59 protein-coding genes, 2 tRNA genes and 1 other annotated feature (2 of these 62 cut by a window edge) are annotated in these 57,671 nt (G+C 51.7%); of the genes, 18 read left to right on the forward strand and 43 right to left on the reverse strand.

The features are described 5' to 3' along the window. The 4 genes from KNP75_RS13020 to KNP75_RS13035 form a co-directional block, all read right to left on the reverse strand. A protein-coding gene (locus tag KNP75_RS13020) for an EAL-associated domain-containing protein (RefSeq protein WP_233005310.1) crosses the window boundary here: on the reverse strand, positions 1-897 show its 5' portion. It extends 297 nt beyond the left edge of the window; the window shows 897 of its 1,194 coding nt (coding positions 1-897); it begins with the start codon at positions 895-897; its stop codon lies off the left edge, out of view. 35 nt (positions 898-932) lie between these two features. After that, entirely contained in the window at positions 933-1,184 is a 252-nt protein-coding gene (locus KNP75_RS13025) for a hypothetical protein (RefSeq protein ID WP_034781064.1), read from the reverse strand. A 100-nt stretch (positions 1,185-1,284) separates the two neighbouring features. Further along, the gene (cshA, locus tag KNP75_RS13030; protein WP_214754233.1) at positions 1,285-2,793 is read right to left on the reverse strand and encodes a degradosome RNA helicase CshA; all 1,509 of its coding nucleotides are present in this window, start codon (positions 2,791-2,793) and stop codon (positions 1,285-1,287) included. 163 nt (positions 2,794-2,956) lie between these two features. Then, on the reverse strand, positions 2,957-3,808 hold the full coding sequence (locus KNP75_RS13035) for a CvfB family protein (RefSeq protein ID WP_034781077.1): 852 nt from the start codon (positions 3,806-3,808) through the stop codon (positions 2,957-2,959). 288 nt (positions 3,809-4,096) lie between these two features. Here KNP75_RS13035 and KNP75_RS13040 point away from each other — a divergent pair, with 288 nt between their 5' ends. The 5 genes from KNP75_RS13040 (at position 4,097) to KNP75_RS13060 (ending at position 7,648) form a co-directional block, all read left to right on the forward strand. Then, positions 4,097-4,246, forward strand: a complete 150-nt coding sequence (locus KNP75_RS13040; protein WP_021067792.1) for a hypothetical protein — start codon at positions 4,097-4,099, stop codon at positions 4,244-4,246. Between the two features lie 128 nt (positions 4,247-4,374). Next, positions 4,375-4,617, forward strand: a complete 243-nt coding sequence (locus KNP75_RS13045; protein ID WP_034781078.1) for a hypothetical protein — start codon at positions 4,375-4,377, stop codon at positions 4,615-4,617. Positions 4,618-4,702: 85 nt separating this feature from the next. Further along, entirely contained in the window at positions 4,703-4,963 is a 261-nt protein-coding gene (locus KNP75_RS13050; protein WP_034781079.1) for a hypothetical protein, read from the forward strand. A 94-nt stretch (positions 4,964-5,057) separates the two neighbouring features. After that, entirely contained in the window at positions 5,058-5,759 is a 702-nt protein-coding gene (locus KNP75_RS13055) for a lysophospholipid acyltransferase family protein (protein WP_034781080.1), read from the forward strand. After that, positions 5,756-7,648, forward strand: coding sequence for an ABC-F family ATP-binding cassette domain-containing protein (locus KNP75_RS13060; protein WP_034781087.1), 1,893 nt, complete (start codon positions 5,756-5,758; stop codon positions 7,646-7,648). The genes KNP75_RS13055 and KNP75_RS13060 overlap by 4 nt, the downstream gene beginning before the upstream one ends. An 86-nt stretch (positions 7,649-7,734) precedes the next feature. On the opposite strand, the gene KNP75_RS13065 is transcribed toward KNP75_RS13060, so the two are convergent. From KNP75_RS13065 to KNP75_RS13085, 5 genes are all read right to left on the reverse strand, one after another. Then, a complete protein-coding gene (locus tag KNP75_RS13065) occupies positions 7,735-8,370 on the reverse strand; it encodes a response regulator (protein ID WP_034781089.1) in 636 nt (211 codons plus the stop codon). Next, a complete protein-coding gene (locus KNP75_RS13070; protein WP_034781091.1) occupies positions 8,367-9,395 on the reverse strand; it encodes a sensor histidine kinase in 1,029 nt (342 codons plus the stop codon). Before KNP75_RS13070 ends, KNP75_RS13065 begins: the two co-directional genes overlap by 4 nt. After that, a complete protein-coding gene (gene liaF, locus KNP75_RS13075) occupies positions 9,392-10,084 on the reverse strand; it encodes a cell wall-active antibiotics response protein LiaF (protein ID WP_034781097.1) in 693 nt (230 codons plus the stop codon). Before liaF ends, KNP75_RS13070 begins: the two co-directional genes overlap by 4 nt. Before the next feature lie 86 nt (positions 10,085-10,170). Further along, complete coding sequence (locus KNP75_RS13080; protein ID WP_215190602.1) at positions 10,171-10,842, reverse strand: PspA/IM30 family protein; 672 nt, start codon at positions 10,840-10,842, stop codon at positions 10,171-10,173. A gap of 22 nt (positions 10,843-10,864) precedes the next feature. Further along, a complete protein-coding gene (locus tag KNP75_RS13085; RefSeq protein ID WP_034781108.1) occupies positions 10,865-11,248 on the reverse strand; it encodes a lmo0954 family membrane protein in 384 nt (127 codons plus the stop codon). A 244-nt stretch (positions 11,249-11,492) separates the two neighbouring features. Here KNP75_RS13085 and rsgA point away from each other — a divergent pair, with 244 nt between their 5' ends. Together rsgA and KNP75_RS13095 are read left to right on the forward strand one after the other, a co-directional pair. Further along, complete coding sequence (gene rsgA / locus KNP75_RS13090; protein ID WP_215190603.1) at positions 11,493-12,464, forward strand: ribosome small subunit-dependent GTPase A; 972 nt, start codon at positions 11,493-11,495, stop codon at positions 12,462-12,464. A 209-nt stretch (positions 12,465-12,673) separates the two neighbouring features. After that, complete coding sequence (locus KNP75_RS13095; RefSeq protein ID WP_214797586.1) at positions 12,674-13,900, forward strand: NAD(P)-dependent malic enzyme; 1,227 nt, start codon at positions 12,674-12,676, stop codon at positions 13,898-13,900. Positions 13,901-13,939: 39 nt separating this feature from the next. Here the strand turns inward: KNP75_RS13095 and pflA are convergent, their stop codons facing one another. Beyond that, positions 13,940-14,656, reverse strand: coding sequence for a pyruvate formate-lyase-activating protein (pflA, locus tag KNP75_RS13100; protein ID WP_021067805.1), 717 nt, complete (start codon positions 14,654-14,656; stop codon positions 13,940-13,942). Between the two features lie 59 nt (positions 14,657-14,715). Further along, entirely contained in the window at positions 14,716-16,962 is a 2,247-nt protein-coding gene (pflB, locus tag KNP75_RS13105) for a formate C-acetyltransferase (RefSeq protein ID WP_034781115.1), read from the reverse strand. Between the two features lie 360 nt (positions 16,963-17,322). Between pflB and KNP75_RS13110 the strand changes: the two genes are divergently transcribed. From KNP75_RS13110 to KNP75_RS13120, 3 genes are read left to right on the forward strand one after another with little or no spacing between them, the layout of a single operon-like run. After that, the gene (locus tag KNP75_RS13110) at positions 17,323-17,745 is read left to right on the forward strand and encodes a hypothetical protein (RefSeq protein ID WP_034781118.1); all 423 of its coding nucleotides are present in this window, start codon (positions 17,323-17,325) and stop codon (positions 17,743-17,745) included. Between the two features lie 54 nt (positions 17,746-17,799). Then, positions 17,800-18,966, forward strand: a complete 1,167-nt coding sequence (locus KNP75_RS13115) for a DEAD/DEAH box helicase (RefSeq protein ID WP_034781120.1) — start codon at positions 17,800-17,802, stop codon at positions 18,964-18,966. Further along, entirely contained in the window at positions 18,963-19,604 is a 642-nt protein-coding gene (locus tag KNP75_RS13120) for a hypothetical protein (RefSeq protein WP_215190604.1), read from the forward strand. Before KNP75_RS13115 ends, KNP75_RS13120 begins: the two co-directional genes overlap by 4 nt. Before the next feature lie 27 nt (positions 19,605-19,631). Here KNP75_RS13120 and KNP75_RS13125 read toward each other — a convergent pair whose 3' ends face one another. The 25 genes from KNP75_RS13125 to KNP75_RS13245 all read right to left on the reverse strand — a co-directional run bounded on the left by KNP75_RS13125 (position 19,632) and on the right by KNP75_RS13245 (position 44,906). Continuing rightward, positions 19,632-20,735: a hypothetical protein gene (locus tag KNP75_RS13125; RefSeq protein WP_215190605.1), complete on the reverse strand. Its 1,104-nt coding sequence runs from the start codon at positions 20,733-20,735 to the stop codon at positions 19,632-19,634. Between the two features lie 9 nt (positions 20,736-20,744). Beyond that, positions 20,745-21,551 (reverse strand): hypothetical protein, encoded by an 807-nt coding sequence (locus KNP75_RS13130; protein WP_215190606.1) that lies wholly within the window; start codon positions 21,549-21,551, stop codon positions 20,745-20,747. Then, positions 21,548-22,228, reverse strand: coding sequence for an ABC transporter ATP-binding protein (locus tag KNP75_RS13135; protein WP_214754252.1), 681 nt, complete (start codon positions 22,226-22,228; stop codon positions 21,548-21,550). Before KNP75_RS13135 ends, KNP75_RS13130 begins: the two co-directional genes overlap by 4 nt. Continuing rightward, complete coding sequence (locus KNP75_RS13140) at positions 22,206-22,598, reverse strand: GntR family transcriptional regulator (RefSeq protein WP_215190607.1); 393 nt, start codon at positions 22,596-22,598, stop codon at positions 22,206-22,208. Before KNP75_RS13140 ends, KNP75_RS13135 begins: the two co-directional genes overlap by 23 nt. Before the next feature lie 124 nt (positions 22,599-22,722). Continuing rightward, on the reverse strand, positions 22,723-23,328 hold the full coding sequence (locus tag KNP75_RS13145; RefSeq protein WP_215190608.1) for a kinase: 606 nt from the start codon (positions 23,326-23,328) through the stop codon (positions 22,723-22,725). Positions 23,329-23,383: 55 nt separating this feature from the next. Further along, entirely contained in the window at positions 23,384-25,069 is a 1,686-nt protein-coding gene (locus KNP75_RS13150) for a b(o/a)3-type cytochrome-c oxidase subunit 1 (protein WP_034781132.1), read from the reverse strand. Further along, the gene (locus tag KNP75_RS13155; RefSeq protein WP_034781134.1) at positions 25,070-25,540 is read right to left on the reverse strand and encodes a cytochrome c oxidase subunit II; all 471 of its coding nucleotides are present in this window, start codon (positions 25,538-25,540) and stop codon (positions 25,070-25,072) included. Positions 25,541-25,562: 22 nt separating this feature from the next. Then, positions 25,563-25,682 carry a cytochrome c oxidase subunit 2A gene (locus KNP75_RS13160; protein ID WP_232819585.1) on the reverse strand — a complete coding sequence of 40 codons (120 nt, stop codon included), beginning with the start codon at positions 25,680-25,682 and terminating at the stop codon, positions 25,563-25,565. A 245-nt stretch (positions 25,683-25,927) separates the two neighbouring features. After that, positions 25,928-26,638: a Crp/Fnr family transcriptional regulator gene (locus KNP75_RS13165; RefSeq protein WP_034781136.1), complete on the reverse strand. Its 711-nt coding sequence runs from the start codon at positions 26,636-26,638 to the stop codon at positions 25,928-25,930. 172 nt (positions 26,639-26,810) lie between these two features. After that, positions 26,811-28,196 carry an aldehyde dehydrogenase gene (locus KNP75_RS13170; protein ID WP_214712847.1) on the reverse strand — a complete coding sequence of 462 codons (1,386 nt, stop codon included), beginning with the start codon at positions 28,194-28,196 and terminating at the stop codon, positions 26,811-26,813. Positions 28,197-28,295: 99 nt separating this feature from the next. Beyond that, on the reverse strand, positions 28,296-29,453 hold the full coding sequence (locus tag KNP75_RS13175) for an MFS transporter (protein ID WP_034781138.1): 1,158 nt from the start codon (positions 29,451-29,453) through the stop codon (positions 28,296-28,298). 141 nt (positions 29,454-29,594) lie between these two features. Then, entirely contained in the window at positions 29,595-30,308 is a 714-nt protein-coding gene (gene deoD / locus KNP75_RS13180) for a purine-nucleoside phosphorylase (RefSeq protein WP_034781140.1), read from the reverse strand. 15 nt (positions 30,309-30,323) lie between these two features. Continuing rightward, positions 30,324-31,031 (reverse strand): response regulator transcription factor, encoded by a 708-nt coding sequence (locus tag KNP75_RS13185; protein WP_034781142.1) that lies wholly within the window; start codon positions 31,029-31,031, stop codon positions 30,324-30,326. Next, positions 31,028-32,776, reverse strand: coding sequence for a sensor histidine kinase (locus KNP75_RS13190; RefSeq protein WP_215190609.1), 1,749 nt, complete (start codon positions 32,774-32,776; stop codon positions 31,028-31,030). Before KNP75_RS13190 ends, KNP75_RS13185 begins: the two co-directional genes overlap by 4 nt. A 107-nt stretch (positions 32,777-32,883) precedes the next feature. Next, a complete protein-coding gene (locus tag KNP75_RS13195) occupies positions 32,884-34,083 on the reverse strand; it encodes a M48 family metallopeptidase (RefSeq protein WP_215190610.1) in 1,200 nt (399 codons plus the stop codon). Positions 34,084-34,177: 94 nt separating this feature from the next. Then, positions 34,178-35,287, reverse strand: a complete 1,110-nt coding sequence (locus KNP75_RS13200; RefSeq protein WP_251128357.1) for a PQQ-dependent sugar dehydrogenase — start codon at positions 35,285-35,287, stop codon at positions 34,178-34,180. Positions 35,288-35,322: 35 nt separating this feature from the next. Then, positions 35,323-36,783: an MDR family MFS transporter gene (locus KNP75_RS13205; protein ID WP_034781148.1), complete on the reverse strand. Its 1,461-nt coding sequence runs from the start codon at positions 36,781-36,783 to the stop codon at positions 35,323-35,325. 63 nt (positions 36,784-36,846) lie between these two features. Continuing rightward, a complete protein-coding gene (locus KNP75_RS13210) occupies positions 36,847-37,566 on the reverse strand; it encodes an ABC transporter ATP-binding protein (protein ID WP_214797599.1) in 720 nt (239 codons plus the stop codon). Beyond that, on the reverse strand, positions 37,553-38,356 hold the full coding sequence (locus tag KNP75_RS13215; RefSeq protein WP_251128358.1) for an ABC transporter permease: 804 nt from the start codon (positions 38,354-38,356) through the stop codon (positions 37,553-37,555). The genes KNP75_RS13210 and KNP75_RS13215 overlap by 14 nt, the downstream gene beginning before the upstream one ends. Further along, complete coding sequence (locus KNP75_RS13220) at positions 38,357-38,902, reverse strand: nitrous oxide reductase accessory protein NosL (protein ID WP_215190612.1); 546 nt, start codon at positions 38,900-38,902, stop codon at positions 38,357-38,359. Beyond that, positions 38,889-40,076: a right-handed parallel beta-helix repeat-containing protein gene (locus KNP75_RS13225; RefSeq protein WP_215190613.1), complete on the reverse strand. Its 1,188-nt coding sequence runs from the start codon at positions 40,074-40,076 to the stop codon at positions 38,889-38,891. Before KNP75_RS13225 ends, KNP75_RS13220 begins: the two co-directional genes overlap by 14 nt. Positions 40,077-40,223: 147 nt before the next feature. After that, complete coding sequence (locus tag KNP75_RS13230) at positions 40,224-41,519, reverse strand: ABC transporter substrate-binding protein (RefSeq protein ID WP_034781154.1); 1,296 nt, start codon at positions 41,517-41,519, stop codon at positions 40,224-40,226. Between the two features lie 182 nt (positions 41,520-41,701). Then, on the reverse strand, positions 41,702-42,685 hold the full coding sequence (gene asnA, locus KNP75_RS13235; RefSeq protein ID WP_215190614.1) for an aspartate--ammonia ligase: 984 nt from the start codon (positions 42,683-42,685) through the stop codon (positions 41,702-41,704). A 66-nt stretch (positions 42,686-42,751) separates the two neighbouring features. Next, positions 42,752-42,993 (reverse strand) — a binding site (T-box leader). A gap of 105 nt (positions 42,994-43,098) precedes the next feature. Beyond that, on the reverse strand, positions 43,099-44,004 hold the full coding sequence (locus KNP75_RS13240) for a carbohydrate ABC transporter permease (protein ID WP_084592978.1): 906 nt from the start codon (positions 44,002-44,004) through the stop codon (positions 43,099-43,101). Next, a complete protein-coding gene (locus KNP75_RS13245) occupies positions 44,001-44,906 on the reverse strand; it encodes a carbohydrate ABC transporter permease (RefSeq protein WP_034781156.1) in 906 nt (301 codons plus the stop codon). The genes KNP75_RS13240 and KNP75_RS13245 overlap by 4 nt, the downstream gene beginning before the upstream one ends. 242 nt (positions 44,907-45,148) lie before the next feature. On the opposite strand from KNP75_RS13245, the gene KNP75_RS13250 reads away from it, so the two are divergent. The 3 genes from KNP75_RS13250 to KNP75_RS13260 all read left to right on the forward strand — a co-directional run bounded on the left by KNP75_RS13250 (position 45,149) and on the right by KNP75_RS13260 (position 50,893). Continuing rightward, a complete protein-coding gene (locus KNP75_RS13250) occupies positions 45,149-46,834 on the forward strand; it encodes a formate--tetrahydrofolate ligase (protein ID WP_034781158.1) in 1,686 nt (561 codons plus the stop codon). 19 nt (positions 46,835-46,853) lie between these two features. Then, complete coding sequence (locus KNP75_RS13255; RefSeq protein ID WP_215190615.1) at positions 46,854-47,783, forward strand: alpha/beta fold hydrolase; 930 nt, start codon at positions 46,854-46,856, stop codon at positions 47,781-47,783. Between the two features lie 266 nt (positions 47,784-48,049). Further along, the gene (locus KNP75_RS13260; protein WP_215190616.1) at positions 48,050-50,893 is read left to right on the forward strand and encodes an SH3 domain-containing protein; all 2,844 of its coding nucleotides are present in this window, start codon (positions 48,050-48,052) and stop codon (positions 50,891-50,893) included. A gap of 42 nt (positions 50,894-50,935) precedes the next feature. Here the strand turns inward: KNP75_RS13260 and KNP75_RS13265 are convergent, their stop codons facing one another. From KNP75_RS13265 to KNP75_RS13275, 3 genes are read right to left on the reverse strand one after another with little or no spacing between them, the layout of a single operon-like run. Next, on the reverse strand, positions 50,936-51,349 hold the full coding sequence (locus KNP75_RS13265; RefSeq protein WP_215190617.1) for a hypothetical protein: 414 nt from the start codon (positions 51,347-51,349) through the stop codon (positions 50,936-50,938). After that, entirely contained in the window at positions 51,346-51,900 is a 555-nt protein-coding gene (locus KNP75_RS13270; protein ID WP_215190618.1) for a hypothetical protein, read from the reverse strand. The genes KNP75_RS13265 and KNP75_RS13270 overlap by 4 nt, the downstream gene beginning before the upstream one ends. Before the next feature lie 2 nt (positions 51,901-51,902). Beyond that, positions 51,903-52,262: a hypothetical protein gene (locus tag KNP75_RS13275; RefSeq protein ID WP_034781168.1), complete on the reverse strand. Its 360-nt coding sequence runs from the start codon at positions 52,260-52,262 to the stop codon at positions 51,903-51,905. 128 nt (positions 52,263-52,390) lie between these two features. Between KNP75_RS13275 and KNP75_RS13280 the strand changes: the two genes are divergently transcribed. From KNP75_RS13280 to KNP75_RS13295, 4 genes are all read left to right on the forward strand, one after another. Beyond that, positions 52,391-52,464: transfer RNA gene (locus KNP75_RS13280), tRNA-Gly, on the forward strand. Between the two features lie 16 nt (positions 52,465-52,480). Next, positions 52,481-52,554, forward strand: a tRNA-Gly gene (locus KNP75_RS13285). Between the two features lie 179 nt (positions 52,555-52,733). Then, positions 52,734-53,534: an MBL fold metallo-hydrolase gene (locus KNP75_RS13290; protein WP_034781170.1), complete on the forward strand. Its 801-nt coding sequence runs from the start codon at positions 52,734-52,736 to the stop codon at positions 53,532-53,534. Positions 53,535-53,929: 395 nt separating this feature from the next. Then, positions 53,930-54,136, forward strand: a complete 207-nt coding sequence (locus KNP75_RS13295) for a DUF3006 domain-containing protein (protein WP_016508383.1) — start codon at positions 53,930-53,932, stop codon at positions 54,134-54,136. A gap of 45 nt (positions 54,137-54,181) precedes the next feature. On the opposite strand, the gene KNP75_RS13300 is transcribed toward KNP75_RS13295, so the two are convergent. Beyond that, entirely contained in the window at positions 54,182-54,733 is a 552-nt protein-coding gene (locus KNP75_RS13300; protein ID WP_034781171.1) for a TlpA family protein disulfide reductase, read from the reverse strand. Positions 54,734-54,807: 74 nt separating this feature from the next. Here KNP75_RS13300 and KNP75_RS13305 point away from each other — a divergent pair, with 74 nt between their 5' ends. After that, positions 54,808-55,659 (forward strand): aldose 1-epimerase family protein, encoded by an 852-nt coding sequence (locus tag KNP75_RS13305; RefSeq protein ID WP_251128359.1) that lies wholly within the window; start codon positions 54,808-54,810, stop codon positions 55,657-55,659. 34 nt (positions 55,660-55,693) lie between these two features. On the opposite strand, the gene KNP75_RS13310 is transcribed toward KNP75_RS13305, so the two are convergent. From KNP75_RS13310 to KNP75_RS13320, 3 genes are all read right to left on the reverse strand, one after another. After that, positions 55,694-55,912 carry a PspC domain-containing protein gene (locus tag KNP75_RS13310; RefSeq protein WP_034781174.1) on the reverse strand — a complete coding sequence of 73 codons (219 nt, stop codon included), beginning with the start codon at positions 55,910-55,912 and terminating at the stop codon, positions 55,694-55,696. Between the two features lie 27 nt (positions 55,913-55,939). Beyond that, positions 55,940-56,644: an SDR family oxidoreductase gene (locus tag KNP75_RS13315; protein ID WP_034781176.1), complete on the reverse strand. Its 705-nt coding sequence runs from the start codon at positions 56,642-56,644 to the stop codon at positions 55,940-55,942. A gap of 79 nt (positions 56,645-56,723) precedes the next feature. Next, positions 56,724-57,671, reverse strand: partial view of an LCP family protein gene (locus KNP75_RS13320; protein ID WP_215190619.1) — the 3' portion only. The gene runs 282 nt beyond the window's last position; 948 of the gene's 1,230 nt are visible here — the last part of the coding sequence; its start codon lies beyond the right edge, outside the window; it ends in the stop codon at positions 56,724-56,726.

Genomic DNA, 57,671 nt, shown 5'->3' on the forward strand with positions numbered 1-57,671 from the left:
GAACGTCCCTTCGAGTTTCGGGGCAATATGGAGCAACCATTCATCTTTCTTATCGCGCGACCACTTCCCGCTTTGGACGAGGTCGTGGATTTGTTTATGGAGTTCGAACTCCAATTCATATAATCGCTTTAATCGCTCTTGATCGTGTAAGAAGAACGACGGTACTTCTTGCGTCAATACGCTCATACCTTTCGCTTCGCGCGGCGGCATCGCATCGCTTTGCCCGAGGAGACTTCCCATATAATAACGTCCGCCATGACGCCACGCATAACGCAACTGTCCGAGATGGTCGATCGATTTATAGAGGAGCGGAGCCCCGAGACGGGAAGCGATATATTCCATCGTCTGAAGCATTTGCGGATACGTGACCGATAACGTCTTCTTCTCGACCATCGTCGCCAAATCGACGAGCAACATCTCAGGCGCCACCGTCATGATGTCTTCGATGCTCGTTGATTCTGCGAAGTCGAGCGCGACTTTAACACCAGATGAACGATAATATTGGACGACTCGTGACAAGCGTGACACGTCAACGAGATCCGTCCCTTGAAGCGTCACATAAATGCGATGGAGCGGGAAGTTCAATTCTCGAAGCGGGGCCAAAAACGCCTCGCCTCCTTGTTCGAGAATCCACTCTGAACGACATCGGAACGTGACGAATTGCGTCGCATCCCTTAACTGTTCGGCCGCTAAACGCTCCATCCGTTTGGCGATATCGAGCTGATACTCGAGCGGAACGTCATCGTCGTAAAAGAATGGGGTGAGCGACTCGCCCCTGAACTGTCCATGGACCATATAACCTTCTACTTGGAAGGTGGCGGCTCCCAGGATTGGTTCAAATGTCACTTCGACTTCTTCTGGATTCATCATCACATCCACTGCGTCCAACTTGATCACCTCGTCTTTTTTCTAAACACGAAAGCGAGCTGGGTTCAGCTCGCTCGTGTATGCACATACATATAGGCACCGAAACAAGCAATGAAATATACGATACTCATCACACCGTAGCCGATTCCCATCTTCCCGCCCACGCCGATGGCCATCACAAGCCAAATCATCGCGCCGAACAGGAGCGTGGCGACCGGGATATATCGAAAATTCGGACGCTCGGTCCGCGTAATAATCGGTTTCAAAGCCAGGACGCACGCCACTAGTATGACGAGACCAAAACCTAGTTCAATCATCCGTTGACACCTCATTTTTCTGTCTCTACTCATTTAGTGTAGCATGACACCATAAAAAAAACCGCAAATCCACTTAAGGAGATGCGGTTTTAGTTATTGATTAGTCACGCGGACGGCGTGGGCCACGGTCGTCTGAACGACGACGGTCGTCTCCACCGCTACGTTTGCCACGGTATCCACCGCCGCCACCGCTGCGTCCGCCACGGTCACCGCCGCCACGACGTTCTCCGCCGCCGCTGCGATTTCCACGGTATCCACCACGGTCGTTACGTCCACCTTGACGTTTGACGCGTACTGGTTCTGCATACGAGATTTCAACCGGAGTTGAATCTGGCTCTTTCGTCAATCCACGAAGTGCCGCTGCAAGAAGCTCGACTGCTTCGTATTCTTCAAGAAGCTCAGTCGCAAGTTGCGTGTAAGCTTTGAAGTCGCCCGCTTGAACACGTTCGATCAATTCTTCAGCCGATTGCTTTTGGTTGCCCTCGAGCACTTCTGAGATTGTCGGTACGTGACGACGGTTCATTTTCTTGTTCGTTACGCGTTCGATTGCTTTGACTTGACCGAATTCACGTGGCGTGATGAACGTAAGGGCTGTACCTGTTTTACCAGCGCGGCCTGTACGTCCGATACGGTGCACGTAGCTTTCCGGGTCTTGTGGGACGTCAAAGTTGTAAACGTGTGTGACACCTGTGATATCAAGACCACGGGCTGCAACGTCTGTCGCGACCAAGATGTCAATTGTGCCGTTTTTGAAACGACGGATGACTTGGTCACGTTTTGATTGCGTTAAGTCACCGTGAAGACCATCAGCCGTGTAACCACGTTTGATGAGTGCTTCTGTCACTTCGTCAACACGTTTCTTCGTACGAGCGAAGATGATGCTGAGTTCTGGCGAGTCGATGTCGATCAAGCGGCAAAGCGTATCGAATTTTTGACCTTCGCGCAATTCGAGGAATTGTTGGTTGATGTTCTCAACTGTCATTTCCTTCGCTTTTACTTTGATGATCGTCGGCGACTTCATGAAGCGCTCAGCAATCTTCTTGATTTGTGGTGGCATTGTTGCAGAGAAGAGAAGCGTTTGACGTTCAGCCGGAAGGCCTTTCAAAATCATCTCGATGTCTTCAACGAAGCCCATGTTGAGCATTTCATCTGCCTCGTCCAAGATCACAGTTTGGATCTCGTCGAGTTTGATCGTCTTGCGCTTCATGTGGTCCATGAGGCGGCCCGGTGTGGCAACGACGATTTGTGGGTTCTTTTTCAAACCACGGATTTGGCGGTCGATTTGTTGGCCACCGTATACTGGAAGTGCGTAAACGCGCTTCGCTTCACCGATTTTGTTCAATTCTTCTGCAACTTGAATCGCAAGTTCACGTGTCGGTGCAAGAACAAGTGCTTGGACTTGACGTGCCTTTGTGTCGATTCGCTCAATTGTCGGAATACCGAAAGCTGCTGTTTTCCCTGTACCTGTTTGCGCTTGACCTAATACGTCCACTCCTGTGAGTGCGACAGGAATTGTCTCAGCTTGGATCGGTGTAGCTTCTTCGAAGCCCATTTTGAGTACACCTTTTACTAATGCTTCACTTAACTGTAAATCTTGGAATTTTGTCAAATTATATTCTCCTTTTTTCATACAAAAAACGTCTGAGGTTTTGTTCTACAGACGTTTTTCCAATGTTTCCTCGTAGTCAACTTTACTAACTATAACGTATTTGTTTCTAAAATGAAAGAAATACATTCTAAAACTTTTCATAGCCACCTGGACATGAGTTATCTTATTTCAATTTATAGCCGTTGTCGAGTTTTTCAACTTGCTTTTCTTTCAGCAGTTTCCCGAGTGCGCGTTTGAACGCCGCTTTACTCATCCCGAACTCACGATCGATCACGTCCGGCGCCGTCTTGTCGCCATAAGGCATTTGGCCGCCGCGTTCTTCAATATAAGCACGGATACTTTCCGCGTCCGGGTCGATGGCTTCATATGCCCGCGGTTTCATCGAGACGAGTACCGTCCCGTCTTGTTTCACTTGCGTCACACGTACGGTCAATTGCTCACCGAGACGTGGCCAACGTGTCATCTCTGCTTCATGTAAGAAACCGAGTGATTCATTTTCGACCCAGACGTTCACACCGACTTCGCGTCGATTGACGACGACCGCATGGACATCTTGATTGCCCCATTCTTCTTTAGCGGGACGCGCCAACAAGTTCAAGTACGCATAGTGGGCCGGTTCCCCGAGAAGACGGCTCTTTTGATCGTACTTGAGACGAATGCAAAGCTTGTCCCCTTCTTTTGGCCAATACGACCGGTTCTCAGGAAGATCATCTAATGAGACGAGTACATCCTTTTGAATCCCGATATTGACGAACACACCGGTGTTATACCGGACTCCAGTCACTTCATACCACTCATAGTCATCGAACGTGACGCTCGGAATCGTCATCGTCGAAGCGAGACGTCCTTCTGAGTCGTGATAAAGGAAGACCCGCACCGTCTGTCCGACTGTGACTTCTTCAGTTTGTTCTTTTCGATGAAGGAGTACCTCTTCGCGACCGTTTCCGATAAACACACCAAAATCAGCTGAACGTTCCGCGACCAAGTCTACTACTTCTCCTGCACGTAATGCCATACAATCCACATCCTTTTTCATCTATTACTGTCAGTATACCTACCTACACACGTTCCTAATCATATCACGTTCGATTTCCTTACTCCGTTCAATTGTGTCTAAAATGTGAACAAGATTGCCCCTCCGTTTTCCTAAATTGGTCCGTATACTAGCTTCTATATTTCAAATTTTGTGACAATTTTGTGAACGCGCATTTTCCATCTAGTATCCACATTTTGAAAACGTTATTATTAAGGAAGTGTTGTTTAACGAATTAGGTTTCAGCCATGGCCGAACGGGGGATATAAAATGTTTGATGTACAATCTCGATCATTCGCGAAGCGCTTCATGAAAGGCTTATTGATTGCTTTCTTCGCGCTACTCGCTTCACTTAGCTTCATTTTTTCAAACGGAGTCGATACGAACGTATCTTCATCCGTCACGATGGTCCAAGAGTAAACGCCCTCTCCTGACAGAAGGCGTTTTTTTGTTTTGTTCCGACAAAAAAAGGGATTTTTTATGCATCTGTCGAACGAACATAACGTTCGGCTTTTATTATTGAATCATCTGGGAAGGGAGAGTCACTCATGCTATTTTATTTTCTCACCACGATTCTTTCGGTCGTCGGTTTGTCCGTCTCGCTCCAAACCGGTTTTTTCAAAGACCCGATCGGTACATTCCTGTTCGCCGTATTGCTCGCTATGGGCTTATCTTCATTTAAACAGTTGGTCGCACAAACGAACGTCTTGCTCATCGAGCGCCGGAATCAAAAAAAGATCAAGCGCATCGTGGCGCGCATGCATTCAACTACGCGTAAACGTTCTACATAACGCTCGTCTTCCCCCTCCACTTTTGTTATTCTATTCTAGACAAGAAGAGCAAAACGGACTCAACCCGTAGGAGGCACAAACACGTATGAACGAAATCCCTTTATCGAACGAATGGCTATTGCGTTATTCACCTGTCATGGAGCTATGGCTGAAAGAAGACGGCATCTTGCTCGTCGACGATGACAATCGCATTCGACTCACGCTTGAAATCGGCAGTGACCAAGTCATGCAGTTCAAGAGCATCGAACAAGATGGGGCTTACTTTGCTGTGGACCCGGTGAATAAACGAATCACGTTCGAACTCGAGGAAGAAGAAGAGGAAAGCGATTCTCGCTTCTGGGAATAAAGATTCATGCCGAAGAGTCGGATTCTCGTCAAGAGAGGAAGACTCTTTCTTCGTGTCCAGACTCATTACTGAACGATCGAGAGGAGAAATATGTATGATCCGCACCGCCATCTGGTTTATCGCCTTTTTCGCCGTCTTACCGCTGACACTTCCGTTCTATCCGAAAGCGAAGCGACTGACGCCCCCGGAACGTTATGGATACGTCCAAACTGTCGCCTATAAGTGGGCAAGCTTTCTACTACGAATCGCCGGCGCTCGCGTCCGTGTTCACGGCCAAGAGAACATCCCGAATGAACCGGTCGTCTACGTCGCGAACCACCAAGGGAACTTTGATGTCCCGATTATGATCACAGCGACGAAACATCCAAAAGCGTTTATCTCAAAAATCGAAGTGCAAAAGTTCCCAATCATTCCGCGTTGGATGGAACTGATGGGTTGTATCTTCATTGACCGCAGCGACCGGCGCCAGTCCATTAAAGCAATCCGTTCCGGCGTCGAGACGATCCAATCGGGACAGTCGATTATCGTCTTCCCGGAAGGTACCCGCTCAAAAGGCGGACCGATCAAAGAGTTCAAAGCTGGTAGCCTGACGCTCGCCACATCAAGCGGTGCCAAAATCGTCCCTGTCGCCATTAAAGGCAGCCACCATTTGCTCGAGACGACAAACCGAATCACACCGGGTACGGTCGACGTCACGTTTTTACCGGTCATCGATCCGGCAGACGTCCCGAATAAAGAAATTGCGGCGCTGGCAGAGACGATGATTCGCCGCGTCGTTGAAGGAGAAGAATCATGAGTTTATTAGCCATCGAAGGCATTCATAAAGAATTTGCAGATAAAGTCTTGTTCGACGACGTCACGATGACGATTCACCCAGGTAATCGCATCGGGGTCATCGGGGTCAACGGCTCCGGAAAGTCGACGTTCTTAAAAATCATCGCCGGCGTCGAGACCGCAGACCGGGGTTCGATGCAACACCCGAACGATTACCGGATTCGCTATTTGACCCAAACGGTCGACTTCGCCCCCGGGCAAACGATTTTAGACGCGTTGTTCACGAGTGACACCCCGTCCGTCCAAGCGTTGAAACAGTATGAGCTCGCGCGTCAAGCACTCGAGGCGAACCCGACGAGCGAACAATGGTTGGAACGCTTTATGAAAGCCCAGCAAGCGGTCGATGCAGCCGACGCATGGGAGACTGAAGCGAAGTTGAAATCGATTTTAAATCGGCTCGGTCTTCCGGACGTGACGGCAGAGATTAGCTCGCTTTCCGGTGGACAACAGAAACGGGTCGCTTTGGCCGCAGCCCTACTCGACGAAGCTGACTTACTATTACTCGATGAGCCGACGAACGAACTCGACGCCGATACGATTGCTTGGCTTGAGACGATTCTCGCTGATTACCGGGGGGCCATCCTGCTCATCACCCATGACCGTTATTTCTTGAACCGAGTCACGAATCATATCCTTGAAATCGCCGATGGCACGAGTTACTTCTATGACGGCAACTATGAGCTCTTCCTTGAGAAGCGTGCCGAACGAAAAGCCCGGTCGCATTCAATGGAGCAAAAGCGGCAAAACATCTTACGTCGTGAGCTCGCTTGGCTGCGTCGTGGTGCCAAGGCACGGACGACGAAACAGAAGGCACGCATCCAGCGCGTCGAGGACTTGAAGCATCAAGAGACGCTTGCCGAGGATGAGGCGCTCGAAGTATCCGTCGGTTCGCGCCGCCTCGGGAAAAAAGTAATCGAGGTGGAGAACTTGTCCTTCGGTTATGACGATCACTTGCTCATTGAAGATTTCACGTGGTTGTTCGGACGCCGGGAACGGTATGGCATCGTCGGACCAAACGGGAGTGGGAAAACGACACTCATGAACTTGCTTGCCCACCGCCTCGAACCGACGAACGGAACGGTCGTCCACGGGGAAACCGTCCATCTCGGATATTATGGGCAACAAGTCGAATTCGAAGACACAACGCGACGCGTTATCGACGAGATCGAGCGCATCGCCCAAGTCATCTATACGCCGGACGGCGAAACGATCACGGCCAGTCAGATGCTCGAACGCTTCCTATTCACCCCGGACGCGCAATACAAACCGATTGCCAAACTGTCGGGTGGAGAGAAACGCCGCCTCGTCTTGCTTCGGATTTTAATGGACGAGCCGAACGTGCTATTTTTAGATGAACCGACGAACGATCTCGACACGGAGACATTGTCCGTCCTCGAGGACTATTTGGAGTCGTTCCCAGGCACGGTCATCGCCGTCAGTCACGACCGCTATTTCTTAGATCGGATCGCCGAACAGCTGATTGCGTTCGAAGACGGGACGATCAACGTTTATCATGCGGAGTACAGTGACTATTTAGCCACACTCCAAGAACAGACGAAGCAACAAGTGAAAAAAGAATCGAAAGAGAAGAAAGAGCGTGTCAAAGTCGATGTCGTCAAATTCACTTTTAAAGAGCAGAAAGAATGGGAGACGATCGAGGATGATATCGCCTCTCTCGAATCTGAGATCGAAGCAGCCGAGGCACGGCTCGCCGCAGCGGGTAGCGACCTCGGTAAAGTGAATGAACTGTACGCCGACATTGCCGCGTTGAAAGAAGCGCTCGATGCGAAGATGGAGCGATGGGAATATTTATCGGAGATTGATGAACAAATTCAAGCACAGAAGAACTAAAAACAAGGATCACGCGTCGGCGTGATCCTTGTTTGTCGTGTAGCCATGTGTGGACAATTCGAGTGCAGCGCTTGGAAGCACCCTGTTCATCCTTTACTGACGATATTATGTTGAAACGCATAAACGACGGCTTGCGTCCGGTCGTAGACGTCAAGCTTCGTCAAAATGTTGGAGACGTGTGTCTTCACCGTCTTCAACGAGATGTATAGTTCATCGGCGATGACTTGGTTCGATTTCCCTTCCGCCATCAATTGCAAAATCTCACGTTCCCTTGCCGTCAGACTCTCGTGCAACGTCTTTTCCGGATGTCGGAGCCGTTCGAGCATCTTGCCCGTCACTTGGGCGGCCATGACCGGATTGCCGGCTGCCGTTTGACGAATCGCATCGGCGATCTCGTTGGCGTTCGCCGTTTTCAAGACGTAACTCATAGCCCCGGCCTCGATGACCGGATACACTTTCTCGTCATCCAAGAAACTCGTCACGACCAAAATCTTGGCCTCTTTCCAACTCGCCTTGATCCGCTTCGTCGACTCGACCCCATCGACAGGCTCCATCACTAAATCCATCAAGACGACATCGGGCTTCTCGGCGATGGCAAGCTCGGCCCCTGTCGCGCCATCCGATGCTTCTCCGACGACTTCGATGTCAGGCTGCGTCGACAGAAACGCCGAGACGCCGGCCCGCACCATCTCATGGTCATCAATCAATACGACTCGAATCATTCTAACCCCTCCACTTGTTGTTTCACACGCACTTCAATCTGAGTACCGACGCCTGGCACACTGACGAGTCGTAACGTCCCGCCGACCTCAGCCGTCCTCTCTCTTATCGATTGTAAGCCATATGAGGCGACTTGTGTATCATCGACATTAAAGCCGATCCCGTCGTCGTTTATTTTTAAGATGACCGTCTGTTGCACGGTCCGCATTTCGATTTCAAGTCGCTTCGCTTTCGCATGGCGAAGCGTGTTGCTAATCGCTTCTTGGACGATGCGGAACAGTTCATTCTCAGTATGTCGCGACAATTCGACTTCTTCGAGGCGCCATACGAGCTCGGTCGATTGTTTGCGTGACAGTTCTTCTAACAGGCGCTCGATTCCCGTCTTGAGCGTCATTCCTTCGAGCTCGACCGGACGGAGTTGCAACAGAAGCGAGCGCATTTCCGCCTGAGCAGTTTGTGCCATCACTTCGACCTGCTCGATTTGTTTGGCCGCCACGTCTGGTTTTGAAGTGATCGTCTGTTTGGCCGCCGTCGTCATCATCGAGATGGCGTACAGTTGCTGACTGACCGAGTCATGGAGTTCACGGGCGACACGGCGCCGTTCTTCGACGACTGCTTCGCTGCGCGCTTCCTCGACACTGACAGGTCGGTCCCCGACCCGTTTGGCCATCTCAATCATTTCCGTGCGTTGCTTAGAAATCCGGGCGATCCGTTCGAGTGTATCTCGATAAGGCGACAATGGACGGAATGTAATCTCTTTTTGATTCTCAAGCTTCCACAAGGCAATCGCCACTTCCCGGAAGTCGCGTCGCAAATAAAAATACGAACCGACCCCGAAGATGCTACCAATCAAGACGGCGATGACGAGGATAGACACACCGAAAGGCAACCCTTCTTCACGTGTGAACAAATCTCGGAGTGAAGTCGAGTCACCTATTAAAAATGCGATCGTGACGAACAGTGCCGTCAGTAGGCTGCTAAATAACTGATGCCAGACGACCGTCCTTGGATACGAATCCTTCTTCATACGGTCATCACCTCGACACTTCCGCTCATGAGCACGATATGGATGCGGACTTTCCGTGTTGCTGCTTGATAATCGTCCGAAGCCGTGTAAAAGCGACGGTTGAACACCGGTGAATAGTTCGACTCATCGACTTGAATCTTGCCGAATCCGATTGATGCATCAATCGAGTAATCGTAGCCGGCCGGAATGAGAATTCGGACGTCCCCGGCGAGTCCGTTCAATAGTAAGAACGTCTCTCCCTCCGGAATGATGGCGCGCGACAAGTCGAGTTCGACGTCACGCAACAAGAAGAATTCATTCGTGTCTTGAAGCACGTAGTGACCGCTCTCTTTCGTCCCGAACGAAAAGGCCTGTTCTTGCCGGATATGTGACTTGAACCGACTCGATTCGAGCGGACGATTCTTGTACAGTCGATAGCCGAACATGAGCAATAAACCTGACAATACGAAGCCGAACGCCGCCGACGAGAAGATGAGCCCGACGAGCATGATACCGCCAATCCCGTAAAAGATATAGCTGACCGGCTGATTGCCTTTGCGGCTAAAACGACGCCCGATATACAGCAACAATAGCGGGACGACCATGCTGAAGAGGACGCTGTTACCACCCGTCGCGATATCGATAAATAGTCCAATGGCGAATAGAATGATCATAAAGCCGATGATTTGGCGTGTGTTCCAACGTTCCACATTGCTTCCCCCTCTCTAACAGTATGTAACATGAAGCAAAGAAGCGATGGCCCAACCATTCGCCGGACCATCGCTGAACCGTTGCGTCAGTCTTGTTTGAAACGACGCTCAAGTTCTTTTAGTTTTGCTTCGAAATCATCTTCGTCCGCTAGATCGATCTTCTCTTCAGCGGCCGGTTCTTGTTTCTTCTCTTCTGCTTTTTTCTCTTCTTCCGTGAATGGATGTGTCTTCGACGTCTCTGCCCCGAAGATTTGATCGAGCGCACCTTTCAATAAATCCAGGTTCTCACGCATTGCGAACTCATACCGTTTGTTTTGCATCTCATCGAGTTTCAGTCGCATCTCGAGAGCTCGGCGCTCGAGGGCATCGAGTTCACGTGCTCCTTCATCGAGGAGACCTTCAAAATAACGATACTGCTCACCGTAATGCTTCGACTCGAGAGCTGCCCGTTCGGCGAGCTTGTCTTCGCCTGCTTGTTTGGCGAGTTCCGTCTGCTCGTAACGCTTATCGGCCATCTGCTTGGCGTCATCGCGTTTTGTAGCAAGTTCCTCGAGCAATGACTTTTGACGCTCAACGAGACGTTCGACTGACAGCGCCTCTTTTTCAGCACCGCGGATATGGCGGTTCAATTCGGCTTCCCCACTTGAGCGTGGAGCCGAACGTGGCCCCTCTTTATCTTGAAACTTCTTCATCTCTTTCGATAGTTCTTTCGTCAACTCGTTAGCTAAATCACGAAACTGGTCAAATGGTGTTTTCATCTTGATGTCCTCCTTTTGAATCTTAGCGACGGTTTACAAACTTCTGCCAAACTTGATCGAACGATTGAAAACTGCTGCGGCTCGCACGCGACCCGTCCGCATTGAAAATCTCGACGTCTTGTTTTTGGTTGGCATACATCATATACCCTTTAAACAATACCCATGCCACCACAATCCCGATCAACGCCCAAATATTCGATAAAATTGTGATGATCCCGATCACGGCAAGCGCGCCGTAACCGATTTTTGCGCCGACATGTGTCACGGCCATGAATCTGACTCCAGCCCACAGTGCTAAGAGCGCCCCCAAACCGAACATGATCATGTTCGGTAAAAAGCCGATTAGAACGAGAACTAAAGAGATCGCGGCCACAATGAACAATACTTGCTTCACCTGGCGATTCATCGATTATCCCTCCTCGTTAAGTACACTCTTATCATAATACGTTATTTTCAATAGTGCGACGAGCGGAAGGCTTGTTTTCCCTCGGTCTGTAGACTGAGATGATAGCGTTCTCAAATCGTGTGTTATACTAGAGGCATCGAACAACGAAAGGATGATGTTTTATGAGCACCGTACAATTCGCAGTACACACTTTGTCAGCCAACAGGAGGGCGACTGTCCTCCACAACTAAAAGGAGGATTCTATTTGAATCAAACAACGACAACGGGACGTGTCACGGCACAGTTCCAACATATGTATACCATCACGACTGAAAGTGCGAACTATACGTGCAGTGTCACCGGGAAATTCCGACATGAGGCCGAAAGCGAGCGCGACTATCCGGTCATCGGTGACTTCGTCGAGTTCACCGTTCGTGAGCATGGTCAAGGCGTGATTCGGCGTCTCCTTGAGCGGCGCACTGTCCTGTCACGGGCAGCGGCCGGCAACGAGACGCGCGAACAATTGATCTGCGCGAACGTCGATTTTATCTTGATCACGATGGCGTGCGGACATGATTTCAACCTGCGCCGGCTCGAGCGCTATTCGCTCGCCGCGTGGGAAACCGGAGCCACACCGCTCATCATCTTGACGAAATCGGACCAAGTCGACAACGCCGAGGCGCTCGTCGATGAGCTCGCTTTGACGGTTCCGGGGGTCGATGTCTTCCCTGTCAGTTCACTCACAGGCGACGGCGTCGAGGCGTTGCGAGCCGCACTGCCGAGCGAAAGCACGATCGTACTCGTCGGTTCGTCCGGCGTCGGGAAATCGTCACTGACGAACGCGCTTGCCGGTGAGACCGTCGCCGAGACACAGGCCGTACGCGAGAGCGATGAGCGCGGCAAGCACACGACGACGCATCGTGAACTGTTCCGGATTGACGATTTGTTCGTCATCGACACCCCGGGCATGCGTGAGTTCGGACTTTGGGACGGGGCCGATCACCTCGACGACACGTTTCGGGATATCGAGGCACTCGCGGAGACGTGTCGGTTCCGGGACTGTGCGCACAGCACCGAACCGGGCTGTGCCGTCCGATCCGCCATCACATCTGGAACGCTCGATGCGAAACGCTATCAGAGCTTCGTCAAGCTCGAGCGCGAGCTCCGCTACGCGGAAAAACGGCAAGCGGAGGCGGCACGTCTCGCTGAGAAGAAGAAACGAAAAACGAAAGCTTAATCTAAGAGAGGAGTCACAGAAAAACTGTGGCTCCTTTTTCGACCTTCCCACCCTAGCACCAAGTCTCATCACCAATCCGACATTTGTGAACAATCGTTCAGAAATAGTTCGCATAAATGCAGGCAAAACCCTCGAAAGAAAGCGGTTTCTCCGCTACAATGGATTCGTATTCGCACAGATGAAAATCGCTAGCACACAGGGAGAGACTTATGAAAACATTGAACGAACGCGCACTTGAGATGCACGCCATGCACCACGGGAAATTGGAAACGACACCGAAAGTCGACGTCGACACGAAAGAAGCGCTCAGCCTCGCCTACTCACCGGGTGTCGCCGAACCGTGCCGTCGCATCGCTGAAGATAAAGAATTGTCTTACGATTATACACTCCGTGCCAACACGGTCGCCGTCGTCTCGGACGGAAGTGCCGTCCTCGGCCTCGGCAATATCGGTCCAGAGGCCGCGCTCCCGGTCATGGAAGGGAAAGCCGTCTTGTTCAAAAGCTTTGCCGGCGTCGATGCGTTCCCCATCTGTCTCGACACGCATAACGTCGACGAGATCGTCCGGACGGTCGAATTGCTTGCGCCGACATTCGGTGCCGTTAACTTAGAAGACATCAAGGCGCCCGAATGTTTCGAGATCGAGGCGCGCCTGAAACAGACGCTCCCGATTCCCGTCTTCCATGACGACCAACACGGGACGGCCATCGTTGTCCTAGCAGGTCTCGTCAACGCACTGCGACTCGTCGACAAGACGATGCCTGAACTTCGGGTCGTCATGAACGGTGCCGGGGCTGCCGGCATCGCCATCGCGAAACTGTTGAAGCGTTTCGGCGTCGAAGACCTCGTCATCTGTGACACGAAAGGCGCAATTTACGAAGGACGCGTCGAAGGGATGAACCCGTTCAAAGATCAAATCGCCAAAGCGACAAACCGGAAGCAACATGAAGGGACGCTCGCCGATGTGCTTCAAGGTGCCGACGTCTTCATCGGCGTCTCGGCGGCCGGTGCCGTCACCGAAGAGATGGTTCGTTCGATGGCTGTCGATCCGGTCATCTTCGCACTCGCGAACCCGATTCCGGAGATCATGCCGGACCTCGCGACAAAAGCCGGGGCGCGTGTCGTCGCGACCGGTCGTTCCGACTTCGCCAACCAAGTGAACAACGTCCTCGCCTTCCCTGGTATTTTCCGCGGGGCGCTTGACGTTCGCGCCACCGAGATCAACGAAGAGATGAAAGAAGCGGCCGTCCACGCGATTGCCGACTTGTTGACCGAGGAAGATCTCATAAACGGGGTCGTCATCCCAAGCCCGTTCGATGAGCGAATCGCACCCGCCGTCGCAGTCGCAGTCGCCAAAGCCGCCGTCGAGACCGGCGTCGCCAAGCGCCCACTCGATGAGGCAGCCATCCGTCAGCACGTCAGTCAAAAACATTTGTAATCCAAAAACTGCGCAGACCGTGACGGTCTGCGCAGTTTTTTAAACGGTTCCTTGTAAGATCCCTTCCGCCCATTCGACTTCTTCCGTCGTCGGGGGTTTAATCCCTTTGAGCGGATAGTCGAGACCGAGTGCCTCCCATTTATAGACACCCATCTCATGGTACGGCAAAATTTCGACTTTCTCGACGTGGTCGAGCTTTTGAATGAACGCGGCTGTGCGGCGGAGCGCTCCTTCATCAAGTGTCCATTCCGGGACGAGGACGTGGCGAATCCACATTTTCGTTCCGCGCTCGGATAAATGTTCAGCGAGCGCGAGCGTGTTGACGTTGCTCCGTCCCGTCAGTTTCTTACACATGTCATCGTCGATATGTTTGATATCGAGTAAGACGAGATCCGTATGATCTAAGATGGCGTCCAAGTTAGGGGGACGAAGTGCACCCGACGTGTCGAGTGTCGTGTGGAGCCCGTGTTTCTTCGCTTCACGCAAGAGCGCTTCTAAAAACTCCGGCTGCGCGAGCGGGTCGCCCCCTGAAATCGTGATACCGCCTTTTGATGCTTCCATGAACGGACGATAGCTGAGCGCTTCTTGAATGACGTCCTCGGCCGAACGATGGTTATTCTTTTTGAAATCCCACGTGTCAGCGTTGTGGCAATACAAGCAACGAAGCGCACAACCTTGTAAAAAGACGATAAAACGAATTCCCGGGCCGTCAACGGTTCCAAACGATTCGACCGAGTGTACATATCCCATTGTCATCGAAATGACCTCCTAACGAATGAGCGGCCTTCAGAAGAAGGCCGCCAAGCCTTGATTACTTACAATGAACCGTGGAACGTCCGGTTGATGACGTCGATTTGTTGTTCGCGCGTCAACTTGATGAAGTTGACCGCATAGCCAGAGACGCGGATGGTGAGCTGTGGATATTCTTCCGGATGCTCCATCGCATCGAGCAACGTTTCACGGTTGAAGACGTTGACGTTCAAGTGATGTCCTTTATGCTCGCCGCCCATATAGCCGTCAAGAAGTGCCGCTAAGTTGAGTTCACGAGCTACTTCTTCTTTGCCTAGTGCTTTCGGTACGATCGAGAACGTGTATGAGATCCCGTCTTGCGCATGCTCGAACGGAAGTTTCGCGACTGATGAGAGCGATGCGGCAGCACCTTTCGTATCGCGGCCATGCATCGGGTTCGCACCTGGGGCGAACGGTTCGCCGGCACGGCGTCCGTCCGGTGTGTTCCCTGTTTTCTTGCCGTAGACGACGTTTGATGTGATCGTCAAGACCGATTGCGTATGGAGCGCGTCGCGGTATGTTTTATGCTTACGCACTTTTTCCATGAACGACTCAACGAGTTCGACGGCGATTGAATCGACACGGTCATCGTTGTTTCCGAATTTAGGGAAGTCGCCTTCTGTCTCGAAGTCGACAGCAATGCCTTGCTCGTTTCGGACCGGTTTCACGGTCGCATATTTGATGGCTGACAGACTATCTGCTGTGACCGAGAGACCGGCGATTCCGCATGCCATCGTCCGTAGGATTTCTGGGTCATGAAGTGCCATCTCGATCCGTTCATACGCATATTTATCGTGCATGAAGTGGATGACGTTGAGCGTGTTGACGTAGAGCTCGGCGAGCCAATCGAGCGTCCGATCGAAGTCGGCATACACTTTGTCGTACGTGAGCACGTCTTCGGTGTTCATCTCCCAAACCGGCGCGATTTGGTCGCCGCTCTTCTCATCGCGGCCTCCGTTCATGCTGTAAAGGAGTGCTTTTGCCATGTTGGCGCGGGCACCGAAGAACTGCATCTGTTTCCCGATCTTCATCGGTGACACACAGCAGGCGATGCCGTAGTCGTCGCCAAACTCTGGAAGCATGAGGTCGTCGTTTTCATATTGGATCGCAGACGTCTCAATCGACATCTTCGCGCAATATTGTTTAAATCCTTCTGGCAATTTCGTCGACCAAAGCACCGTCAAGTTCGGTTCTGGTGCTGGCCCGAGGTTTGAGAGTGAATGCAAGAAGCGGAATGAGCTCTTCGTCACGTTCGAGCGACCATCCTCACTCATCCCACCGATTGACTCGGTCACCCACGTTGGGTCACCCGAGAACAATTCGTTGTAGTCAGGCGTGCGCAAGAATTTGACGATCCGGAGCTTCATGATGAAGTGGTCGACGATTTCTTGAACGTCTGACTCGGTCAAACGACCTGCTTCGATATCACGTTCTGCGTAAACATCGAGGAATGTCGAGACACGTCCAAGTGACATCGCGGCGCCGTTCTGTTCTTTGACGGCTGCGAGATATGCAAGGTATACCCATTGGTACGCCTCTTGTGTATTTTCCGCCGGACGGCCGAGGTCAAACCCGTACGCCGCACCGAGTTGTTTCAACTCTTGGAGGGCCCGGAGCTGCTCAGACATTTCTTCCCGTGTCCGAATATCTGACTCTGATAAGAAACCGCCACGGTTCGCCAAGTCTTTTTTACGTTCTGCAATCAAGAAGTCTAACCCGTACAAGGCAACACGACGGTAGTCGCCGATGATCCGTCCCCGGCCGTAAGCGTCAGGAAGACCTGTGATGATCCCTGACTTCCGCGCCGCCCGCATCTCAGGTGTGTACGCATCGAAGACACCTTGGTTATGCGTTTTGCGAATTTCCGAATAAATCTTTGTGATTTCAGGGTTCGGCTCGAAACCGTATGACTCAAGGGCAGCGTCGACCATTCGGATGCCGCCGTTTGGATGGATCGAACGTTTGAACGGCTCGTCCGTTTGAACACCGACCACTTTCTCGAGCTCTTTGTTTAAGTATCCCGGTCCGTGCGAGACGATTGTCGATGGGTTGTTTTGATCGACCGCCCAAACACCACCGCGTTCCCGCTCTTCTTTCGTCAATTCCATCACTTGTGCCCAAAGACGGTTCGTCGCATCGGTCGGTCCGACGAGGAAACGATCGTCCCCTGTGTATTCGTGTCGGTTCAAACGGATAAACTCACCGACGTTCACTTCGTTCGTCCACTGCCCAGGTACAAATCCTGACCAGGCTGATTTAATTTCGGTTGCCATTGTGGGTCACTCCTCATAGTTGAGATAACTGCGTGCTTTCTATAAATTGAGTGTACGTGAAAACGTGAACATTTTGTTTTACATTCTTGTGAAAGTTGTAACAATCTCATGAACGTTGGCATAAAGCCGTTTTTGTAAGCGCTTTAAATACTGTTATAATGCAAACACCCTTCCTTCTGAAACAGATAAGTCTTGTTACGGCAGGATTCAACTCATTTCTGTATCATTTCAGATGGGATGTGACGATTTATACAGTTTTCGTAGTGATGTACCTCACACCTCGGGGATAGAACTTGAATTTTTGCCTTATATCGGACACAATGAAGGCAGAACATTGTAGAAGAGGAAGGGGTTCTTCCCATGACGTACGAATTATTGACAGCCGCTCACGATTTAAAGACCGGTGACCGCATCTCTCTTAAAGTAGAGGAAAACGGTGAACAACGTGACGGATTCATCACAGAATTTGAAGACGCAGGTTTTTGGATTCGGTTTGACGACGACATCGAAAACGAGGATTTCATCGACTACCGCGATAACTTGCTCGTTGCTCTCATCTCGCGCCCGATTGACGTGGCAGCGACGTATCCAGAGCTCGCTTCATACGAACGGTTGACGAAAGAATTGCAGTACCGTGTGTATCAAGGCTTCACCGTCGAAGGCGTCGAGGCGTCGGCTGACCAAATCGATGTGCACATCAAACTCATCGAGGACGGACAGACGTTCACACAGACACTCCGTTCTTCATTCGACCAAGATACTGAACATGTTCGCTATATCTAAGACAGGGAGCGCTTATGCTTCCTTTGTTTTTGCCCCACGATAAGGAGAATTGATATGAACTTTACAAAACCATTTATTAACGAAGCCTGGGATCGCCTTGGCTTTACTGAACCAATGCCGGTCCAAGCCGAAGCCTTCCCGCTTCTTCTTGACGGAAAAGACGTCACGATCGAAGCGCCGACAGGTACCGGGAAGACGCTTGCTTACTTATTACCCGCCATCGAAAAAATCGACGCGTCGAACGACCGCATCCAAGTCGTCATCGTCGCGCCGACGCGTGAACTCGTCATGCAGATTCAAACGGTCGCGCAACGCTTCACCGAGAAAGGTGACGTCCGCATCGCTTCGTTCATCGGTGGCGTCGAGTTGAAACGTCAAATCGACCGGTTGAAGAAAAAACCACATTTGATCGTCGGGACACCGGGCCGACTCGTCGAACTCATTGAGAAGAAAAAGTTGAAACTTCACGAGACGCATACGATTGTCCTCGACGAAGCCGATCAAATCATCGATAGCGGTTTGACAGAATCTGCCGAACGGATCATCAAACATACGGCGCATGAACATCAAATCGCCCTCGTCTCGGCGACACTCACAGACACGCTTCAAGCTTGGGCTGCCCCATTCTTGAACGAACCGGCCCACGTGAAAATCGAGCGGGCGGTAAGCGCACAAGTCACCTATGGCTACATGTTGACGACGCGTCGGTATAAACCAGAGTTGCTCCGCCGCCTGTCTCACGTCGACAACGTCAAAGCGCTCGCTTTCATCAACAACCGGTCGTTCTTGCCACCGTTGAAAGGTGAGCTCGACAAAATGAAAGTGAACTATCGCATGCTCGACAGCTTGAAAGGAAAGCGCGAACGTGTCGAAACACTTCGTGAGTTCCGTAAAGGTGACTACCCGCTCCTCATCACGACTGGCCTCGCAGCCCGTGGTCTCGATATCGAGGAAGTGACGCACGTCGTCCACTTCGACTTGCCAGAATCAATCGATGACTTTATTCACCGCTCAGGCCGGACAGCACGCGGCAACGCGGCTGGGACGGTCCTCTCGCTCGTGACAGATGAGGATTTGACCCATTTGAAATCGTTCGCCCGTCAACTCGGCGTTGAATTGAAAGAACTCGAGATTTACCGTGGCGACGTCATCGAGAAACGAATCGAGGATAAACCGCCGGTCGTCAAGCGTCCTGCGAATAAACGAGGACCACGCCGATGAAAAAAGACCGGAAAGTAATTCCATTCCCTTTGCTCGTAGAAGAGTCCGAATTGCTGGCCGAGCTGAAAAAATTGTATGAGCAGGCCGCGCTCGCGCGCAGCACGCAATGGACGAACTATATACAAGAGATCGCCTCGGAAGGCACGTGGCATTTGAAAGACGCGGAGTTGTTCCGCGACTTGTTCATCGACTGGGCCGTCTTCTTCGAGACGGACGAAGACGGGATGACGCCGCATGGCCGCTACTTGGCGGATCACAAGGCCGAGATGTCCCCCGCCCTCTATCACGCGCTTCGGGGCTTGGCGGTCCCGCGTTGCTCGGTCTTCGAAGTGACCGAGGACGGTTTACGCGATTGGGAGACGAAAGAAATCTACAAAGTGACGCTTCCGGAGGCTCGTGAACCGGGCGATGTGATGCTCGGTAAACTGCTCGATATCCGCGACAACTGGCGGTTCGGGTCGGCGTTCCTCGCCCTCCCGGCGAAGATGGCCGGTAACGTGTCGGACCTGTATATCGATTTCACCGACGAGGTCGGTCCAGGTGCGTTCCTCGACCAGTTCCCGGAGTTCTGTGCGGAACTGATCGACATGTTGCTTGATTTAGAAGAAGGGGTCATCATCCCGAAACCATCAAAATAAGCGAGAGGCGGCCGCCTCTCGCTTTTTTTATTCCACGTAATATTCTGTGTTGGTCACCAATGCTTTCGCCTCGTCGTTCGTCGCTTTCACCGTGGCGCTCGAGATGGCTTTTCCATCTTGATAGACGTCGATGACGGCCCCGTCTTTCGTAGGGCGGGCATGGTACAGTCGGTCCCCGATGTATGAGGTCGTGCCGACCGAACCATCGATGACTGAACGTGTCGACTGCTTCCCAGTCTTCAAATCGATGACGAATTCGGTCCCGTCTTCTTGTAAGGAAATCAATTGATCCTCGTACACCGTCGCGTTCCACATGTCACCGTCTGGCATCAATTCAACGACTTGCTTCGTTTCCGCATCATACGCATAAATCCCAATCTTTTCTTGCTCACTTAAATAAGTTTCTCCATTTTCCGTGATGGATGTTTGCTCGGTCATGCCAACCGGGATGAACCGATTATCCGCGTCAATCGTCGCCATGTGCGGTCGAAAAGCCCACGATGTTCCAGTCACGGTCGAAATGGATTCATCTTGTAACGCCACGCTCTCGATCACGATTTGTTTGGCAGCCTCATCGAACCTAGCAATTTTCGTCTCTGGATTCTCTCCATAACCATCTCGGTAAATGACATGCACGTTTCCGTCATGAACAAAGAGGCCGGCCCAAGGACTGTCCATCAATTCAGAAGCGCCATCAACTTCATTCCCAAAGACTTGTTTGGTGACTTCTTGTCCATTCATTCGAAACACCGCAATCTCTTTGTTCCCGTTCTGGCCGACGCCAATATAGCCGTCAGCTGTTCGAATCGATTGCATAAAACTTAAGCCAGACAATTCTCGATAAAAACCACGAACTGACGAATCTACCTCGCTCCGATAATTTAACGCCTCTTCGATATAGTTCACATTGCTCGTCACACGACTACGATCGGTCGTCAATTGGAATCGTTCCGTCGTACCTTCTTCTTCCGTTCCGTAAAATAGACCAACCGTTTGTGACTTCCACACACTAGGATTCGTTTTGACATCTAACTCCCATTCCGCTTTCGTGTCCCGCATATCGAAAGCGAACGTCCCGAGACCGATGACGACGACCGCACCGAGTGCGACCACATTCCACATTCGTTTCATACGCTCACCTCACACACTTAATTTCTTCATTAGGTAACGACGACTAATCCACACCGCTGCCATCATCCATGCCATCAGACCGAGACCAATCACAAGCATCATCTCATCCATAAACAAGCGGTTCTCCAGGAAGAAAAGTGCCGTCATAGGAACGACAATCAACGTTCCAAGCATCAGCATCGCAATGATCGACGACCACATTGTCCGTTGCCATAGACTTCGTTCAATCAACACGAATGTGAAGACGAATAAAATGATGATCACAATCAGCACTTGATGGATGATAAAGTTGACGATTGAAGCAGGATACATGATTGAGAGCGCCCCATCGTAGCCGATGGCCTGTTCGAAGGAGCCACGCATCGGAATCATTTGCGAGTCAAACCAACTCGAAAACGCTATGTACTGGAGTTTGAGCGCAATCCACTGGACGGAGAACAATCCAAGGATCATCAACATCATCGTCGTTAGCTTCGCACCGAAGACGAGCATCCGCTGTTGCGGCATGAGCAGCAGGCGCATCATGAACGTGCCGCGACCTTGGAAATCCCGATACCAAATCCAAAAACTGAAAAATATCGTCGCCGTCACCGCTACCCCGATCGACAAAATAAACGCCATGCCTCCGAGATAATTGGCGAACGTCAAGATATAATCCGGTGTCCCGGTGCGACGGATTTCTTCATACATATTCGTCTCGCTCCATAAAAAGAATCCGAGCCAACCGAACTGAACGACGACGAGCAGTGTGATCAAGATGAGATACGGTTTCGTCATCCGTTCGACTTCCCATCCGATTAGTTTCAATAAGTTCATGCCCCAAACTCCTCTCTCATGACATCGACGATCGACTTTCCGTGAATGAAGCGGACGTCTTCAACGTCGAACTCACGGACGATTCGACCGTTGTTCAACATGACGGCCTTATCGACCAAATATTCGATGTCTTCAATCTCATGCGTCGTGATCAAGACGCCGCGGTCTTCCATGATGTCACTCGAGAACAACTCGACGATTTGTTCTTTCGAGAATACGTCGATGCCCGAGAACGGTTCATCGAGCAATAAATAGTCCGGGTCTTGGGCGATGCCGAGCGCCAAATTCACTTTCGCGAGCGTCCCTTTTGAGAGTTCATTCAACTTGTCCTCTGGGAACAGCTTGAACTCATCGACAAGACGGGCAAACAATTTCGGGTCGAACTTTGGATAAAAGTCGCGCATGAACGCCTCGCACTGTTCAATCGTGAAATGGATGGGGAACGTCGAATGATCCGGTACGAACGCGACACGATTCAAGTCGAGCGGTTTGCCGTCGACGAGCACCGTGCCCCGGTCGAATGGCGTCAGCCCCATGATCCCTTTGAGAATGGTCGACTTCCCGGTCCCATTCAAGCCGATTAGGCACGTGATTTCTCCTTTTTGGGCCGTGAACGACACGTCTTCGATAACTTGTTTTCTCCGGTAACGTTTTTTAACTCCCAATACTTCGATCATCGAGATTCCCCTCCCCGTATTGCCGTTTGATTTTATCGACGAGCTCATCCATCGTGACGTCGAGTTCTTGAATCGATTCGACGAAGACGGCGACCGCCTCATCGACGAGTTCGGTACGGATCCGTTTCAATACGTGTTCATCCGTCGTCACGCGACTTGGGCGATTCCGTTCGGTCGTAATCAATTGTTGTTCCTCCATTTCTTTGAACGCCTTTTGGACGGTGTTCGGGTTAATTTTCAGTTCGCTCGCGAGCTCGCGCCGCGACGGCATCTCTTCGCCCGCCTGCAGTTCGCCAAGTGCCATTTTCTTTTTGAAGTAGTCGACGACTTGGATGTAGACCGGGGCTCTCGTGTTGAATTGTATGATCATGTGGTCACCTCTCTAAGTGTATGATGCGACTAATACACTACCTGACTGTATTATCACCATAGTACACTAACGGAGTCAACAGTTTTTTCCAAAACAAAAACGCATCCTCCTATAAGTGGATGCGTCAACTGGATTGAACGATGTGATTGGCCTTGGCTTTCGGGTTGACCATCTTCAAATAATGCACTTCTCCGGGCCAGTACCGGCGCTCGTACTTGGCAATCCGCTCCGACAAATCGCCGATATACGTATCACGATTCAAGACCCGTTCATACCGGACCTCCCGCGGACAGTCGAGATAGACGACGTAGTCAAAATAAGGGCGCCACTCGTCCCGCAATAAAAAAATCCCTTCGATCAAGACAAGTGCGTTCGGAGCAATCTCGATCGTTCGCATGACGATTTCGTCCCGGTCGCGCGCATAGTACGGTAACGTCAGCGTTGTCTCCCCTTGCCGCAACGGTTCGAACAACGTCTGGACAAGTAAGTCGACGTCCCATTGGAGCGCATAATATTCCATCGCTTCCGATTGTCCCGTCCCGTAACGCCGATGCCGCTCGACGATAAAATCATCGATATGTAGCATCATTTCCTTCGGTGAGGTCCCGCGCAGTTGATCAACAAGCGTCGTCTTCCCAGCTCCGCTCAATCCGTCGATGGCGACGATGAACGGCCGGCCTTGCGGATGCTTGGCGTGTTCTCGACGAATGGTTTCCCGTAAAGTGTCCATCCCCTCATCTCCTTCCCACAAAAAAAGTCAGCCCCGCTAAAGGGCTGACTTCAGTTTACCAGAGCACCCAGCCTTTCGCTCCCGGTGGCGCACTCTCAATCAAGTGCCAAATCGGGACCGTATAAGCGAACGCGATCAAGACGAACGTGACGGTGATCCATAGTTTCCAGTTTTCAAAGAAACGAGGCGTCTCCATCGCTGCCTCTTCCGTCTCAGCAAGCGGGAATTCTTCCTCCCCTTTCGGCGCGAGGAACGACAAGTTGAACATTGAGTAAACGAAGATGAGGACCGAGATCAAGAGGATCGTCCCGCCAATCGCCATGGCGATGTGGTATGGAATCCATTCGCGCGTAAGCGCATCCGAGAAGTACGTTGCCGGTCCGGTCCGACGCGGGTTACCTTGGAGTCCTGAGATGTGCATTGCGTAAGACATGATTGACATCCCAAACGCCCACGTTCCCGTTTGAATCAATCCGAGTCGGTTCATCTTTTTCGTGAGTGTACGACCGCGCAATACCGGTACGAGCCAATATGCCGTTCCGAAGAACGTCAAGGCGACGGCCGTCCCGACTGTGATATGGAAGTGACCTGTGACCCAAAGTGTGTTGTGGACCATCGCGTTCAATTGGTGCGATGCGTTGATGATCCCGCCGGCTCCGGCTGGAATGAAGAACAACATGCCGACGAACGGCGCGAGGAAACGGACATCCCCATATGGCATTTTCTTGACCCAACCGAATAACCCGCGGGCACCGAGTGCGCGACCACGCAGCTCGAACGTCGCAAACAGCGAGAACGCCGTCATAAACGACGGGATGACGACGAGGAACGTCAAGATGACTTGAACGAACTTCCAGAACGGCTCAATCCCCGGCTCTGTCAACTGGTGGTGGAAACCGACCGGGAACGAGAACAAGAGGAACAACAGGAACGCCATCCGGGCGAGCGCATCCGAGAAGATTTTCCCCCCGATGACTTTCGGCACGACCGTATACCAGACGATATAGGCTGGCATGAGCCAGAAATAGACGAGGGGGTGACCGAAGTACCAGAACAACGTCCGTGATAACTCAATCCCGACCGTATCTTTCCATCCGAGCGAAAGCGGTAGCAGCTGGAACAGAATCGTTCCGGCAACACCGAGCGTTGCGATGACCCACAATAGCATCGTCATGACACTCATATACGCCGGAAGCGGCGGGTGAATACCTGGGTTCTCCCGTTTGTAGTCCGCATACATCCGGAACATGGCGAACGCAGACAACCATGTGCCGACGACGAACAAGACGAGGCCGATATAGAAGATCGGGTCGGCCATGAGCGGCGCGTAAAACGTATACAACACGGTCGCTTTATTGGCGAGCACCATGATCGTGACGAGCACGGCACCGGCGATGATCATCCAAAATCCGAGCCACGCGACCCGGGTCGGGAACGACTCAAAACGTCCGAACGACTTAGCGAGGAGCGCGTAAAGAAGACCGATGATGAACATTGTCGTGAAGACGAGACCGAGCATGATGCCGTGCGCGGTCAAGAGTTGATAATAACCGAACACTTCCGGGATGACGCCCGTTCGGATGAGCGTCTGCATGAGTCCTGCCAAACCGCCGATCAGGACGGCGAGGACCGAAATGACGACATGGGCATAGGCGAGGCGCGCTTCTTTAACACCGATACTTGGTACCGGTACGCCGCGTTCCATTTCCCACTGTTTTAATTTTGAGGCTACGTCATTCATTTAGTCCACCACCTTAATTTTTGTCGACATCATGTGATGTCCGGTTCCACAGTATTCGTTACATAGAATCAAGAATTCGCCTGCTTCTTCGAACGTATACGTGAGCGAGTTGATGTGGCCTGGCACGACCATCATATTGACCGGTGTCCCTGTCAATTGGAACCCGTGGACGACGTCCGGTGACGTGACGAGAAACGTGACTTTCGCCCCTTTTGGGATTTCCACATTGCCCGGTGTGAATGTGAACGCTTGGGCGACCATGACGAGCTCATACTCGTTGTCACCGATTTTATGAAGCCCTGGTTTGTCGAACGGTGCAGTTTGATGCACTTTTGCCGGGTCGATCAAATCGGCGTCCGAAGCCGGCTGATTCCCTGCCGCAAACGCAGAGATACCGAGCACTGTCAAAAAGACGCCTAATAGAATAATGCCGAATACTAACCAATACTTCTCAAGTTTATGAATATGCATCGTGCTTCCCTCCTCTTGCTCGTTATCGTGTCACAAATAAGTAAAAGACCGACGACCACATGGCAATGATGACGCCAGCGACAATCATGACCGATGTGAACGTGCCTTTTAAGTTCGGTTCTTGTCCATCGTTTTTCTCCACGTGAAGGACCCCTTTCCCTTTGATTTCCACTTTCATTGTATGAAAAGGGGCACTGATTAATATGTGACATTTGTCACTTCAAAAGTGACAATCACATCAAATTTGCGTAGTTTCCACACATAAAGTTCACATTTTAAAAAAAGGCATACAAAAAAGGCGATTGCTCCGACATCAGTCGGTCCAATCACCTGTTCATGTTCTCATGTTGTGACGCCGCACGTTTTTCAACGCTTATGAACGGCAAGTCAAAGCCGACAAATACCGGCGGGACAGCCTTCGCAGTAACATAGCTCTTTTAGGAAATCGATGTCATGCAACACCATCGATGTCGGAGTCGTCGTTAACACGCCTTCTTTCCGCCACTGGTTCATCATTCGATTGACCGTTTCGCGAGGTGCACCGATCAATTGTCCGAGTTCGCCGTCAGACGGATGTCTCGGAACTGTGACCCCCTCTGTCTCCTCTACGCCGTGCATTGCCGCCATGCGAAGCAACGTCGAGGCGAGCGCCCCTGGCTTCCCATACAGCAACAAGTCACGCAACTTCATCTCGGACTGTTTGCGCATCATCGAAGTCCAACGCAACACCTCCGTAGCCAGCTGCGCGTCTTGACGCACGAGCTCGTCCATTTCTTGTTTTGAAATCCAGCCGATGACACTGTCCTCGGTCGTCTCGATACTGTAGGAGCTCGGGAATACATCGTCGATGTCGAACTCTCCAAAGAAGTCGTCAGCGCCGTATATGAACATGATAAGCGAACTCCCTTTTTTCGTCAGTTTCGTGAATTTGACGGTACCGCTCTTCAAATAAAAGAACTTACTGCATTTTTCTCCTTCCCAACAAACGATACTCGCTTTTGAATATTCTTGAAACGTCATCATCTCGAATAAGAGCTGTTTCGTCTCTTCTGAGAAGACGAAGCTGTTCGGTTGGGTCGTCCCACATTTCATAGTCATGTTGTCTGCTCCCTCCACTGGTCTCATGCCTAATCTGGCCTCGTGCGTGATATATGGTTTTATTATACAGGAGGGCAATGGGCATTTTCATAAAAGTATGTGACATTTCAAACAATCTTCTTATTTTTTCGTTCACAAAAAAAGACTGCAGGCTCTCTGCAGTCTAATCCAATCATCGGTAGACGAGTCGAATCAACTTCTCGGCTCCTTTGAAGTTCGGATAACGAACCGGTAAATCAAATTTCGTCGTATTGCGTAAAATCGATTTGGCATGGCTGAACGTCTCAAAGCTGTAGCGACCATGATACGAGCCCATTCCGCTCTCACCGACGCCACCGAACGGCAGGTTCGGGTTCGTCAAATGCATAAGGACATCATTGACACAACCTCCGCCAAACGTGAGATGCTTCATCACCTTCTGCTCCACCTCTTTCGTCTCAGTGAACAAATAGAGCGCGAGCGGGTGTGGGCGCGCTGCGACGAAATCAATCACTTCGTCGAGTTGACGATACGTGAGTACCGGTAGAATCGGCCCAAAAATCTCATCCTTCATAACGTTTGCGTCTTCTTCGATGTCCGTCAATACAGTCGGAGCGATCTTCAATTGATCTCGGTCGGTCTGACCTCCGAAAAATACGTCGCCTTCCGTCAAATATCCGATCAAGCGGTCGAAATGTGTCTCATTGACGATTCGTGTGAACCGCTTCGTCCCGACGCCATTCCCGAACATCGTGAACGCTTCACGTTTAATGGCTTCGAGGAATACCTCTCGTTTCGATTCATGGACGAGGACATAGTCTGGAGCGACGCACGTTTGCCCGGCGTTCATCCATTTGCCCCAAGCGATCCGTTTCGCCGCAATCTCGATATTGGCATCGTCATGGACGATGGCCGGCGATTTCCCGCCGAGCTCAAGCGTGACCGGCGTCAAATGTTTTGCCGCCGCCTCCATGACAATTTTTCCGACCGGTGTCGACCCAGTGAAGAAGATATGGTCCCACTTCTTTGCGAGCAGTTCCGTCGCCACGTCTTTATCTCCTTCGACGCTGACGACGTAGCGGTCAGTGAACGCCCGTTCGAGCACTTTTGTGATTATTTGGGCGACGTTCGGTGTCAATTCCGAAGGCTTCACGACGGCCGTGTTCCCTGCGGCAATCGCTCCGATGAGCGGTGCCATCGCCAATTGAAACGGGTAGTTCCATGGAGCGATAATCAGTACCGTGCCATAAGGTTCATACATGACCTCACTTTTCGTCCCGAGATGAATCGAAGCACCGCGGACTCGCTTCGGGCGCATCCAACGTTTCAACTCACGAGTCGTCCGTGTAATCTCATCGTAGACGAAACCAATCTCCGTCGTGAACGCGTCGAGTTCCGATTTGTTCAAATCCTGCTCCAACGCTTGGAGAATTTCGGCCTCATGATGTTTGATCGATTCTTTTAAAAACGTCAGCATACTGAGACGGAATGCGAGCGATTTGGTCGCTTGTGTCCGATAGAAGCGACGTTGTTTACGGATGAGCTCTTCGATGGTCAACTGTTCGATTGGTGCGAGCATAAATCTGCCTCCCTTAGATGATAGCGCTAGCTTCATCTTATCATTTTCTCTTGGCCATCGACCATTTTGAACCTTCGCTCCGCACACTCTCGGTCTGCCTTATCTCACGGGCACGTTCCGCTTTTTCGCTTGTTGCATCATGACGAGAACCAACCCGGCGGCGAGCAAGATGCCTCCGGTCACCGTGAATTTTTGCGTCAACGTGATGGAAAGCCAGCCTAAAAAAGCCGATCCCGTTACCGTCCCGAGCGAGAAGAAGGCATAAAAATATCCGTAGGATTTGCCACGGTTGGCATGGTTGGTGGCTTTGATCAACATCGTGTTGATGGCTGGGAATAAGATCGCGAAACCGACACCGTACAAGGCGAGCACCCCGTATAAGAGACTAGATGTCTCGGCACGGCCGATCAACAGTTGGCTCACACCAAGAATGCCGACACCGAGTGCCGCAAGTTTCGCTGGTTCGATTTGATCGAACAAACGGTTCGTCGGTAACACAAATACGAGCACCGCCATGATTCCGAACGTACTAAGCAGTGTCCCGCTCAAGCGGGAGTCATAGCCGAGCGACTGTACATAAAGCGGTAGCAAGAACGCGATCGCACCTTGCGAGAACATTAAAAGGAAGGCACCGATATACGCCTTCACGACGTCACGTTCAAGCCGTGATTTCCCTTCCTCTTGACGGCTCGATGTTCCGAGCGACAGTTTCGACGGACGTAAAAAGATGAGTGCGAGTAATGCGACCATCGCCCCATAAAACGCGACGTATGTGAAAACGACGGGGACGGTCGTTCGACTCGCCATGATCCCACTGAACGCCGGCCCGATGATGGCCGCCAACCCGACAAAACTGCCGGTCAATGCCACTTTCTTCCCTTGACGGTTTGCTGCGGTCAAATTAGCAGACAATGTGAACGCGGCCGGTACGATCAAGCCGGCGACGAACCCGTGCACGATGCGGACGATGAGAAGCGTCGTCGATGTGTCGACGAGATGGTATGACAATAGACTGAGGCTCGATAGCCCGAGACCGACGAATAAGATGACAATCGGACCGATCCGGTCAGTCCAGATTCCCGATAAAATGTTGCCGAACGTGTTCGACAACGAATAAATGGCAATGACGAGTCCGGCGATGAACGGTGTCGCACCGACCGATGTCGCGAACGTGCTCATGACCGGAAGCTGGGCAAAAAGATCAAAGAAAGCAAAAAAGACGATACTATAAATGACAAAAGCAGATGCTTTGTTCATAGTCACAACTCCTTGGTACAGCCCGATTTTCGAACTGTTCGTTTCAGCTTCAGTCTAGCTTGCCGGTTTCACTTTGTATACACGGGAAGGCGCACGGACACAAAAATGCCCTACAAACCAGTGGCTTGTAGGGCATTTGCATCAGTTCGTGACTTCGACCGCTGTATCGAGTGCGACACGGATCATCTCGTCAAACGTCGTTTGACGTTCTTCGGATGTCGTCTCTTCTCCTGTCAACAAGTGGTCTGAGATCGTAAGGATCGTCAACGCGTTCACTTTATGTTTCGCAGCGAGTGTGTAGAGTCCTGCCGCCTCCATCTCGATGGCGAGGCAACCGAAGTCGGCCCACTTCTTGAAATGGTGGAAATCATCTTGATAGAATTGGTCGGCTGTGAAGATTTGACCGACTTTGACCGGGATGCCGGCCTTTTCAGCGTTCATATAAGCGCGATGTAGGAGGTCGAACGTCGCTGTCGGTGCATAGTCCATCCCGTTGAAGCGCACACGGTTTTGACCCATCTCACTCGATGCGCTCATCGCGATGACGACGTCACGTACTTTAACGTCTTCTTGAATCCCACCGGCCGTACCGACACGGATCAAGTTTTTCGCGCCGTATGACATGATCAATTCGTTCACGTAAATCGACATCGATGGAACGCCCATTCCTGTCCCTTGAACCGAAATGCGTTTCCCTTTATATGTTCCTGTGAAGCCATACATCCCGCGGACCTCGTTATATAACTCGACGTCCTCAAGGAACGTTTCCGCGATATATTTCGCGCGAAGCGGATCTCCCGGTAACAATACCGTTTCTGCGATTTGTCCTGGTTCTGCCCCAATGTGTACACTCATGATTAAATTCCTCCTTCAAGATAGTCGGTGACACTGCTCCCGATATTCATTCGGGGTGATGCCAACCTGTTTTTTAAAGACTTTCCGGAAATATTTATCATCCGAAAAGCCGACCGCTTGGGCGACTTCATAAATACGTTGTCTACTCGTCTCAAGGAGACGTTTCGCCTCGAGCATCCGGATCGACAGCAAATATTCGGATAAGTTGACGCCGTACTGTTGTTTGAAGCGACGCGATATGTATTCGCGGCTCAAGTAAAAGCGCTCGCTCATCCCTTGTAAGCTGAGTTCTTCCGCATAATGGCGCTCGATGAACGCACCAATCTGTAGAATCGGATCCGCTTCATCAGGCGTGACGTCAGCAAGAGCGCGTGCAAGCGTCTCATTCAAGACGTCCGGGTCGATCGGCTTCAACAAGTAATCAAAACTACCGAGCTGAATCGCACGCCGCATGTACGAATATTCGTCATAACCGGTCAATACGATTAGCTTGGTCGCCTCAGCTTCCTTATGAACCCATTCCATCAGCTCGATGCCGTTACAACGAGGCATCTGCAGGTCCGATAAAATCAGTGCCGGCCGTTCCTTGGCGATGATTCGTTTCGCTTCTTCCCCGTCCTGCGCCTCGATCACTTTCGTGACGCCGAGCTGTTCCCACTCCCCGAGCAGTTTCACCGCTTCCCGTACCGGCGACTCATCATCGACGATCAATACTTTCGTCATGACGCATCCGCCTCCTTTACAGCCGGGAAACGCATGACAATACGAAATCCGCCTGTCTCTGGTGTAGCCAACATAAACTGAGCCTCCCGATTATAGTTTAACATGAGTCGATCCCGAATGTTCTTTAAACCGGTGCCTTCTGCACCATTCAAAGGTTGGGTCGACTTCTCAATCCGTTCTTTTAACAGCGCTAGCTCTTCGTCCGAGATATCGCGTCCGCTATTCTCACATCGAATCACGAGATCTGGCCCCACCTGGTGAATCCGGACCGAGAAGCGGTTCGCTGCTGTCGCACCGTCCCGCTCAAACCCGTGCTTAAAGAAGTTCTCGGCGAGCGGCTGTAAAATCATCTTCGGCACGGTCAAGTCGAGGAGCGTCTCCGGCACGTCGACCTCGATCTCGAATTGATCGGGGAAACGGACTTTCTGCAGCCGAATGTAAGACGTGAGGTGGTCGACTTCTCGCCTAAGCGTCACGAGCGACTCATCAGGGTGCATCGTATAGCGCATCATCGAGGAGAGCTGCGTGATGAGACGGTACACCGTCTTACCGTCCCCTTTCAGGGCAAGCGTCCCAATCGACTGCAAGGCGTTGAATAAAAAATGTGGGTTCGTCTGGGCTTGGAGCGCTCTCAGTTCATTCGTCCGATTTTCGAGCGCCAGACGATACTCGCGTTGAATCAAATCGTCAATGCGTTCGATCATCCGTTTGAATTGCCGTCCGAGCACACCGAACTCATCATTTCCCAGGGAATCGAACGAGACCGTCATATCCCCTTGTTCAATGCGCCATATATTCGATGTCAGTGTCTTGATCGGGGTCGTCAAGCGCATCGAAGCGTAGGTCGCACCGATCAACGCCAATACGAGCGACACCATCCCAACAACGAAGATGATAAACGATGTCCGCGATGCCGGTTCGGTCAACAGACGATCAGGAATCGATTTCCCGACGTAAAACGTCTGGTTCTCAAACTCGAACGATTTGACAATGCGGTGATGCTTCCCGTCGCTCGACAACGAGTTCGTCGACACGTTTTGCGGGATTTCACCGTCACCGAGTTGCGCGAACACTTGATTACTGCCTCCGATGAACCAGAGGCTCTCAGTCGGGTTGTTCTGTAACGAGGCGAGCTGACCGATGAAGACGTCTTCCGGGATATCAATGGAAAGAATCGCGAGCGGCTGGTCCGTCTCAATCTTATCGAGCCGAAAATGAAGCGTGACGACATCTTCTTCCGAGACGAGCGGACCGAAATCATGATACGGCACAAGCGGATGCGAGGCCTCGAGCAGGACGCGACTCTCTTCATCCTTCAACAACTGCTGTTGAATCGCACTCGGTTGCTGTTTCGAACGCGGGGACACTTTCATTTTATAAGCGGCGAACGAGTCCATGTCCTCGAGCATGAGCAGTTGAATCTGGGCCACATCCTCGCGGGACAAGTACATTCCGAGGAGCGCCCGTCTCACTTCCAATTCGGTCTGCTGAAGGGATAGCCCCGGCCCATACTCGAGAATATCGAGCACGTCCCGGTTCGCATATAGACTTGTCGGCAGGCGGCTCAAGTCCGAGATATATCGCTCCATTTGCAGCGTCCCACGCTCAAGCGACCATTCGGTGAGCTGGAGCCCCCGCTCTCGCTCCCTGTCTTTGACGTACCAAAAAGAAATGACCGTCGCCAAAATGACGGGAACGATAATCGTCAAGGCGATCATTCCCGTCAGCTTCGTCCGAATGCTCATCCACGTATCGCCTCCTCGCTGTCATTATATCACGGCTTATGCAAGCGTTTGCAATAGCTGTTATTAAAAAGGTTTATGGCCACACGCATGGCCATAAACCTCTCTGTTCACTCGTACGATTGAATCAATTCGATGATTCCTGTTGGTTGACCCGAGTCGGCAGCGAGTTCAGCCGGGGTCATCCCGTCCTCGTTCTCGAGGGACACGTCGGCACCGCTCTCGAGCAACAGCTCGACCGTGTCGATGTCCGCGCCTTCCCCGTATAACAAGTTATGGAGCGGCGTATCGCCATACAGATCTTGCGTGTTGACGTCAGCCCCGTCTGCCAATAAAGCCTCAAACTCTTCGTACGTTGCGGCGTTGTAGGCAAGTTCTTGAATCGGTTCTTCTGACATCGCATCAAGTGAGCCGATGCCTTCCGATAAGCCCGTCAATCCGTCGCTCGTGAACAACCAGGCGACGATGGCCACGTTGACAATGACGCTCAAGATGATCGTGCTGATAATCGAGCCTTTGACGTATCCGGCCGTCTTGAAGACCGGAACGTTCGTCTCACCCGCGTTCGTCGCGATGGCCGCAATCCGTTTCGGGAGCGGCGGATGCGTCGATAACAGCTCGCTCAACTTGGCGATAAATCCGTTCTCACGGCTCGCTTCGTACAAGTAGTCAAACTCGCTCACTTCTTTTGCCAACTTCCCACCGATCGCAAGAATCGTGAGGGCACGTTTCGATGCGGCTTGGTCTTGAATGTAGTGGGCGGCCATGCGGTCACACGTAAATTCACAGGCGCGCGAATAGGCAGACCCTAAAAACGGGATCCAGCCGCCGAGCATCATGGCCCACTGTTTTTGAACGTGATTACGGCGAATGTGTGCCAGTTCATGCGCAATGACAAACTCGACTTCTTTCGTGTACCCATCACGTGACAACTCGACGATATCCGAATACAAGATGACCATGTTCTTTTGGAAGAAACGTGTCGCGAAAGCGTTCAAGACGCCCCCGGCTTGAAGAATATAGACGTCCGGGAGTAGGCGAATCCCCATCTCTTGCCCGACACGCTGATACGTATGATGCAAGTCGGTAAATTGACGCTCTGTCACTTTGACGCCGTTCGTGCGAATATATCCGATTTGAAGCCAGTGCGTGAATAGAGACAGTGCTAAAATCGTTCCGATTATCCATAAGAAAATACCGAGTGAGGCGATTGTGAAGACGATTCCTAACACCACCGTCAACACGCTGGCCGCGACGAGCAGTCCAAAATACAGCTTTTCGTTCTTATGTACCAATTGCGATTGTTTCATGTAAAATTCCCCTTCATTTTCCATATGAAGTCCATTATACCTGATAATTGGATATCGACAACAAAAAAATAGAAACTGACACGGGTGTCAGTTTCTATTCGAGGGTCAAGCGATACAGCTGATCATCCTCATTGCTCGGATTTCCGCGTCCATCCGTATTGTTTGTGATGAAGTAGAGCTCTCCGTCTCCTAACCAGACATCACGGATACGCCCTTTGTCCTCGACGAGCGGGGTGACCTCTTTTGTCTCTCGGTCGATGGCAACAAGGCGATTCCCCCGAAGCGTCGCCATGTATACGTAACGGTCGTCCGCCGCGATTCCCGAAGGTGCCCACGATGTCTCCCCGACTTCGAACCATGGTGTCTCGAGACCATCTTGTTCCTGGTCTGCCTCGATGAGCGGCCAGCCATAGTTGTTTCCCCGCTCGAGAGTGTTCACTTCATCGTGACCGGACGCCCCATGTTCACTCGCATAGAGCGTGTCGCCAACTTTCGTCAAACCTTGGGGATTGCGGTGGCCCGACGAATAAATCCAATCGGTTGGCTCGCCTGTTCCGGATAAGGACACCCGTAACACTTTTCCGGCAATCGACGTCTCATCTTGAGCGAGATCCGGAACGAGGGCGTCTCCCGTGGTGACCCAAAGTGCGTCGCCATCGAGCAATAAGCGGCCGCCGTTGTGGAACTGGGCGCCTGGGATGTCATCGAGCACGACAGCCGTCTCTTCAAAGCGCTCCCCGTCCCACGTCAATTCGACGACCCGGTTTCGTACGTCCCCAGGTGTCCCGTACGTATGATAGGCGTACACTTGTCGGGATGTCGTGAAATCTGTCGTCAAGGCCAGGCCGAGTAAACCACCCTCGCCGATTTCGAGCACATCTTCTTCGAGGACGACCGGTTGTCGATCGAGATTCCCGTCCGCATCGATGACGGCGATTGTGCCACCTCGTTCCGAGATAAGCCATCCTTCGTCGGTCCTTACCATCGACCACGGTACGTCCAATTGCTCAACGACAGACTCGCTCGCACCGAATGTCAGCGAATCGTCTGCTTCCGATGTTGGTGCATCGCCTGGTGTATCTTCCGCAGGTGTTTCTTCGGTCGACTCTTCGACCGGAGTCTCTTTTGGCGCCGGTGCGTCAGCAGGTTCCGATGCACAACCTGCTAATACGGCAAGAGATAACACAAGGATCCATCGTTTCAACATGATCGCCTCCTTTTCACCATCATACCGTGTCTTTAGTTGTCGCGTGAAGGTTCGGGTGGGTTAGCTGGTAAGCGAAGCGCGATCAACAACGCGATGAACGCCGCGAGTGCCGCTCCGATGAAGACGGTATTCAATCCGGTGGCGATGAGTTGCTCGCCTTGGAGCCGGACCGTCGTGTTTAACGTCTCGGTGACGCTTCGATTAAAGAACGATTCGAGTGATACGTCGCTCAAGCCCGCCTCGTCACGGAAACCGCTGAGGACGATAAAGTTGAATACTGCACCAAACACGGCAACACCGAGCGTCTGACCGACGGTACTCAAAAATGAGTTCGCGGCCGTCGCGGTCCCGCGTTGCCGGTAAGATACGACGGTCTGCAAGACGACGATGAACATCGGCTGTGACAAGCCGAACCCGACGCCAATAATGGCGACAGCGAGGTAGACGAACAGATCTGGGCTTGATTGCGTGAGCAGCGTCAAGATGATTGTCCCGATCAACAAGAGACTCATTCCTGTCACGGCCCGACGCCGTGGCGAGGCCGCTCCAAGTGTACGGCCGCCGATAATCGACGTGAATGTCCAAGCGACCGAGAGTGGCATGAGCATGAATCCGGCTTCGGTCGCTGATTTCCCAAGGACGGCCTGTGCCCAAATCGGGATATAGGCCGACATTGACACGAGGACCCACGCCGCGAAGAAGACGGCCCCATTGATCGACGCGATGATTGGTTGTTTCAATAATTCGAGTGGCAACAACGGTGTCTTCGCCCGTCGTTCCGATAAGAAGAAACTGGTGAGCAAGATGACGCTGAAGACGGCACTGGCGACGACCGAGGCCGTCCAGACGTTCGTCTCGCTGAACGTGATCAGCCCATACAAGAACGCCGTCGTACCGAACGCGAACAACAACGCTCCTTTGACGTCAATCCGTTCCGTCGTCTCGGTCACGGTCTCTTTATAGAACGTGACGATCATGATGAACGATAAAAGTGCGAACGGTACGTTCAATAAGAAGACGTAACGCCAAGACAACGTCTCGACCAAGAACCCGCCGATGACCGGACCGAGCACGCCCGATACGCCCCACACCGCGCTCAAAATCCCTTGAATCTTGCCGCGCTCTTCGTATTTATACAAATCGCCGATAATCGTCATCGAGATTGGTAATACCGCACCGGCGCCGAGCCCTTGAAGCGCCCGGAAGACAATCAGTTGTTCCATCGATGTGGCAAGTCCGCAAAGAAGTGAGGCGAGCGTGAACAGCCCGATTCCAAATAACAGGACACGCTTTCGGCCGAACAAATCGGCCACCTTCCCATAGATTGGTGTCGATACCGCCGTGAACAGCAAGAAGGCGGCAAACACCCAGCTCACGAGGGCGGCCCCATTCAATTCGCTCGCGATGACCGGCGTTGCGACGGAGACGACCGTCCCTTCAATCGCCGCTAAAAAAGTCGCCAATAACAGCGCGACCGTAACATTCTTTCTCATTTGTTTCATCTCCCCAATAAAATAGTGGTGCCGGAAGGTTCCGAGCACCACTTCAACTGTCTATTATTTTGTGCGAGCCGCGCCGGTTTGACAAGCCTCAACTTCCGATTCGAAAAAGAAACGTTTGATTTCAGCATAAGCCGCCGCTTCGTCCGTGACGAGGACGCGACCTGCGAGCCGACCGTCCTTGAGCATCCATACTTCATCAGCGAGCATCGCTGCTACATCAAGCTGGTGTGTCGAGCAGACGATCGTCGCACCACGCTCAGCTTCTTCCCGCAACAAGCCACCGAGCAGACGCATCCAAGTCGGATCGAGTCCGTTCGTCGGTTCATCGAGGAGCAAGATGTCAGGTTTCGTCACGAGCGCCTGCGCCAGTAGGAGACGTTGACGCATCCCTTTCGACAACTTCCCGACGGCTCGGTTTCTCAATCCATCGAGACCGACGCGCTCCAACAGCGCTAAATCCGGTTTCACGCCTTGCCATAATGCGTAATAGGCGTACGTCTCACCGACGGTCCAAGACGGATCGAACGCAAAGTCGTCTGGCATGTATCCAAACGTCCGATGGTACACCTTCCCGTCATCGATCGTTCGACCGTTCAAGGACACGCTCCCGACGCTTGGGGGAATCGTGCCGTTCATAAGATTCAACAGTGTCGACTTCCCAGCCCCGTTGCTGCCGCATAAAGCGACGACCTGGCCTGAGTCAATCGCACCGTCAAGCGGATGGAGCGCCCATGACTCGCCGTATCGTTTTCCCACTTGATTAAGTTGAATCATGTCGACCCTCCCGTCGTAACCACCACGCCGCCGCGCCCAACATACTGAGAATGACCCCGATGATTGTCGCACCGACGACAGCCGTACCGACCGGGCCGTCGAGCCACCCAATAAACGTCTCATAGATGGCCCCGAACAAATCGGGGGCCGCCAATACTGCGCTCACCCAGACGCGCAACAACTCAAATCCGTTCAAAAACAAGGCGCCGACCATCGCTTCCGCCTGAACACCGTATGGTATCCACGCAATGACACTGACGAGCACCGTCGGCCATAACAAAATCAAGACAGTCCAAACGAGGAAAGACATGAGGACAGCTTGAAGCCGATTTCGACCGATGACGCCAACGAATGTCCCGAACGCCGCCCCATACGCGATGAGCCCGAGCGAATATGCCCAAAGGACGACCCACGTCTTGAGAGGCATCGATACGAAGAATGACGAGAGCGCATAGGCGAGCGTGACAATTAAAGCCTGCGTCGCGAGAAAGGCGGTGTAACGCATCCAGACGAGGTGAAACATCGATAGCGGGTACGTCGTCAAGAGACGCAAACGTTTCGACTCCCGCTCCCCTCCCCACTGGAGCGCCGTCGTCAACATGACGAAAAGCGGTAAGACGAGTCCGATGATGGTGAGTAATGTCGCGTTGACGTTCGTGTAGGCGGTCGCCACCGGTAGCGCTTGTCCGAGACCGCCAAGCAGCACGAGCGTCACCATCCAGGTGAACAGGAAGACGTAACTCTCTTTTTGACGTAACGTGCGCGACCACTCGATCCGCCACAGCATCATTTACTGTCCGTGGCCTTCTGAGGAATCATTCTCACTCATCTTGCTGTCATCATCTGCGTTCATCTTTTTATGCTGTTTCATTTCCCCGCGCTCCCATGAATGGTCTTTCAAGTCGTCGAGGTCCATGACCATGCCGCCGTTCTCGTCCACGTATGCCTCAGCATCCGCTTCCTTCGCAAACGAGACGATATTGTAAGCCATCGGTGTCTTCGACATCTTATCGTAGACGAATGTTCCTTCTTCAAGGTCGACCCATTCTTTCGTGTTGTAGTCTTTGACGTACATAGCTGCGATGTCTTCTTCTGTCTGTTCCGGATACCAGTCCCGCATCAAACAACCGATGTCATCGAATGCATAGCCTTTTCCGTTGTCCATGATCGCCTCGGCAGCGAACTGTTCGTCCATGATCTTCATGTTACATACTTCGCATTCGGTCTCGCCCCATTCGATGTCAAACGGTTCCGCCGCCGCGCTTGAACACGCACCCAATGCGAGCGTCAATCCTGATACGGTAAGTAATCCTGCCATCTTCTTATAAGTAATCATCTTGTTTCCTCCCAAATCGCCATAATAAAATCAATAATCCACTTAACACGGTTGCCCCAACCGTTCCCTGCCACTTTAACTCGAACGTCGTCGCCCGTGGCGAAACATCGGTGAGCGTGACCTCGTCGGGGCTCCTGAGGACACGCTCGAGTACGGTCAACCCTGGAGCCCCGTACAGCAATTCAAACGCTTCATACGAATCAGCGAGCAAAAACAAATATGGGTCGGCCCGATACGGGATCTCGCTCTGCCCGTCCTGGGTCAAATCGAGTGTCTGCCCGCCCCATTCGTTGCCGACAATCACGTTATCGGCCGCTTCAAATGATACGACGGGATAGCGATTGTTCGTCACATCGTTCCCGGTCAACGTCATCCCGTTGGCCCGTTTCATCCTTAGGCCGATATCATTTCCGTTCACACCGTTATCATGGATTGTCGTCCATTCCGATTTTTCGGCATAAATGCCGACGCGGTTCCCATAAATCGCATTGGCACGGATGCTCGTTTCAATCGCTTCGAACAGCATGAGTCCCATTCCTGTCGCACCGACTTGATCATAGATTTGTCCATTCTCGATACGGACGCGCTCGGTCCCCATCACCATCGCGCCAGTTTCATTGTTGTGCAGATTCGGGGACACAATCGAGACGTCCGTCGGGAACATAAGATGAACGCCGTATCGTGAGTTCGTGACGAGCGGCCGGGTCAACTCGTGTCCGGTCCCGTTTTCAATATAAATGCCGTCACGGACGTGGTCGACGATGGCTCCTTTGATGACGATCGCCTCGCTATCCTCGATGGAGATTCCTTCCTCCTCACCCTTCCCTGTCACGTTCGGTCGAATCAACCTGACCCCGTAACTGTTCTCGACGGCGATCCCGGTCCCGGTCGCCTCAATCGTAACGTCGATGACTTGATGGCCGAGTCCCACGACGAGCACCGCGGGCACGGTCGTCCGTTCGCACTGTTCGATCTCGACGTTCTCGAGCACGGCCCCGGTCCCTTCGAGTTGAAACGCAGGATGTTCACAACTACTGAACCGCTTTCCTTCACCGTTAAACGTTTCGTTCGATTGAATCACAATCGGTTCTTTGAGCGACACCGGTTCCTCGTTCGCTTGAACAGTGATCGGTGAGAAGAACCATAACGCGAGTAACCCGCTTAGTCGTTTCATAACCCCTCCTCTTGATGAATCGCTTACAGAACATATTGTACGAAAACCTAGGGGGGTATGTGTGTCATTTTTATGGGATTCATGTGACAGTTTCTTCATAAAAAAAACACAAGTGGCGAAGGGGTCATTTCGCCGCTTGTGTTGCTATCATTTCGCCTTATCGGCCCATACTTTCGTGAAGTCTTGAAGCATCTCGTCGCCTGTCTTTTGACCGCCAACGTATGCTTGCATCAGTGCGCCATACTCGTTGACCGCACCATCCGGATACTTGAACCAGTTCCACGAGATCGTCTTGCCTTCGTTTGAATAGGCCAAGATATCGTCCGCAAGTGGTCCAAGGTCGTTCGCTTCAATCGATTTGAACGCCGGGATAAATTTGAACTTGTTGACCATGTAGTCTTTACCCGTATCGGACGTCGCCATCCATTCGAGGAAATCCTTCGCTTCTTCCTTATACTCGGAGTTTTTGTTGACGACCCAGTTGTTCGGGACACCGACCGGGAGGCGGTCCATCTTCTCTTTGTCATCATTGATCGGAATTGGCACGAAGCCCATCTCGATGTCCGGGTTCACGTCAAGAATCATCTGTTGCGCCCAGTTCCCTTGTTGAAGCATCGCCGTCTCACCTTGAGCGAACTGAGTGACTTGCGTGTTATAGTCCGTCGTAAGTGGATTTTTATTTCCATATTTGATCGTGAGGTCGAACAGTTTCAAGAACTGTTGGAATTGCTCGTTGTCCTCGAATTTTCCTTTATTCTCGTTCAGCGCCTGGATAAACGCATCCGGATCGTCTTGCTGCGCCATCGGAATGTTGAGCAAATGGATACCGAGAATCCAGAATTCGGCATAACCGACCGAGAACGGCGTGATGCCTGCTTTATCCAACTTCTCAGCCGCATCCGTCAACTCAGACAACGTCTTCGGCAGTTCGCTGATGCCCGCCTTATCGAACAGCTCTTTATTATAGATGAAACCATAGCCTTCCAAGTTCATCGGCATCCCGTACAGTTTGTCGTCCATCGTCATCGGTTCTTTGGCCACTTCGGTCAAGTCACCGACCCATTTCTCGTCCGACAAGTCTTCCAACTTGTCTTTCCACGTTTGTGCTTCGGTGAAGCCACCGTTATTGAAGATGTCCGGTTCATTGCCTGACGCGAACTGGGACTTGAGCGCTGCCCCATAGTCGGCTCCGCCTCCGACCGTTTGGACGGTCACTTTGACGCCCGTCTCTTCTTCGTATTCTTTCGCCATCGCCTCGAGGTCTTTGGCGATTTCCGCCTTGAACTGGAAGACGTTCAACGTGACGTCTTGTTTGTCCCCGCTATCCGCGTTCGCATCGTTCGATCCTTCATCTTCCGTAAGCGACCCGCCGCCACAGGCCGCAAGAGTCAATACCATCCCAGCCGTCATCACGGCGGTCGATAATCTCCATTTACGTTTCATTTCGCTTCCTCCCTAAGTATAGAGTCGACAATCATGATTCCAATCGGTACACCCTAACTTTAGATGAAAACGCTTCCATTATGTAGGTGTCAAAATTGACGTGTAGGGTGGAAAATGTTGCACAGAAAACCAGGACTTTCTTATTGAAAAAGAAAGTCCTGGTTTTAGTTTCTTCTATATAATTACAACAGGCTGATTCCGGCTTCTTCACACGCGGTGATCATCTCACTCGGCCAAACCGAAGATTGGACTTCGCCGATATGGCGGGCACGAAGCAAGTACATGGCGACACGGGATTGCCCGATGCCCCCTCCGATGGTAAGCGGGAGGCGTCCTTCGAGGACGGCTTGGTGGAACGGGTACTTCCGTTTCTCTTCGGCACCGGCTGTCACCAACTGCTCAGCGAGTACCGTCTCGTCGACACGGATCCCCATCGACGACAATTCGAACGCCGATTCGAGTTCCGGGTGCCAGACGAGGATGTCGCCGTTGAGTGACCAGTCATCGTAGTCGGCCGCACGACCGTCATGCTTATCGCCTGAGGCGAGTGCACCACCGATTTGCGAGAGGAAGACCGCACCGTACGCTTTACAAATCGCGTGCTCACGTTCTTTTGGCGTGAGCGTCGGGTAAAGGTCTTCGAGCTCTTGGCTCGTCAAGAAATGAATCGACTCTGGCAAAATCGCCTCAATCCCGTACATCGATTCGACCGTCTGCTCCGTCTCGCGGAGTGCCGCGTAAATCGATTCGACCGTCGCCTTCAAGTACTCCGTCGTCCGGTGTTCCCGGGCGATGACGCGTTCCCAATCCCATTGGTCGACGTGAAGCGAGTGCGTCGCGTCGAGCTCTTCATCACGACGGATGGCGCGCATTTGGGTGTACAAGCCTTCCCCGACCTCGAATCCGTAACGGCCGAGCGCTTCTCGTTTCCATTTCGCGAGCGACTGAACGATTTCAAGTTCGTGTCCCGGATACTGCGTGTCGAACTGAATGATGCGTTCGACGCCGTTCAAGTGGTCGTTGACCCCGCTCGCCGATGTGACGAACAGTGGTGCTTGAACTTGTGTCAATCCGAGCGCCGTGCTGAATTTGTCTTCGAATGTCGCCTTCACTACTGTAATCGCCTGTTGTTTTTCCTTCATCTTGCTCATTGCTGTCGTTGTCATGTTTTCTTCCTCCAATTGTGGGATTTTGGGACGGAGCAATAGAAAAAAGCCCTCCAATCCCATGGACTATGGGACGGAAGGCTTCAAGCTCCGCGGTGCCACCCAAATTAGTAGACGAATCTACTCACTTTTTCGAGACGAACATCTCGTAGTTCCGATAACGGGGAACATTCCGGCTACGTCTACTTGCAAAGCGTTCGGGTAGCGACTCCAGGAGGTTCTTCGACAGAGATTTCAGTCCGGGCTCTCACCTTCCCCGGCTCGCTTTGCTTACGTCTTCTGTGTACTCGTCCTTTCAATGTCGTTCACAATTGAATTGACCCAATTATTATAAATATTCCGACGAATGTCAACAGCTTTTTTCAAAAAAATTCTCCCCCGTGTAGCGGACGGGGGAGATCCCTTGGGAAGGGTTATTTGATCGAGCCGCTCGTGATCCCTTTGATAATATGCTTTTGCATACCGAAGAAAAAGACGAGGAGCGGAACGATCCCAAGGACTAAACCAGCGAGTGCCAAATCCCATTGTTTTGTATATTGTCCGAAGAAATAGAACGTCGCGAGCGGAATCGTCCGCAGTTCGATGTCTCGGAGGACAAGTGAAGGTAACAGAAAGTCGTTCCAAATCCAAAGGCTGTTCAAGATGACAATCGTCACCGTGATTGGTTTTAAAAGCGGGAACACGATGCGCCAAAAGACGCCCCACGTCGAGCAACCGTCAATGATGGCTGCTTCTTCGATTTCTTCCGGAATCGACTTCATAAACCCGTGATATAAGAACACGGAGATGCCTGACCCAAACCCGAGATACATGACCATCAGTCCCCAATGGCTATTTAACAGCCCGAGTACGCTCGATACTTTCACGAGCGGAATCATGATTGACTGGAACGGGATGACCATCGCCGCGACGAACAAGAAGAAGATGACCGTCGAAATCCAATGTTTCGTCCGGACGAGCTTCCAAGCCGCCATCGATGTGAACAACACGATCAGTAGGTTCGCGCCGGCCGTGATGAGGAGTGAGTTCAAGAAGACGCGTCCGTAGTTCATCGCCTCCCATGCCTCTGAATAGTTCGAGGCGAGCCAAACATTCGGCAAGGCAGACGTATTCGTGTAAATCTCGGCGATCGATTTGAACGAGTTGACGATGACGTAATAGAACGGGACGAGGTACAAGAGCCCGAGTAAGATCGCCACCAACTCGACGAGACCGAGCCCCGCCGTATATCCGCCCGTCCGCAACGGCTTTTGCGGCAACAATTGTCGTGGTGCCTGATCGATATTCGCTTCGATGCGTTCAATTTTTTCCGTCGTCATGCCTCCACCTCCCGCTTTTTCGTCAAGTATACTTGCGTGACGGTAATCGCCGCGACGACGAGGAAGAAGATGACTGCTTTCGCCGAGCCGAGTCCGTAGTTGTTATTCACAAACGATTCGGTATAGATGTTCAAAGCGAGCATCTCCGTCGATTTGAACGGCCCGCCGTTCGTCAGTGACAAGTTCGTATCGAATACTTTGAACGACCATGAGATCGTCAAGAACAGACAAATCGTGATCGACGGCATGATCATGGGGAGGGTGATATGACGAAGCATCTTCAACCGGTTTGCCCCGTCGATTTTAGCCGCTTCGAGTAAATCTGTCGGCACATTTTGGAGCGCCGCGATGTAGATGACCATGACATAGCCCCCACCTTGCCAAATGGCGACGATGACGATGCCCCAGAACGCCGTCTGAGCGTCACCTAGCCATGGCAGCTCGAACAGACTCCACCCGGTCAGTGCCCCGATTGATTCAAAGCCCTTCACATAGATAAACTGCCAAATGAACCCGAGAATGAGCCCGCCAATCAAGTTTGGCATGAAAAAGACGGTGCGCAGGATATTGCGCGTCTTAATGTTCATCGTCAATAGTAAAGCCAATAGGAAGCCGACGATATTCGTCAGCACCACGGCCACGAGCGTATATTTCGTTGTAATCCAGAACGAAGCGCGGAACTGTTCATCTTCAAATAAAATCCGATGGTAGTTGTCCAGTCCGACCATATTCAATTGCCCCGTCACACCGTTCCAATCTGTGAAACTGTAATAAATCCCGTTGAAAAATGGAATAAGCACGATTGCCACAAATGCCAAAAAGGCCGGACCAACGAATGCGATAAAACTCGCCGGCTTCTTCCAATTTCGTCTCCGTTTGATTCGTTTCGGTGTTTCTGTCATGTTCATCGCCTCCACTATCAACTTACCTTCCTGGACCAAAAATGAAAACGGATACATTTGACGGAAAGGGTGGAATATATTGCACTCAATGGGTGAATTCTACGAAGCGATGGGTTATGATAAACTCAATGACAACACGAACGAGTCTTCCCCAACGAAAGATTAAACCTTGATTCCGGGTCGATTCACGAATGAAATGGACTAAATAGATTACAATGTTCGAAAGTGGAGGGATTTTATACATGACGACGATTAAACCGTTATCCGACCTAACAATTGCCCAACAAGCCGAGATGCTACCTGTCAAAGAGATTGCGGAAAAACTCGGTTTACAAGAAGATGACCTCGATCTATACGGGAAATATAAAGCCAAGTTATCATTCGATGTCATCGATCGGATGGCGACTCGAGAAGACGGGAAACTCATCCTCGTCACGGCGATTAATCCGACTCCAGCCGGTGAAGGAAAGTCGACCGTGACCGTCGGACTTGGACAGGCGTTGAATCAACTCGATAAACAAGCAATCGTTTGTCTACGTGAACCATCACTCGGTCCGACGATGGGCTTAAAAGGCGGTGCGGCCGGCGGCGGTTTCAGCCAAGTGTTGCCGATGGAAGACATCAACCTTCACTTCACAGGTGACATGCATGCGATCACCGCAGCTCATAACACGATCAGTGCCATGCTCGATAATCATCTTCATCAAGGGAACGACCTCGGGATCGACGTCCGTAAAATCGTCTGGAAACGTGTCCTCGACTTGAATGACCGTGCACTTCGTCACGTGACGATCGGACTCGGCGGCAGTGCCCACGGGGTACCACGTGAAGACGGATTTGACATCACCGTGGCGTCCGAAATCATGGCCATCCTCTGCCTCGCCGATTCGTTGACCGACCTTGAGACGCGCATCAAGCGCATCGTCGTCGCCTACGATCAAGACAACGAACCGATCACGGCCGAACAAATCGGGGCGGCTGGTGCCGCGACCCTGTTGTTGAAAGAAGCATTCAAGCCGAACTTGGTGCAAACACTCGAACAGACGCCCGCGCTTGTTCATGGTGGTCCGTTCGCCAACATCGCTCACGGCTGCAACTCGTTGATTGCGACAAAAACTGCGCTCAAGCTCGGTGAATACGTCGTCACCGAAGCCGGATTCGGAGCCGACCTCGGTGCCGAGAAGTTCTGTCACATCAAGTCACGCATCGGTAAATTAAATCCGGACGCCGTCGTCCTCGTGGCGACAGTCCGTGCCTTGAAAATGCATGGTGGCGTCGCCAAAGACCAACTCCACGTCGAGAACGTCGGGGCCGTCGGGAACGGATTAAAACTTCTTGCCAAACATGTCGAGACGATGGGGAAACTTGGCTTGCCGACCGTCGTCGCCCTCAACCGATTCAATTCAGACACGACCGAAGAGTTGGCGGCCGTCCTCGACTGGTGTGAAGCGAACCACATTCGAGTGGCGCTCAGTGAAGTGTGGTCAAACGGAGGCCAAGGCGGACGTGCGCTCGCCGAGGCCGTCATCGAGACGATTGAGTCGAATGAGAGTGCGTTCACCCCGCTCTATGCGTTGACCGATTCGATCGAACAAAAAATCTTGACGATTGCCCGTGAAGTGTATGGGGCGGCCGACGTCACCTTCACCGTGACCGCAAAAAAACAAATGGCTCAAATCGAAGCGAACGGCTGGCAACACTTACCGATTTGTATGGCGAAGACACCGTTCTCGCTGTCAGACGACCCGACGAAACTCGGCTACCAGCACGGGTTCACTGTGACCGTAAGAGAGTTGAAACCGTCGGTCGGCGCTGGCTTCCTCGTCGCCTTGACCGGAAACGTCTTGACGATGCCAGGTCTGCCGAAGCAACCGGCCGCCTTGAATATGGGAATCGACGAGACCGGTAAAGCGATCGGATTATTTTAAACGACACGGAGGGATACAGATGGACGTCACGGAACATACGTATGCGGACGGGTATCGGACGCATGTGCTACACATTCCCACCTCACAATCAATTGGAAATTGCTTCATCTTTCACGGTATGCTCGAGCATCACCGACGATATGTCGAATTCGCTGATTTTTTGTCAGAAATTGGTTTTAACGTATTCCTATGCGATCTCCGCGGTGCCGGTTCTTTGGCACGGGATCAGTCCACTTACGCCCACTTGTCTCCACATGAAGGATTTGATCAAATGGTTGATGACGCTATCTCACTCCTCGATCACTATCAAGACGAGTTGCCGACTGTCGTCCTCGGCCATAGTTTCGGCTCACTGCTCGCCCGTCGCCTCGGGCAACGGTTAGGTCATCGCCTGGCTGGCGTCATCGCCGTGTCTCCGCCTCCACATTCGGGATGGATCGGGCGGATCGGACTGTATGCAATCGATTTGGCCATCCGGTTCAAAGGGAGCCAATATGAATCTCGCTTTTTCGAACGCTTGCTGTTCGGACGATACAACTTAAAGTTCTTACCCGCCACGACCGAGAGCGATTGGATTTCAAGCGTTCCAGAAGAAGTATCCGCCTATGTAAACGACCCGGATTGCGGCGGGATTCCGACGCTCGGCTACTTGCATGAGGTCGCCCGCGCCTCACTCGATGTGACGTCCACTGCCCGGATTCACGAGCATCCGAAAACGTTACCCATCTTGTTCGTTGTCGGGGCTGACGATCCGGTCGTCCATGACGGTGAAGGACTCACGGGAATCGTTCGTAAACACCAAGTTGCCGATATCGAGTTGACCGTTCTCACCTATGACAATGCCAGACATGAGATTTTGCGTGAACGACAACGACAAGACGTGTGGACCGATATCGGCGATTGGATGCATCAAACCGTACAAATCGAAAAAAGAACCTCCATTTCCTAGGAGGTTCTTTTTTCTTTCCATAATAATACATCACTTTTCTAATTCATTTACCTTTTTTGTAATTTACATTCTTCTTTCCAATTTTTAAGTACGCTATACTTAGACCGCACACTACATGAATACATACATGTTGATCTGTATTCACCGAAAGGGGTAACACATTGAAGCCAACAATCACACGATTGAGCACGGCCGTCCTCATCTCTAGCACAATGTTGAGTACGCTTGTTCCCGCTCATTCATATGCAGCAACATACGAAGGAACCGTGAATACATCTATTTTAAACGTACGTTCCGCCACTTCGACCACTTCGGACATTGTCGGGAAATTGACGCAAGGCGAGACCGTTCAAGTGTACACAACGAACGATAACTGGGCCCAAATCGAATTCGAGGGCGAAAAACGCTACGTGTCGGCGACGTATTTGACATTGAAATCAACCGTTGAAAAGACAGCGACGACAACGGCCTCGGCCTACACAGCGGACGCGAACGTCAACTTGCGTTCGTCGACGTCGACTTCTGCCGTCATCCTCACGACGATCCCGAAAGACGCGACCGTGACCTATATCTCTTCGCACGGCGCGACCGGCTCGTGGATGAAAGTGACTTACGGGAAATATACAGGTTACGTTGCAGCCCGCTACTTCACACCGACGACGCCTGTCGAAACGCCTTACTATGCGGTCAAGACAGCCGTGCTGTATGACTCGACAGGTTCAGGGGCGACGAAAATTGGAACGATTCCGGCAGGTGCCAAAGTGACGCACCTCGCCTCACTCGGCGCGACCGGTTCGTGGTTTAAAATCGAGTACGGCTCGACCGTCGGATACGCCCCGGCCCGGAACTTCTCGACTTCGCTCTTGACGCCGGAAGCGACGACCCCTTACTTCGCGGTCAAGAACGTCGCTCTCTATAACAGTTCCGCCTCGGGCGCGACGAAAATCGCGACGATCCCACTCGGTGCCCAAGTCGAACAACTCGCGATGCCAGGGCTGAGCTCATCTTGGTTCAAAATCCGCTACAATGGCGTGACCGGCTATGCGGCAGCACGTAATTTCTCAAAGACAAAACCAGAAACCGTCGTGCGGACGCCTTACTATGCCGCTCGTGACCTCGTCTTGTATAAATCATCAGCTTCAGGGGCGGAACGTCTACGGACAATCCGAGCCGGTAGCAAAGTGACACAAGTGTCAGAGGCCGGACTCGCAAGTTCGTGGTTCAAGATTGAATATGATGGCGTGACCGGCTATGCCGCGGCTCGAAACTTCTCGACGACTCCGCCAGAAGTGATTGTGATCAAGCCTTATTACGCGATTCGCAACGTGGCGATGTATAATTCATCGGCTTCGGGTGCGACGAAAATTGACACGATTCCATTCGGCGCGAAAATCGAGCAGATTTCGCAGAGTGGATTGTCGAGCTCATGGTTTAAAGTACGTTACGACGGGAAAACGGGCTATGCAGCTTCACGCCATTTCTCAGTCGACAAACCGGAGGTGATCGTCGTGACCGATTATTATACGACGCAACGAGTCGTCCTCTATGACCGGTCTGTTTCACCGAAAACAAAAATCGCCGTCATTCCGACGGGAACGAAAGTTCAGCAAATTTCTGAGGCTGGCTTGACGAGTTCGATGTACAAAATCAAGTACGGCTCGCTCACGGGCTATGCGACCGCCGCCTATTTCGCCGACAAACCACCGGCTCCAGAAGAACAGTTAGAAGCTGAACGGGAAGTCGAGGTCGTCGTCGCCAACAATGGCACGTTGAACGTCCGGACGAAACCGGTAGACGGGAACGTTATCGGTACGCTCGCGAACGGGACGGTCGTCAAAGTGAAGCCAATCGTCGGTAGCGACTGGGGTGTCATCTCATATCTCGTCAACGGCTCGCTCGTGAAAGGATACATCTCTCTTACCTACACAAAACCGTACACGCCACCTGTGGCCGGAAGTAAAGAAATGGTCATTACGGAGACATCTTACCCGTATACACTCGCATCGATGATCACGACGCAACGCAACGTGTTCGCCCAGTCGGATGCCTTTCGGGCCGCGAGCGCCTATGTGCCGAAAACGTTTGTTACGCGGATGACACCGACTGCTACGACCGGTACGATTAACTCGACGGAACTGTTCACAACCCAGTTCCAATATTTAAAGGCGACCGCGTCATCTGTCTCAGCCAGTTTAGTCGGGTTATCGACAAATACGAAACTTGAGTACCTCGGCACCCAAAAAGTCGGCTCAACAACGTGGTTTAAAGTGAAATCTGGATTGTTCACAGGTTACGTCACTGCAGCATTTGTCGCAGGAAACGTTAACGTATTGAAAGACGCTTCCATGACATCGCACTCGTTCGGGGTGCTCAACCCAGGTGAGACGGTAACCATTACCGGTGAACTCGGCCAATATTACACAATCAGCTACTATCGTCCGAGCGGCTACAACGTTCGTGTCTATGACCGGAATTGGCGTCTTGCGACGGATGAGGAAATCACACGTCACGTGTCACCGTCTTCATTCGCCACGACGTCACGGGAATATTTCCAGTTCCTCGACTTGTCGAAGGGAGCCGATTTGACAGCGCCTGTCTTGAACAAATCGCTCGTCGGCAAAGGGATTTTAGCCGGCCGCGGTCAAGCGTTCATCGATGCGTCACGTACGCACAATGTCAATGAAATTTACCTGTTGTCGCATGCATTGCTTGAAACCGGTCATGGGACGTCCGCCCTCGCGACTGGGACACTCGTCTCAAGCGTCGACGGCAAGGCCGTCACACCGAAAACCGTCTACAACATGTATGGCATCGGTGCGATTGACGGGAACGCCCATGTCAAAGGTGCTGAGCGCGCTTATAAGGAAGGGTGGTTCACACCGGAAGCCGCCATTATCGGCGGTGCCAAGTTCATCGGGGAAAAATATATCAACAATCCGGAGCGGATGCAGAACACACTCTATAAGATGCGATTCAATCCGATTAAACCCGGCGTAAACCAATACGCCACGGATATCGCCTGGGCGACGAAACAGACCACCAACATTTACAACATGTATCAACAACTCGAATCCTACACGCTTTACTTCGACGTTCCAAAATTCAAGTAAGACACAAAGAGACACGCAGCCGACGTTGGCGCGTGTCTCTTGTTATGTCCATTCAATGGAGTCGATAATCGATTCAATCTCTACTTTTTCATTCGTCACTTCATCGGCGACGTACGTCAAAAACAAGAGTCGTTTTCCGTCTGTGAGTGACCAGACGTCGAGATGCATCCCGTCCTCGATTCCGCTCGCATAGGCCGTCGTCATACCGCCTGCCTCCGTCGTGACGCTCGGGGCGACTTTGACGTCAATCGGGAACTCGCCTAAAAATGTGTTCAACTCTTGGAGAGCCGCGTCGCTCGGCGCTTGCGCTTCCTCGGCTTCATAGATGGACATTTGAAGCGTCCCTTGGGCGTCGGCTTCTACCGAATAAAAGCTGACATGGTCTTCTTCTTCATTGTATTCAAAGTGTTCTGGGTAGTCTAGACGGATCCAACCGTCAATTTCGTATTCCTTCATGCTGTTTGCTCCTTCGTTTTCTTGAATGCCAGCCCGGTCACCATTTTCGCTTGAAGCGCATATTTGAGACGTTCCGTTACGTAAAGGCGTTGGCTGTTTCGATCTTGGGCAATCATATGCCCGAATAAATTTAGTCTCACGGTTTGCCGTGACAAAAAATAGAGCCGGTCCGGATCTAACGGTCGATATTCGCCCGAATCTTCAAGATGTTCAATCTCGAAACGGCGTAGCACGTTGAATGCGCAGTATTGATCCGTCTTTCCGGTGCTCGTGTGCAACTCGACTCGAACGAGTTGAATATCATATGGGCATAAATTCATAAAAATCGGGCCGATTCGTTCATGGATGAGCAGGACGCCCATATCCGTCTCAATCAAATCGGGAAGTGCCTGCATGTCTTGAGAGATACTCAAGACGACGTAAGGGCGTTCAGTCGGTGCGAGCAATTCCCCTTTAAAAAAGCGGAATCGTTGGATGCCGGTCAATACACGGGCCCGCCAGGCACTCCCACGAGCTTCCGCTTCAATCCGATATAGCCTTTCTCGACTCACGACTACTCCCCCTTCAATTGTTTGAGCGACGCGACGAATCGTTCCCACTCCTGGTCGTCACAGACGACCTTACTTTCAATTCCCCATTCTTCATCGATAGTCAAACGTACTTCGTTCGTTTCGAGATGACGCGTGAGCTGTAACGTCCCGATTTGGACGAATAACGGTTCAATGATGAACTGATCGGTCGCCGGACTGACCCATTTCAAGCGCTCTGTCCGGAGAATCACATGCCAATTCGCCTCACGGCTGATTGAGAATGTCCATTGGCGCAGCTTAGTCTCATGATTAATTTGTTTGCCTTCTTTCATCATCCGAAAGCCCTCGCTCATCATCTGTAAATAGGATTTACGCTCACTCATGCCCCATCCACTCCTCTCTCCTATTATCTTAGCAAGACGACCTAGCCGCAACAACCAATGTTTTTTCAAAAAAGGGTTTGCAAAGCTAAAATCCTGTGCTATTATATTACCGTAACGTTAAGCGTTTCGCGGGTGTAGTTTAATGGTAAAACCTCAGCCTTCCAAGCTGATGACGAGAGTTCGATTCTCTTCACCCGCTCCATTTTAAAATTTCATATGCGGGTGTAGTTTAATGGTAAAACCTCAGCCTTCCAAGCTGATGACGAGAGTTCGATTCTCTTCACCCGCTCCAATTACCGACATATACGCGAGAATTTGCTCGCACACATAACCGCACGGTGTACCGTGCATGAAGCAGGACGTCATTTGACGTTCTGCTTTTTTGTTTTTCACGATAATAGCAGTCATACCGGCGACGCTTAAATGATGACGATTCGGGAAAAGGATGGAAGACAAGAAGGAGGGATTCCCGTGATTCAAGTACGTCTTCAACCGTTCACTGTTTACGAAAGTGCACTCATGCGAACGACTTCGACGTTGATTGAGACGAATGAGAGCTTAATCGTCATCGATCCGAACTGGCTGCCTGAAGAGATTGCTACCATCCGCCGAGACGTCGAACTGCGTCGACAAGGCAAAAAGCTGTATGTCATCTATACGCACCAGCATTACGACCATATTATCGGTGCCTATGCGTTTCCCGATGCGACCGTCATCGCATCTCAGGCGTTCGTCGAGACGGATGCGCGCTCGCAGTTAGACGAGATCCAGTCGTTTTATGAGCAGTATTATATCGATCGCCCCATCGTCAAACCGGCCGTCGACATCATGATCTCCGAGGACGGGACGCTCGCACTCGGCTCTACCCCCATCACATTTTTATTGACACCCGGACACGAGTCGACTCATATGTCTTTAATCGTCGAACCGCTGCGACTCCTGATTTGTGGCGACTATGGGTCCAATATCGAGCCTCCGTTCATCGAGCATGATGCCGAGGCGTATTTGAATTCCTTGCAAAAACTCCAAGCCGCCATTTATGAGTATGAGATTCGTTGGCTCGTCCCGGGCCACGGCGATTTATGCGACGATCGCAGCAAGATGATGGAGCGGCTGAGCGCGGCCGAAGAGTATATCCTCGCTCTGCCCGAGGAACGGGTTTGGTCTCCCCATTGGCCCGAGCACGCCTTTTTCCAACGCGTCCATGAACGGAACCGTAAGCACGTCGAACAAAAAGCGAAAGATCGCGAGTCACGGCAGCAAGATTATTGACACAAAAAAATCGCAACGTCTCCCCAAGACGTTGCGATCCCCCCTATTATGTAGACCTATTTCTTTGTGATGCGCTCTGAACGGACCGTGAACATACGGTCAATCCCATAAATGGTCACGCCGGTTAAGGCGAGCAATCCAATCATAGCTGATGAAAACATTGACCATACCCCCATTGTTCACAAATTCGTCAAAATCACCCCGTGCCTTCATTATAGAAGAAAACAAACAAAAAAGAAAGCGTTTTCTTCTAACTTTCTTCACAATTTTGTCACCTCTTTGAGTTCCCATTTGCTTGTCCAGCCTTGCGCAAATATGTGTAGCTTTTGTGGAATGTGGGAATACACTCTATAAGAATAAAGAGACAGAAAGCTGTTCGTTGAGGAGGAAGAGGCATGATTAAGTACGGCACATTGGTGCGGGTCGAAGGGAAGTATGCCGTGTTACGTTGGAACAACGGCTCGAGTTTCATCCCAAGACGATTCTTGCCATCAGAAGCACGTGTTGGCGATACAATCATTCGAGATAATCATCACTATTATCTCGAGGAAGACATGACACCGAATTTTGATGCGCTCATCAAACAACATTATAAAAAGTAGACAAAGACAGACCGGTTCACTCCCAGTCTGTCTTTGTCCGTTCATTTACTTTGTTTTGTCTCGCAACCAATCGAAATCGACCGGTCCGACTTGTTTGGCGGTGATCACACCGTCTGATCCGATGACATAGGTCGTCGGCATGGCCACAATGCGATACGTTTTTACAGCCTCGCCGTCTTCGTCTAACAGGACCGGGAAACTGAGCGGCACTTCTTCTAAAAATGCATCGACATCTCGTCGGCCGCGACGTTCGTTATTCGTGATGTTCACGCCTAGCACAGGGACGCCCGTCTCATCGCTAAATTTAATCAGTTCAGGTAGTTCTTCACGGCACGGAGGACACCACGTCGCCCAGAAGTTCACTACAACCGGCTGTCCTTTGTAATCGGCGAGCGATAGGCGTTCCCCTTCGACCGTCTCCAGTTCAAGGGCCGGCGCGCGTTGACCGACCTCGAGACCGCCAAGTACGCTATCGTCCGTGGCGATGCTGACCGCCGGTTCCTTCGCCTGACTATTAAACTCGTCATATCCTTTATAGCCTAAACCGGCCACGAGGCCAGCCATGATCAATCCAATCGCTAGTTTATGAAATCGCATGATTTACCCCTTGTCCTGTGTACTGTTCACTCCTAAACTTAACTTATCATATCATTCAAAGGAGAGTAACTATCTTGCAACTTTACAACGAGAAAGTTAGCGTCACACTAAAAGCACACGGTGCCGAAATGACCAGTTGGAACGTCGACGGGACGGAGCTCCTCTGGCAAGGTGACCCAACGTATTGGGGCCGGCAAGCCCCGATCCTTTTTCCATTCGTCGGACGCCTGCTCGACGACCGTTACTTATATGACGGAATGACGTACACGATGAGCCAACACGGATTTGCGCGCGACGAACTGTTCGAGGTCGCCGAGGCAACAGACACACACGTCCGCTTTGTCCTGCACGATTCTGTCGAGACGCGTAAACACTATCCGTTTTCATTCGAACTAAATGTCATCTATCGTCTCATCGGCGAAGAGTTGAGCGTGACGTATCGCGTCGTCAACCGAGATGATGCCGTCCTCCCGTTCAGCATCGGCGGACACCCGGCCTTTAATATCCCATTTGCCGGGGGGACGTTTGAAGACTATACGATTGACTTTGGGGAGACGCGAACACTCGACCGTCTATTGCTCGAAGGACCTTACTTGACGGGTGCCTATCAACCTCTCGGGGAACGCCGTTACATCCCGCTGACGCATCACTTGTTCGACCAAGATGCCCTCATCTTTGAACAAATCGAGTACGCAGCGCTTCGACATCAACCGAGCGGTCGGGCCATCGTCATGGAATCCCCTCACTTCACCCATTTCGGCATCTGGTCGCCTCCACACTCCGACGCCCCGTTCGCCTGTCTCGAACCTTGGTTCGGACACGCTGACTACAAAGGCCATCGGAAGGACATCCTCCATAAAGAAGATATGCAATTGCTCGACCCTGGTGAGTCGTTCGAGGCGACTTACACGCTCTATACCGAATAAAAAACGAGCTGACCGATGCGGTCAGCTCGTTTTGTTAAAAGCGATTTTCTTGCTCTGCCTCATACTCTGACGGCGGTTTTTTCATGACGATGGCCAGAACGATATAAATCAATAGACCAGGACCCCCGAACAAAGCGAGGACGACGAAGATGATGCGCATTAACGTGACATCGACCCCGAGGTATTTCCCTAGTCCCGAACAGACACCGGCAATCATTTGATCAGACGGATCTTTATACAATTTTCGTTCCATCAGGACACCTTCTCCTCCAGATTTTCGTTAGCGTTGTGGTCGACGAAGCGTTGTTCTGCCTCCAGTCGCCACTTCCCCACGACTGTCAAAATCGAGTGCTTCATTGATTGGGGTACTGCCGGATTTCACTTCGATCCGACGGCCATACAATCCACGATTATCGAGCGAAGCGGTGATGATCGTCGCGACGTCCGTTTCAGAAATCGTCGCACCATTCGCATCACTCAAGTCTTCCGATGCCTCAATCGAGCCTTTCCCTGGCCCATCTACAATTGTCACTGGGCAAATGATCGTGTAGTTTAAACCGCTATGTTCGATATACTCATCGGCCGCGTTATTGGCAGACAAGAAGTTGAAATGTTCTTTCGGTGCCGCGTCCGGTTGATCCGCGCCGTATGCACTGAGCAAGACGACGTGACGGACACGTTCTTTTTTAGCAGCGTCAATCGCTTTCATCGCGACGTTGCGGTCCAGCAGTTCGATTTCCTTGCTTGACCCATCTGCCCCTGCCGTTGCCGCGATGATGACGGCATCTTGTCCCGAGGTCGCCTCGTGAATCCCTTTATCCAATTCTTTCTCGACGTCGACGGTGAGCACGCGCGCACCCATCTTTTCATACTCTGCCTGTAGTTCAGGATAACGAATTAAAGCGGTCACTTGATGCGATTTCGCTAAACTTTTCAATACACGTCTACCGATCTTTCCTGTTGCTCCAATGACTAAAACTTTCATTCAAATTTCCCTCCTCAAAAGAGTAGTTCATTTGATTAAATTTCCTCTTTCGGAACGGAATCAAACCCTTTTCGCGAAATTATCTCACCGTTCCCCACATCGTCAAGTCGAGGGCGTCACGAATGGCTTGAACACTCGCTTCGGTCGGTTGATAGTAATAGACGTTATCGATGTAGGCGTCTTCTCCTTCAATTTGAAGTTTATCCACCTGCGGCTGTAATACCATCGTCATTCCGATCGATGCCATCTGCAACGGATTCATTTCGAGTCCCATTTCGTCTTTCATGAAACGATACGTCGCCGGGATTTTCGTCCACCCCGTCGGACTGGCCAATTTATCGGCGACGGCCGACATGACTTCGGTTTGACGGTTCGAGCGGGCACCGTCCGTGTCTGTCTTCCGGTGACGGGCGTAGGCGAGCGCCATGTCCCCGTCCATGGCGTAAGACACTCCTTCAGTGTACTCATACGTTTGATTGAAGCCTTTCTCGCTGAACGAGTGGGTCGCTGTGACGTTGACGCCGCCGACGATGTCAATCAATTCCATAAACGTTTCAAACGTGATCACGACTTGACCGTCAACTGAGGTTTCCGTCAGTCCCTCTACCGCCCCGACCGTACAATCCGCACCGCCATAGGCAAACGCATGGGTGATCTTATCGCCTTCTCGTTCTGGTTCGCAAGGAATCGCTGTATACGTGTCCCGCGGAATCGAGACGTTTTGAACAGTGCGTGAACGTGGTACAAATTCCATCAACTGTAACGAGTCTGTCCGTGATCCAGATAATGATTCTCCGACGCGGGCGTCACTTCCCATCACTAAAAACGTGACAGGACGCGTTGCCATATAGCCGACTGCGATGAGGAGGAGCAACATGACAAGCAATAGCTTCCCTTTCCACTTCCGGCGGCGCGGTTTGTCTTTCGGTGCGGTCGCCTCATGTTTGACGTGAGTTCGTTCCGGTTCACGTGTTTGGCGTCTCGGTTCCCGTCGTTCTTCTCGACGTGGCTTTGATTTACGTTTCGT

The sequence above is a fragment of the Exiguobacterium sp. s6 genome, from assembly GCF_018618155.1.
GTDB lineage: Bacteria > Bacillota > Bacilli > Exiguobacteriales > Exiguobacteriaceae > Exiguobacterium > Exiguobacterium mexicanum_A.

Excerpts from the sequence above, each read along its gene's own strand:
- KNP75_RS13130 (WP_215190606.1), bottom strand. The coding sequence starts at position 21,551 with ATGAACTTATTGAAACTAATCGGATGGGAAGTCGAACGGATGACGAAA.
- KNP75_RS13035 (WP_034781077.1), bottom strand. The coding sequence starts at position 3,808 with ATGGCATTACGTGCAGGAGAAGTAGTAGACTTGGTCGCGGAACGTTCA.
- KNP75_RS13185 (WP_034781142.1), bottom strand. The coding sequence starts at position 31,031 with ATGACGAAAGTATTGATCGTCGATGATGAGTCGCCGGTACGGGAAGCG.
- KNP75_RS13135 (WP_214754252.1), bottom strand. The coding sequence starts at position 22,228 with ATGATCGAAGTATTGGGAGTTAAAAAACGTTACCGGAGAAAACAAGTT.
- KNP75_RS13170 (WP_214712847.1), bottom strand. The coding sequence starts at position 28,196 with ATGCTCGCACCAATCGAACAGTTGACCATCGAAGAGCTCATCCGTAAA.
- KNP75_RS13110 (WP_034781118.1), top strand. The coding sequence starts at position 17,323 with ATGACGTACGAATTATTGACAGCCGCTCACGATTTAAAGACCGGTGAC.
- pflB (WP_034781115.1), bottom strand. The coding sequence starts at position 16,962 with ATGGCAACCGAAATTAAATCAGCCTGGTCAGGATTTGTACCTGGGCAG.
- KNP75_RS13315 (WP_034781176.1), bottom strand. The coding sequence starts at position 56,644 with ATGAAAGTTTTAGTCATTGGAGCAACAGGAAAGATCGGTAGACGTGTA.
- KNP75_RS13275 (WP_034781168.1), bottom strand. The coding sequence starts at position 52,262 with ATGAGTGAGCGTAAATCCTATTTACAGATGATGAGCGAGGGCTTTCGG.
- KNP75_RS13060 (WP_034781087.1), top strand. The coding sequence starts at position 5,756 with ATGAGTTTATTAGCCATCGAAGGCATTCATAAAGAATTTGCAGATAAA.
- KNP75_RS13215 (WP_251128358.1), bottom strand. The coding sequence starts at position 38,356 with ATGATGCTGTGGCGGATCGAGTGGTCGCGCACGTTACGTCAAAAAGAG.
- asnA (WP_215190614.1), bottom strand. The coding sequence starts at position 42,685 with ATGACAACGACAGCAATGAGCAAGATGAAGGAAAAACAACAGGCGATT.
- KNP75_RS13220 (WP_215190612.1), bottom strand. The coding sequence starts at position 38,902 with ATGATTACTTATAAGAAGATGGCAGGATTACTTACCGTATCAGGATTG.
- KNP75_RS13045 (WP_034781078.1), top strand. The coding sequence starts at position 4,375 with ATGCTATTTTATTTTCTCACCACGATTCTTTCGGTCGTCGGTTTGTCC.
- KNP75_RS13145 (WP_215190608.1), bottom strand. The coding sequence starts at position 23,328 with ATGGACACTTTACGGGAAACCATTCGTCGAGAACACGCCAAGCATCCG.
- KNP75_RS13040 (WP_021067792.1), top strand. The coding sequence starts at position 4,097 with ATGTTTGATGTACAATCTCGATCATTCGCGAAGCGCTTCATGAAAGGC.
- KNP75_RS13245 (WP_034781156.1), bottom strand. The coding sequence starts at position 44,906 with ATGACAGAAACACCGAAACGAATCAAACGGAGACGAAATTGGAAGAAG.
- KNP75_RS13230 (WP_034781154.1), bottom strand. The coding sequence starts at position 41,519 with ATGAAACGTAAATGGAGATTATCGACCGCCGTGATGACGGCTGGGATG.
- KNP75_RS13165 (WP_034781136.1), bottom strand. The coding sequence starts at position 26,638 with ATGACTATGAAATGTGGGACGACCCAACCGAACAGCTTCGTCTTCTCA.
- KNP75_RS13095 (WP_214797586.1), top strand. The coding sequence starts at position 12,674 with ATGAAAACATTGAACGAACGCGCACTTGAGATGCACGCCATGCACCAC.
- KNP75_RS13055 (WP_034781080.1), top strand. The coding sequence starts at position 5,058 with ATGATCCGCACCGCCATCTGGTTTATCGCCTTTTTCGCCGTCTTACCG.
- KNP75_RS13225 (WP_215190613.1), bottom strand. The coding sequence starts at position 40,076 with ATGAAACGACTAAGCGGGTTACTCGCGTTATGGTTCTTCTCACCGATC.
- KNP75_RS13125 (WP_215190605.1), bottom strand. The coding sequence starts at position 20,735 with ATGAAACGAATGTGGAATGTGGTCGCACTCGGTGCGGTCGTCGTCATC.
- KNP75_RS13140 (WP_215190607.1), bottom strand. The coding sequence starts at position 22,598 with ATGATCATACAATTCAACACGAGAGCCCCGGTCTACATCCAAGTCGTC.
- KNP75_RS13065 (WP_034781089.1), bottom strand. The coding sequence starts at position 8,370 with ATGATTCGAGTCGTATTGATTGATGACCATGAGATGGTGCGGGCCGGC.
- deoD (WP_034781140.1), bottom strand. The coding sequence starts at position 30,308 with ATGAGTGTACACATTGGGGCAGAACCAGGACAAATCGCAGAAACGGTA.
- KNP75_RS13025 (WP_034781064.1), bottom strand. The coding sequence starts at position 1,184 with ATGATTGAACTAGGTTTTGGTCTCGTCATACTAGTGGCGTGCGTCCTG.
- KNP75_RS13085 (WP_034781108.1), bottom strand. The coding sequence starts at position 11,248 with ATGAATCGCCAGGTGAAGCAAGTATTGTTCATTGTGGCCGCGATCTCT.
- KNP75_RS13240 (WP_084592978.1), bottom strand. The coding sequence starts at position 44,004 with ATGACGACGGAAAAAATTGAACGCATCGAAGCGAATATCGATCAGGCA.
- KNP75_RS13265 (WP_215190617.1), bottom strand. The coding sequence starts at position 51,349 with ATGAAGGAATACGAAATTGACGGTTGGATCCGTCTAGACTACCCAGAA.
- pflA (WP_021067805.1), bottom strand. The coding sequence starts at position 14,656 with ATGACAATGGGATATGTACACTCGGTCGAATCGTTTGGAACCGTTGAC.
- KNP75_RS13115 (WP_034781120.1), top strand. The coding sequence starts at position 17,800 with ATGAACTTTACAAAACCATTTATTAACGAAGCCTGGGATCGCCTTGGC.
- KNP75_RS13205 (WP_034781148.1), bottom strand. The coding sequence starts at position 36,783 with ATGAGAAAGAATGTTACGGTCGCGCTGTTATTGGCGACTTTTTTAGCG.
- KNP75_RS13310 (WP_034781174.1), bottom strand. The coding sequence starts at position 55,912 with ATGGAACGAAAATTGTATAAAGATCCGTCTGATCAAATGATTGCCGGT.
- KNP75_RS13050 (WP_034781079.1), top strand. The coding sequence starts at position 4,703 with ATGAACGAAATCCCTTTATCGAACGAATGGCTATTGCGTTATTCACCT.
- KNP75_RS13070 (WP_034781091.1), bottom strand. The coding sequence starts at position 9,395 with ATGAAGAAGGATTCGTATCCAAGGACGGTCGTCTGGCATCAGTTATTT.
- KNP75_RS13255 (WP_215190615.1), top strand. The coding sequence starts at position 46,854 with ATGGACGTCACGGAACATACGTATGCGGACGGGTATCGGACGCATGTG.
- KNP75_RS13300 (WP_034781171.1), bottom strand. The coding sequence starts at position 54,733 with ATGCGATTTCATAAACTAGCGATTGGATTGATCATGGCTGGCCTCGTG.
- KNP75_RS13195 (WP_215190610.1), bottom strand. The coding sequence starts at position 34,083 with ATGAAACAATCGCAATTGGTACATAAGAACGAAAAGCTGTATTTTGGA.
- KNP75_RS13155 (WP_034781134.1), bottom strand. The coding sequence starts at position 25,540 with ATGCATATTCATAAACTTGAGAAGTATTGGTTAGTATTCGGCATTATT.
- KNP75_RS13120 (WP_215190604.1), top strand. The coding sequence starts at position 18,963 with ATGAAAAAAGACCGGAAAGTAATTCCATTCCCTTTGCTCGTAGAAGAG.
- KNP75_RS13175 (WP_034781138.1), bottom strand. The coding sequence starts at position 29,453 with ATGAACAAAGCATCTGCTTTTGTCATTTATAGTATCGTCTTTTTTGCT.
- KNP75_RS13295 (WP_016508383.1), top strand. The coding sequence starts at position 53,930 with ATGATTAAGTACGGCACATTGGTGCGGGTCGAAGGGAAGTATGCCGTG.
- KNP75_RS13210 (WP_214797599.1), bottom strand. The coding sequence starts at position 37,566 with ATGATTCAACTTAATCAAGTGGGAAAACGATACGGCGAGTCATGGGCG.
- KNP75_RS13250 (WP_034781158.1), top strand. The coding sequence starts at position 45,149 with ATGACGACGATTAAACCGTTATCCGACCTAACAATTGCCCAACAAGCC.
- KNP75_RS13080 (WP_215190602.1), bottom strand. The coding sequence starts at position 10,842 with ATGAAAACACCATTTGACCAGTTTCGTGATTTAGCTAACGAGTTGACG.
- KNP75_RS13150 (WP_034781132.1), bottom strand. The coding sequence starts at position 25,069 with ATGAATGACGTAGCCTCAAAATTAAAACAGTGGGAAATGGAACGCGGC.
- KNP75_RS13190 (WP_215190609.1), bottom strand. The coding sequence starts at position 32,776 with ATGAGCATTCGGACGAAGCTGACGGGAATGATCGCCTTGACGATTATC.